Source organism: Bacillus sp. TE8-1 (assembly GCF_008368855.1).
Taxonomy (GTDB): Bacteria; Bacillota; Bacilli; order Bacillales; family Bacillaceae_G; genus Bacillus_A; species Bacillus_A cereus.
The window spans coordinates 1-57,671 of sequence record NZ_QPET01000003.1 but is presented as its reverse complement, the minus strand read 5'-3'; the positions used below and the strand labels follow the sequence as shown (position 1 = coordinate 57,671).

Here is a 57,671-nt window from a genome sequence, read left to right as displayed (position 1 = left end):
ATGCATTTTCAACCAATAGTTGAAGAACAAATGGTGGTACTAAAGTTGTCTTTAGCTCGTCCTCAATATACATCTTTACCTCATACTTATTTGGGAACCTTGCTTGTTCTAAGGATAAATATGCCTGTACATGGTTTAATTCTTGTTCTAGTGGAATCAATAACTGACGTGCCCCTTGCAAATTACATCGGAAATATACGCTAAGCTGTAATAATAACTTCCTTGCTTTTTCTACATCTGTTCGGCATAAAGCTGATACTGTATTAATCGCATTAAATAAAAAATGCGGGTTAATTTGTGCTTGTAATGCCTTTATTTCCGCATCTTGCAATAATTTACTTTGCAACTCAGCTTCACCTAATTCAAGTTGTGTAGAGAATATTTTTGCTAATCCTTCTGCTAATTCCTCTTCCACACGATTTAACTGGTTAGGATTTTTGAAATACAGTTTTAATGTCCCTATTGTATTTCCATGTGAAGTTAGTGGAATAACAATCGCCGCTTGCAAAGGGCAGCCTTCATGTTGACAATTAATAACCTCACGTGATTTTGCTTTCATTATTTTCCCTGTGTGTAACACTTCTTTCGACAAACCAGTTATTAAACTATGTGACGGAATATGGTGATCTGATGCTAATCCAACATGAGCTAATATTTTCTCTGTATCTGTTAAGGATACCGCATCTGTTCCTGTAAAGCGGTGAATAATTTGTGCCACATGCTTACACGATTCTTCTGTTAAGCCTTGGCGAAAATATGGTAACGTTTTATCTGCAATACGTAATACCTTATGAGTCTGAAGTGCCTTTGCGTTCTCTTCCTGACGCAAAATAGCTTGTATCATAGAAAGTAAAATAAAACTTCCAAAACTATTTACAAGGATCATTGGTATCGCAATTGTTTTCACAATGCTCATTCCATCCTCTACAATTAATAGGATCATAATCATTTCTAAAGAAACGATAAAAACACTTAAAATCGCTGAAAACTTAGGGGTAATTGTACGGTTATATTTTTTAAAAATGTATCCGATATAACCAGTTATAACGCCTGCTAAAATTGAAGAGATTGCACAACTTAGAGCTGTCGTCCCTCCAAGCATATAACGGTGAATACCAGCAATTGATCCTACCCCAATTCCGACGATAGGACCACCAAGCAATCCACTAATTCCAACACCCATAATACGTGTATTTGCAATGGTACTCGATGATGAAACACCTTGTAACCAATTTTCATTCATAATCGTATTTCCTGCTATTTCAATCCCAGTGTAATTGCTTACAATTGTAAATACCGAAAAAATACAAATAAGCTTAAGCTTATCTACATAGCCATCCTGTTTATGAAGGAGGCGTCTGAAAGTTTTAATATGAGAGAGTAAAAATCCTAAAATAACTATAAGTCCGACTCGTTCAATCATCATGAGTACTAAATTTAGCATCTTTGATTCATTCCTTTTTATTTAGTTAGTTTTATTATGGGAAAATAATGAAGTCGGCGTCAAGAAGAACGAAATGTTTTTTGAAATATTTTACACATAATAACTTCCTCTTTATTTGACAATACATATAGAAGAGTGCTAAAAATAAAGTAATATAATACAGTCCTTTAACCCAACCCCGTGAGGTTGAGAAGGAAGTCGGAATACAATATACGTATGTTCTTTTCTTGGGGATACGTATGCTTTTTTGGCCTTCTCATCATATCAGGTGAGAAGGCCTTTTGTTATTCTTCCATAGCGACTGTAGAAAATAAGGAGGAGTAATAATGAACGTCACTACTGATGTACAACAAACAACAGAGGAGACAAAAGCGAAAAGATATAAAACATTATTTGGTTCTGCGCTAGGATATGCAGCAGAAGGTTTAGATATGTTGCTATTATCTTTCGTACTTGTCTATATTTTAAAAGAGTTTCACTTAAGTCCTGTTGAAGGTGGAAACTTAACTTTAGCTACCACAATAGGAATGTTAATTGGTTCTTATTTATTTGGATTTATTGCTGATTTATTTGGCCGTATTCGTACAATGGCCTTCACAATCTTACTGTTTTCACTAGCAACCGCACTCATTTATTTCGCAACAGACTACTGGCAATTATTAATTCTGCGCTTTTTAGTTGGAATGGGAGTTGGTGGTGAATTCGGAATCGGAATGGCCATCGTAACAGAAACATGGTCTAAAGAAATGCGCGCTAAAGCGACATCTGTTGTTGCACTTGGATGGCAATTTGGTGTACTGATTGCTTCACTCCTTCCAGCATTTATTGTCCCACACTTTGGATGGAGAGCCGTTTTCTTATTTGGATTAATTCCAGCTTTACTAGCTGTCTATGTCCGTAAAAGTTTAAGTGAACCGAAAATATGGGAGCAAAAACAACGCTACAAAAAGGAACTATTGCAAAAAGAAGCTGCAGGTAAATTAACAACTACTGAAGCAGAACAACTAAAACATATAAAAAAATTTCCACTTCGAAAGTTATTTGCCAATAAAAAAGTAACAATTACAACAATTGGTCTTATTATTATGTCGTTCATCCAAAACTTCGGATATTACGGAATCTTCACATGGATGCCCACTATTTTAGCAAATAAATATAACTATACATTAGCAAAAGCAAGTGGCTGGATGTTCATTTCTACCATCGGTATGCTAATTGGAATTGCAATCTTTGGTATTCTAGCTGATAAAATTGGTCGCCGTAAAACTTTTGCAATCTATTATATTGGCGGTACAGTATACTGTCTCATTTACTTCTTCTTATTCACTGATTCAACATTATTATTATGGGGAAGTGCATTGCTTGGATTCTTTGCAAATGGAATGATGGGAGGATTTGGAGCAATTTTAGCTGAAAACTATCCTGCTGAAGCTCGCTCTACCGCCGAAAACTTTATTTTCGGTACAGGACGTGGGTTAGCTGGATTTGGGCCTGTTATTATTGGCTTACTTGCTACAGGTGGCAACCTACTTGGAGCATTGTCCTTGATTTTTATCATCTACCCAATCGGGTTAATTACAATGCTACTATGTGTACCAGAAACAAAGGGAAAAGTATTAGATTAAACGTAAAAGAGGAAGCATCTCATTTAAGATGCTTCCTCTTTTACGTTTTTATTTATTTTGATTTACTAGCCTTCTGAAATAAGAATGCAGTTTTATCTTCTTCTTTTACAATACCTTGTTTTAATGCTAATTCTCCCGCAACTTTAGGCGCTAACCATAGCATTGGGAATAACAAAATTGATACCGGAACTGCCGTCACCACGATAAACGATTGTAGCGCATTAATACTTCCTTCACCCATATATAAAAGAATTGCTGCAACTGCGCCCATAATAAGCGACCAAAAAATTCGCAAACTAATTCTAGGATCTCCGTCTCCAGTCACTGCCATTGAAATGGAATACGCCATTGAATCTCCTGTTGTCACTACAAATAAAATTGTTAATAAAAGAAATGCTGGTCCAATAATATTAGAAAGTGGCAATTGCCCTGTAATTGCAATCATAGCTGCCGGCATACCAGATTCACTTAATGCGTCCGAGATAGACCCAGGATTCATCAACTCATAAAACACGCCTGATCCACCTAATATAGTAAACCAAAATGTTGTAATAATAGGTGCGATAATTCCAATTGCAACGATGATTTCTCGAATCGTTCTCCCTCTTGAAATTCGACTCACTAAAATTGCCATCATTGGTCCGTATCCAATAAACCATCCCCAGAAAAAGATTGTCCAAGATCCTAACCAACTTGTATCACCACGGTATGTGCTCATCGGTATAAACTCATTTACATAAAATCCAAACGAAGAAACAAACGAATCAATAATAAATCCACCTGGCCCAAATAGTAATATGAATGCCATTAACACAATTGCTAATCTAACATTTAAATTACTTATAATTTGAATCCCTTTATCAATACCTGTTACTGCCGATATAGTAGACACGGCCACCACACAAACAATAATTGCTAATTGAGTAGTAAACACATCAGAAACTCCAAATAATTCTTGTAATCCATAACTTGCTTGTAAACCTAAAAATCCAATTGGGCCAATTGTACCTGCAGCTACTGCAATAATTGCAGCTGCATCAATTATCGTTCCAAGCAGGCTCTTTCTTAATTTTTCCCCAAAAATAGGATATAAAAGTGTTCGAGGTTTTAGCGGCATATCTTTATGATAATGTCCATACATCATAACTACCGCACTAATTGTACCTAAAATCGTCCATGCTAAAAATCCCCAATGCATATAACTTTGTGCTAAAGCAGGCATGACTGCTTCTTTCGTTCCAGCAGATATACCATCATGTATTGGTGGCACCGTCATCAAATGATACATTGGCTCTGCTGCTGCCCAAAAAACGCCACCTCCAGCAAGTAATGTAGACATAATAATAGCAAGCCATTTTGCCGTACTAATCTCAGGTTTTTCTAATCCCCCAAGCTTAACTCTCCCATATTTGGAGAAAGCCATACACATCGCAACAATAAATGTACCTAATAATAAAACTTGCCAGAAGGCACCGAAATATTTAATTGAAAAAGCGAAACTTTTATTAATCGCACTCTCTACATAATCCTTGTTCAAAAAAACTGCAATTACAAATAATAAAAGTGAACCACCACTAATAATAAATACAGGCCAATCAGTTTTTCGACTCTTCATCCTCATTTATACTTCCTCCTTCCTCAGCAATCAAAAAAAACAACTTTATTATGTTTTATTGTTTAAACCCAAAACATAATAATTATATATGCATAACATTTTATCGACTTCCCACATACTTATGTTGTCCCTAAAAATATGCCAAATCCCTTATTAAAAAGAAAAATCCTCTTCCTCTTACATAAAAAAGCAAAACAAAAGACCTTATATTTCTATAAGGTCTTCGAAACAGAAATTTGATTATAACATAAGGTACTCCTTGGTTCAAAAAGCCTCTTCCAAAAATAACCGAGAGTAAAGGCTTCCATTTGCTACATAACAGTAATTAAAAAAAATTATATTTCACAGAAAAAACCTACACTAAATATTATTTATGAAAGAAATTTGGCTTCAAAATTTCATTCGGATACGGTTTATGATAAATGTGAGTGGTAGCTGGAGATAATGGCGGAATAAGCCATACCCAATTACCTGTTACAACACGACCACAAGCAGCTTCTTGCTTCTCAAATTGCTGAAATTGTTGTGCAGCAGTATGGTGATCAACAATACTAACTCCTTGTTTTTTAAAGGAGTGTAGTACGGCAATATTCAACTCAATTAGCGCCTTATCTTTCCATAAGGTACCGTTTCTCGATGTATCTAAATCCATCATCTCCGCAACAGCCGGAAGTAAATTATAACGATCATGATCTGCTAAGTTACGCGCCCCAATTTCTGTTCCCATATACCATCCATTGAACGGAGCGGCTGTATAAGAAATACCGCCAATTTCTAAACGCATATCTGAAATCATTGGAACACCATACCATTTTACTCCAAGTGATGAAATAGGGTATTCTGGGTGTTCAATTGGCACTTCTTTTACTTCTTCTCTCGGAATTTCTTTATATGTAGGCGCCTTCCCGTTTATAGAGAACACAAGTGGCAATACATCGAAATTCGTACCTTCTCCTTGCCAACCAAGCCCCTGACAAAAGTCCGTAAATGTAGCGGAATGAGAATCACCAATCACTCCCGTTTCTGTTTTATATCCTGCATATCGAATCAATTGGTGATTATAAATTCTTATATTATTTTCCTCACCTTGATATTGCTTAAAAATCGTAATGGTTGGTTTAACTTTCCCGTCGTTCGTTGCATATTTAATATGATGAATTAATGCATTATATACACCCTCTTCATCATTTACTTCGCGCGCATCTAATATGTGCATCTTACTCCAAAATAGTCTTCCAATACATCTATTACTGTTACGCCATGCCATTCGTGAACCATGAACAAGTTCTTCAAATGTATGCTCATATGTCCCTGTCTTTTCTATCTCAATTTGAATTTCTTTTATACGTTCTTCTATCAATTGTTCTTTATGAAGCTCCTTATAACAAATCGTAATAAAATTACTTGCTTCCTCTATTAATTGTTTCGTTTTACTCATAAACAATCTCCTTCTATTTCAACAAAACCCTGCTACTTTACAGTATAAGCAAAAAGGATAGGAGTCACAAATGAAAGTGAGAGTGTTACTTTTATTGTAATATTTTTCGGAAAATTAATGGACTTACTATTGACTTATATGGAAAATGGGTGTATTTTTGACTCAGGTAAAGTATTTTTACCTAGACCAACTTTTTTAAGTGGAAAGGAGGTAATGTTATGTCTTCATTTCAATTGCCAAAGCTTTCATATGACTATGATGAACTAGAGCCACATATTGATAGCAATACACTTTCCATTCATCATGGAAAGCACCATGCGACATACGTAAACAATTTAAATGCTACTTTAGAAAATTATACTGAATTACATAATAAATCTTTAGAAGAATTGCTATGTAATTTAGATGCTTTACCGAAGGAAATTGTTACAGCTGTACGAAATAACGGTGGTGGTCACTATTGTCATAGTCTTTTTTGGGAAGTGATGAGCCCACGAGGTGGCGGTGAGCCTAATGGAGACGTTGCAAAAGTAATTGATTATTATTTCAATACCTTTGACAACTTAAAAGATCAACTTTCCAAAGCAGCTATTAGTCGTTTTGGAAGTGGCTATGGATGGCTTGTTCTTGACGGTGAGGAACTCTCTGTTATGAGTACACCAAATCAAGATACGCCTTTGCAAGAAGGGAAAATCCCCTTACTCGTAATTGATGTATGGGAACATGCTTATTATTTAAAGTATCAAAATAGGCGCCCAGAGTTTGTTACCAACTGGTGGCATACAGTAAACTGGGACCAAGTAAACGAGAAGTATTTACAAGCAATTCAATCACAAAAACATTAGTCGTACGTATAAGGTAAATTTGGTAATGTAAAATCAGTATTGTCGAAATCCTCCAGAATCCCCCGGATTGCCACCGGGGGATTTATGATTACTTCATTGTATTTATATAATGTTTTAAAACATTTTTCATTTCTAGTTTCAGCTCTCGGAACAAAAATCCGAATTCACGAGCCTTTCCATTATGTAATGTACAGTTAGTTACCTCATTATAAGGAGCTATATTTTCCCCAGCTTTCTGAATGAGTGCTTTTATTCCTGTCTTCTCTTCTATGAAATGAATAATTTCTTCCGTAGAAACTACCCCGTTACTACAGGCGTTAATTGGCCCTTTCACATTTTCCATTCCGCACCAAGCTAGAAACCCTCCTGCCTCTTTTTCATGTATAAATGACAAAGTTCCATCTACATGATCCACAACGATAGGTTTTTGGTTCACAATACATTCAACGTAAAATTGTAACCTTTTCGTATAATCGTTTTCTCCAATAACAACTGGAAAACGAACTGCAACAACTGGGAATGTTGCTTGTTGAAATACAACGGCTTCAGCTAATCTCTTTCCTTCACCATAATTGAAGTCATTCCTATCTCCATACGCGATTGCATAATCGTACGGATTAAAGTCTTCTTCTGATAAGCTTAGGGCAGGTTCATAGACGGCCATTGAAGATGTCATAACATATTTCTTCGTTTTCCCTCGTAACACTTCACATATTATCTTCGCTGCATTCGAGCTATAGCATAAATTATCGTATACAATATCATAACTTTTTCCTTCTAGACGCTTTTCTAGTAGCTTTCCATCTTCTCTATCAATAATTATTCTTTTTACTGCGCTACCAAAAGAATCTTCAGTAACTCCCCTCGTCGCAATCGTTACATCGTGCCCCTCTTGCAAAAGTGCTTCTACTAAATGTTTACCAAAAAATCTTGTTCCCCCTAGCACCAATACTTTTTTCAACTTCATCATCCCCATTTTAGCAAATTGTAAAATACTACCTCTCTATTATAAGTGCCAACATATAAAAAGCATGGAATTCGTTTAACGATTCCATGCTTTTCTACAGAAAATATATTAACGTACTCGATATTTATAAATACAATAACAGAAGTACAAAATAGAAATTACTGATACATAAACCCATAGTTCATATACAAATCCCTCTCCCCACACTCCCATAAAATAAAAGAGTGAAGGTAAAGTCAATGTTACCCATGATTGTACGAAGGCAATCCTTCCAAGATATTGATTAATGTTCTTCTTTTGTGTATTTAATACAAAGAATAAATACCAAAGTAATGCCCACATAAACCACGTTAACGCATTAACAACATCATGGAATTGAACAAATGAAACAACCATATAGAATAAGGCTATAATTGCTACCCAAATACAAAACCATCCTAGACCACTACTATCCATTCCTTTTATAAAAGTAACACCTACATATAAATAAGTTAATCCAAATAAGAAAGTAGCCGCATATGAATACACTGTCCAATTGCTTTGGTCAGAAATCATGATCAAATAAAACGGAATAATAATTTGTAGTGCACCCACAAATAAATTAAAAACACCCGCACTTTTCATCTCTGCTTTCCCTAATATAACAAGACTATTTAAAAATAAAGCTGCCCCTGAAAGTAATAATCCTACATAACCCATATATATTCGTGTGAAAATCTTTACCTTTCACACTTTTAACCTCCCCACACTATAAAGTGATACTTATATTATTTTTCTTCCCATTTAAAACTACATACATAATTTTTCATCCAAATAAGTCAGACCTCCTACCTCAAAAAGGAGCGAACTTAAAACGCTTTCAATAATAAATAATCCTATTAAAACATGAACTAGGATTCCTTGATTATAAACGGACTCTAGCAATGATACAAGTGTTGGAATACTTTTCAATAATACGCTTTCAATTTCTATAAAAAATTAATAAAATAATACATTCCTCTATCTCATTCTACTACCTTCTAGCATAAGATATTGTAAAATCACATCATTTAAAACAGCGAACGTTCTTTTCTAGGTTCGCTAATAAAATTAATAAAAAATGACCTCTTGCTTTTATGCAAAGGTCATTTTTTTATATTCATCATTAAACTTCTAAATAGCCATTTTTATTATTTGATTGCCATTTCCAAGAATCTGCACACATTTCTTCTAATCCGCGTGTTGCCTCCCAGCCTAATTCACGCTTTGCTTTCGATGCATCAGCAAAACATACTGCCACATCACCTGGGCGACGCTCTGTAATTTTATAAGGAACTTTCTTACCCGAAACTTTTTCAAACGCTTCAACCATCTCTAGTACACTATAGCCCATACCTGTGCCCAGGTTATAAGCATCTACTCCCGTTGTACTCAGTACTTTCTCAAGCGCCTTTACGTGACCATTTGCTAAGTCCACAACATGGATGTAATCACGGACTCCTGTTCCATCTTTCGTTGGATAGTCATTTCCGAATACGCTTAATTCTTTTAACTTACCTACCGCTACTTGCGTTACATATGGCATTAAGTTATTTGGGATTCCATTTGGATCTTCTCCGATACGCCCACTTTCGTGTGCACCAAATGGATTGAAATAGCGAAGTAATGCGATACTCCATTCTGCATCTGCAAATGCTACATCACGCATAATTTGCTCAATCATTAATTTCGTTTGACCATATGGATTCGTTGCACTTAATGGAAACTCCTCCGTAATCGGTGACGTTTCCGGGATACCATATACAGTTGCAGATGAACTAAAGATTATCTTCTTTACATTATGTTTCTGCATTACTTCACATAGCACTAACGTGCTTGTAATGTTGTTATGATAATATGTTAATGGAATCGCTACTGACTCCCCTACAGCTTTAAATCCTGCAAAGTGAATAACTGCTTCAATTGCATTTTCTTCAAAAATTGCGTCAAGCGCTTCGCGATTTAAAACATCTTCTTTATAAAACTTAAATTGTTTTCCTGTTATTTCTTTCACTCGATTTATAGATTCTACCGAGCTATTCGAAAGGTTATCCACTACTATAACTTCGTAACCGCTATTTAGTAATTCTACACATGTATGACTACCAATATATCCTGCTCCACCTGTTACAAGTATTGCCATAATTATAGTCCTCCATATTTCATTCATTATAAACTTCTCAAAGTATATCACATATTTCTTATCCTATGTTTAACATGCGAACACAGAAACTTACATTTTATCCCATAATAATTTTATAACATATACGATTCTAATCAGTTAATAAAAAAACGCCACATAATTTTTATTATGTGGCGTTTTTTTATTAAATTACATAACAATATACACTTAGAAAATGCGCAAGACTACCTAATAATAATACGATTCTAATCAGTTAATAAAAAAACGCCACATAATATGTGGCGTTTTTTTATTAAATTACATAACAATATACACTTAGAAAATGCGCAAGACTACCTAATAATACAAAAACATGAAAAATTTCATGATGCCCCATATATTTAAACTCTAACCATTTTGGCTTTGTTCCATAAATAAATCCACCAATTGTATAAAAAATGCCCCCAAGTACTAAGAAAATAATGCCTCCTGTACTTAAATTCTCAGCTAACGGTGCAAAGAATAACACAATTAACCAACCCATCGTAATATAAATTGCTGTCGATAACCATCTTGGACAATTAAACCAAAACATTTTAAATACAATGCCACAAATCGCAGTTGCATAGACTAAACAAAATAATAGTAAACCACTTGCTGAATTTAATGTAATTAAGCAAAAGGGTGCATATGTACCTGCAATTAATATAAAAATCATAGAATGATCTAGCTTCCTAAAGAAGTAAATAACACGTTCATTGGCCACAACACTATGATACACAGCTGACGCCGTATAAAGGAACATCATTCCAATACCAAACAAAATAACAGCTGTAATTGCAGCAAATGATGGCATCTTGATAGAAACTTTCACAAGCATAGCTAATAAGGCAATAAATGATAATATCGCTCCACCTAAGTGAGTAAATGCATTAACTGGTTCCCTTACATAAGTATTCATAATAACACCCCTCATATAATTACATGTAGTTTTAATAACTACATGTAATTATATACACATTTCTTTTTAAGGTCAACATTTACAATTCATTTGTTTCGTAATACCATATTTAAAGATATATTAAACATTAAGTTCCACTAAGTTATAAAAGTGAGGGATTCTACGTGGAAAATATAAATGAATTACTTGAGACATTGCATTTAGAAAAAAACATTAAACTTGAGGATATTCCAAATGTTGACTTATATGTAGATCAAGTTGTTCAACTATTTGAGAATACTTATGCAGATACAACGAGAACTGATGATGAAAAAGTATTAACCAAAACGATGATTAATAATTACGCAAAAGGGAAACTATTCATCCCCATCAAAAATAAAAAGTATTCAAAAGAGCATATGATTTTAATTAGCCTAATTTATCAATTAAAGGGAGCTCTCTCCATTAACGACATAAAAAGTTCATTAGAAACTATAAATGACTCCTTATTAAATGATGATTCATTCGAATTAAATACGTTATACAAAAATTATCTTGCTCTTACTGAAAGCAATGTCGAAAGCTTTAAACAAGACGTAAATAACCGTGTTACAGAAGTAAATGAGATTTCTTCCTTAGAAGATACAAAGCTAGAAAAATTTCTACTACTAACATCCTTCGTGACTATGAGTAATATGTATAGACGTTTAGCGGAGCAACTAGTGGATGATTTAAAAGAATCATAAATAAAAAACTATCCACCTATTAAAGTGGATAGTTTTTTATTTACTTAATTGCTTCATGAACTTTTAGTTGTTTCCCTTTAATCGTTGTAGTCTTCATGACTTTCAAGACAAGTGGTCCTTTTCCATTTAATATTTCAACGTAAGAAACATTATCTTGTATCGTAATAATGCCTATATCTTTTGCTGTAACACCTTTAATTTTAGCAATTGTACCGACGAAATCTACCGCCCTAATTTTCTTTTTCTTCCCGCCATTAAAGTACAGCTTCATAATGCCTTTGTTGATGTCTGCATTTTTATCTTTCTTTATAATTGGTTTAGCATGTATCTTTTCTTCAAATGCAGCTTTCTCTTTCATAACTTCTTCTTTTGAAGGTCCAATTGCCTTTGGAATTTCAAATCCAATATACTCCTCAATCTCTTCTAAAAATCTATTTTCATATGGTGTTATAAATGTAATAGCTTTTCCACTATTTCCAGCTCGTCCCGTTCTTCCAGTACGATGTACATAGCTTTCTTTTTCAAGTGGAATATCATAATTAATAACATGTGTAATATTATCAATATCAATTCCTCTCGCAGCTACATCTGTTGCTACTAAATAACGGAATTTTCCTTTTCTAAAATCATCCATGACTTCAAAACGATCTTCTTGTACCATACCACCATGTATTTTGTCACAAGGATAGTTAGCTCGTTTTAATTGTCTATATACATGATCTACATTTTCTTGTGTACGGCAGAAAATAATACAGCTATCAGGATTCTCAATCGTTGTTACATCTTTAAGTAGTGAAAGCTTCTCGTCTTCTATCACCTCAAAAAGAGTATGTTCAATTTTATCCGTCGTAATCCCAGCCGCTTTAATTTCAATATGAGTTGGTGAATTCATATATGTACGAGACAATTTCTCAACATCTTCTGGAAGTGTTGCTGAAAATAACATTGTCATTCTTTTTGTAGGTAATTCATCAATAATTGCCTCTACTTGATCGATAAAGCCCATATTTAGCATCTCATCTGCTTCATCAATAACTAAATACTTCAAACACTCTAAAGAAAGGGTACCCTTCTCAATATGATCCAACACACGACCAGGAGTCCCAACTACAATATGTGTCTTTTGCTTTAATTCTAATTTTTGACGTGCAAATGGAGATTTCCCATAAACTGCCGCAGCCTTAATCCTTTTGAATCGACCTATATTTGTAATATCTTCTTTTACCTGTACCGCAAGCTCTCTCGTTGGTGTTAAAACTAATGCTTGTGGTTTATTCTCTTCCCACTCCACCATTTCACAAAGTGGAATACCAAATGAAGCTGTTTTTCCACTTCCAGTCTGGGATTTCACAACAAGATCCTTCTTTTGTAATGCAACTGGAATAACCTCACCTTGTACTTCCGTTGGATGATCATACCCTAACCCAGTAAGTGCCCTTACAATTTCCTTACTTAATTTATAATCAGAAAAACTTTTTTCACTCATATATTAACCTCATTTTATTCTGTATTATTTTCTTTTTTATCTTTTGTATACGTTACTATCACCCTACTTATTATACTTGAAACCTCACATAAAAGGTGAATCATGCCAGATTCATCTTTTTATATAGAAATAAACCTCTTCATTTCATATATTGTTCAACTACTTGATAACATCTTTTTCTCGTATTGTTAGCATTAACCTTTTTATAGTATCCTACATCCACTCAAAAAAATAAAAAGAATACATACAACCTTGTATAATTATCTTAATTTTTCAACCCTTCCCATAAACGAACAATAAAAACCAAAAAACGTTTTAAATTCGTTTTTAACGTTTTTTTTCAGATGTAAAATCTACTTTTTTAAAAAATGTTAAGAAATCCTTTGACTTCTTAATAAAAATAATGTAAATTATCCTATGGACGAACATTTTTGATTAATAAAAATAAAATATTCGTATTTTAGGGGTGTAAATGATGGAAAACGTATTTGACTATGAAGATATTCAATTAATTCCTGCAAAATGTATTGTAAATAGCCGCTCTGAATGTGATACAACTGTCACTTTAGGAAAACATAAATTTAAATTACCTGTCGTGCCTGCAAATATGCAAACGATTATTGATGAAAGAATTGCAACTTATTTAGCTGAGAACAACTACTTTTATATCATGCATCGTTTCCAACCAGAGAAACGAATCTCATTCATTAGAGATATGCAATCACGTGGATTAATCGCTTCTATCAGCGTTGGTGTAAAAGAGGACGAATATGAATTCGTACAACAATTAGCTGCTGAGCAACTTACACCTGAATATATCACGATTGATATCGCACACGGTCATTCTAATGCTGTGATCAACATGATTCAACATATTAAAAAACATTTACCAGAGAGCTTCGTTATCGCTGGAAACGTTGGAACTCCAGAAGCGGTAAGAGAATTAGAAAATGCTGGTGCCGATGCAACAAAAGTTGGTATTGGACCTGGTAAAGTTTGTATTACTAAAATTAAAACAGGCTTCGGAACTGGTGGTTGGCAGCTAGCTGCACTTCGCTGGTGTGCAAAAGCTGCAAGTAAGCCAATTATCGCTGATGGTGGTATTCGTACACACGGCGACGTAGCTAAATCTATTCGATTTGGGGCAACTATGGTCATGATCGGTTCTCTATTCGCTGGTCACGAAGAGTCTCCAGGGGAAACAATTGAAAGAGATGGCAAACTTTATAAAGAATACTTCGGTTCTGCTTCTGAATTCCAAAAGGGTGAGAAGAAAAACGTTGAAGGTAAGAAAATGTTCGTTGAGCATAAAGGTTCTTTAGAAGATACGTTAATCGAAATGGAACAAGATCTTCAATCTTCTATCTCTTACGCTGGCGGAACAAAATTAGACGCTATTCGTACTGTAGATTATGTTGTCGTGAAAAACTCGATTTTCAATGGTGACAAAGTATATTAATTCTTAAATTAACTCGAAGGACAAGCATTTTCATGCTTGTCCTTCTTTTTTGTATATAAAAATGTAAAATATTTTAATTAACTGAATTTTCTAGTATTATGTGTTTAGATAGTCTTAATAAGGAGGAGATACGACTTGAAAAATGTAATGGAAAATCGCCTTAATCGCGCAGAGGTACCTGCTGAACTAACATGGGATTTATCCGATTTGTATAATTCTGATGCCGAATGGCATGCTGCATTAAACGCATTGGAAAATGATATACAGAAACTTGATTCATTTAAAGGGCATTTACATACTAGCTCCCACACTTTATTAAATTGCCTACTTTTAGAAGAAGAGCTTTTAATGACGTTAACAAAACTATACTCATATGCAAATTTAAAAGAATCTACTGATCGTACAAATCCAAGTATTCAAGCGAACTCTTCCAAAATTTCTGCTTTATGGACGAAAGTACATACTGCACTATCCTTTATTCATAATGAAATCCTCTCATTCGACGAAGGAACAATTGAAAAATATTTAACTGAAGAAACAAAACTTGAACCTTTCCGTAAATCGTTACTAGAAATACTACAAAAAAGACAGCACACACTCTCTCCTGAAACAGAAGAAGCACTTGCTGCACTTGGCGAAGTTCATAGTTCTCCATACAAAATTTACGGCATGACTAAATTGGCCGATATGGATTTCACTTCTATACAAGACGAACAAGGAAACGAACTTCCTGTTTCATTCTCATTAGTTGAAAGCAAATATGAATTTTCTCCAAGCACATATATACGTCGAAAAGCATATTCATCATTTGTTTCCACACTAAAACGATATAAAAATACAATTGCCACAACATATGCTACTGAAGTAAAAAAACAAGTAACACTTTCTCGTTTACGTAAATATGAATCTGTTACCCATATGCTATTAGAACCACAAAAGGTTCCACTTGAAATGTATAACAACCAACTTGATATTATTTATAAAGAACTAGCACCTCATATGCGCCGTTTTGCAGATTTAAAAAGGAAAGTATTAGGACTCGATCAAATGCTTTTCTGTGACTTACATGCACCTTTAGATCCCGAATTTAATCCGTCGATTACTTATGAAGACGCAGGCACGCTCATTCAAGATTCTTTAAAAATATTAGGCGATGAATATAGTTCCATAATCGAAAAAGGATTCAAAGAAAGATGGGTAGATCTTGCAGATAACGTAGGTAAATCAACAGGAGCATTTTGCTCAAGTCCATACGGCTCTCATCCCTATATTTTAATTACATGGCAAAATACGATGCGCGGATGCTTTACATTAGCACATGAATTTGGACATGCTGGTCATTTTTATTTAGCAAATAAAAATCAACGTATTATGAACGTACGCCCATCTATGTACTTTGTTGAAGCACCATCAACTATGAATGAATTACTATTAGCTCAGCATTTACTAGCGACTACTGACGATAAGAGAATGCGCAGATGGGTTATTCTGCAACTACTTGGCACATATTATCACAACTTTGTTACTCACTTACTTGAGGGTGAATATCAACGTAGAGTATATGCTCTAGCAGAAGAAGGACAGGCCCTTACAGCTACAACTTTAACTGAAATCAAAACGAATGTCCTATCGACATTCTGGGGAGATTCTGTAAAAATCGATGAAGGTGCAGGCTTAACTTGGATGCGTCAACCTCATTATTATATGGGTCTATATGCTTATACATATTCCGCAGGCCTCACTGCATCCACTGCAGTAGCTCAAATGATTAAAGAGGAAAGACAACCTGCTATTGATCGCTGGTTAGATGTGCTTCGTGCTGGTGGTACAATGAAACCACTTGAACTAATGAAACATGCCGGAGTAGATATGTCAAAACCAGATGCAATCCGTAAAGCTGTTTCTTACGTTGGTTCATTAATTGATGAATTAGAGCATTCTTATCAAGAATAAAAAAATAAGCCCTCGCTTTAATGAGGGCTTATTTCATATTTACTTCCCAAACCGTTTGCGATATCCACATTTCCTGCAAAGTTCTTCAACCGCAACTCTTTTCGAAAATCCATCGACAATGTTTGTTGCTCTTTCACCTTCAATAATGTTAGAAAATGAATCATTATTAATATTCCCAAGGTTAATAATCCCTTCACCATCTAAACAACAAGGAATAACTGTTCCATTCGCTAAAATACCCGCTTGATTACGAAGTCCATGACAGAATCCTTTCCCATCATCCTCTTCCTCATGTAATGCTGGCCACTGGAATTCATAGTCTTGATTAATAAAGACACGTTCTGCAATTTTTATACCTTTTCCTGGTGTAAGCTTCTCTTCAATTTGATAAGATAGATCAAATTCATTTTCAATTATAGATAATAACTCTCTATTTTTCTGGATTTCAGCATTTGTTTTATTATCCTGAGTTAAATTCCATAACCTTAACGATACAATTAAATCTGATTGACTTGTCGCTTCCCTAATGAAGGAAAGTATACTCCTTACATAGCCCTCTTTATCTTGCGAACCTGGATGTCCATCAAAACTATGCAGTGAAAAATTCATTTGTCTTAACGCAGGCTTATTTAACAGCCTATGTCTTCTCTTATTAATTAACGTTCCGTTCGTTGTAATATTAACTTTAAACCCTTTTTCATGACTTAAGTCTAATAGTTGATCTATTTTCGGATGGAGCAACGGCTCACCCTTCACGTGCAAATAAATGTAGTCTGTGTGAGGTTTAATTTGGTCTAATCTTTTAGCAAAATCCTCCACAGAAATGAATTGCTTCTGCCTTTCCGTCGGCGGACAAAAGCTACACGCAAGATTACATACACTCGTAATCTCCAAGTAAAACTTCTTAAACTTCTTCACCTTTAATTCCTCACTTCTCTAACTACTTATACTTTTTCCTCTTCATATTACAGCATATTTTTATGGAAATAGAAACATACTTATTTTAGGAAATCTACATACCATCTAATAATATTTAAAAGACCATCGGTAATTTTTGTCCAATGGTCTTTTTATCCTTTTATATACAAAGAATAAATTTATTTATGATACGGTTCATCGTAACTATTCTAAATAAGGTTATTTTTTATTATTTTCATAATTAAATTTAACAAAAAAGGTAGTGCCTTCCGATCCTGTTTGAATTTCTATTTTTGCATTATGGCGGGCAACGATGGCATAACATACACCTAACCCCAATCCAGTTCCATTATCTTTGGTCGTGTAAAACGGCGTACCCAGTTTCTCTAATACTTCAGGCCTGATACCTTTTCCTTGATCCCGCACTGCAAGCACCACACAATTTTGACCTTCCTTGTAAGTGCTAATGGTTAGAACTTTCCCTGTATTCATCGCTTCTAAGCCATTACGATATAGATTCATTAATAATTGCCGTATCTCATTACGATTTAAAAGTAATTCTGGAATGTCATTTGTATCGACTTGAATATATTTATTTTGATTGTACGTATCAATCTTTATTAAAGGAATAATATCGCGGATAATTGAATTTAAATCTAACATCTGCAAATCCAATTTCCTTGTATTACCCATTGAGAGAAATTCAGTAATAATAGAATTGGCACGGTTAAGTTCTTCAATCATTAAATAAAAGTACTTATTATGTTTCTCATAGGTATTCTCTTCTTTTAATAACTGTAAAAATCCCAGTACTGTTGTCATTGGATTTCTAATTTCATGGCTGATACCTGCTGCCATTTGCCCTATTAAATCTATATTGGATAATCTTTTCAACTCCTGTTCATATTTCTTTTTTTCCGTTATGTTTTTAAAAATACAACAAATACCATCATCATATGGGTATGCAATAACTTCGTGCCAATATTCATCTGCAGTAGAAAGAAATTCGAAATGAACTGTAGTTCGCTCTGACATCGCACGATGAAATTCCTTATACATAACTGTGTCAATTTCACTCGGGAAAACATTCCATATATTCTTTCCTAATACATCTTTTGCTGTTTTTCTTTGCGGAAAATATTGGTGCTTATTTACGTACGTAAATTCCCATTTATTATTTAAAATAAAAAATCCATCCGTAATACATTCAATCACACTTGTAACTTTTTCATTAGCAGCAGCTAACTCTCTCGTTCGCTCTTCCACTATGCTCTCTAGTTGATCCATATACAACAAATTCGAAAACGTAGGGGCTGTGGCATCAACGATAGATTTTGCTAGTTGAAGTTGGGAATCATCATAATTGTGAGCTTTTCCTTCTTTGCCAACGACGATTACCCCTAATACTTCTCCCATTGAAACCAATGGAATCATCAATAGACCCTTACTATCTATATTTTTTGTTTGAATAACCTCTTGGATCTTGGCTTCATAGCTTTTCTCTGTCCAATCCGCTTCTGTCCAATGACAGTCCTTACTTAATTTCGTTGTTTTAATTGTTGTTTTGTCTAGCGGATCTAGAAGATGAGCAGTCATATTTTTACTCTCTAAAATCTGTTCTAGGTAAAAAAAGCATTTATCAAAACTCTCCTGTATCGAGGAACACATCGATAAATCACGTGTAACATTTAGTAACAGTTGTTTCTCAGCAATAAGGTTTTCCTTTTGTTTTAAATTATTTGCGTTTTGAATTGCAACCGCAGCCATATTTACATAAGCTTCAACACTTTGAATTTCTGAATCTGTTAAGTTCATCGGAATTCCATAATCAAATAAAAAAACCAGACCAAATAACTCTTGCCCAAATGAGATAGGCAGAGCTAATAAGGACTTAATTTTGAATGCATTAACCGGTCTCGGATCTGGTCGATGATCCTTTGAGGTATCAGGAATATAGATGGTTCTTTTCGTTTCAATAACTTCTTTTGCCAGTAAGTCTATTTCAGGATCAATTACTTGAGTATCGAGCGTTACACCATTTATATTCTCTGGTTTTCCTGCAAACCCTCTAAATGTTCCATCTTCCTGGGGTAAATAAATTCCAACAGCGTCGCACCTAACAATCTCCTCTGATATCGCCATTGTCACACGCTGCAATACGTCACGTAGTTCTAATTTCGTATTTATTATTTTTGTTATATTCGCGAGCCTAGAATATCTCGTCTGATCACTTACCATTCACATAGCCTCCAGTTATAGGCATAATAAAATAAATATGATAATATCAGTGTTTTATATAGAATACATTACTTATGATACGGTTCCCCACGATTAATCCGAAACGCTCTATACACTTGCTCAAGCAACACTAATCGCATTAATTGGTGTGGTAACGTCATCTTTGAAAAAGAAAGTGATTCGTTTGAACGCTTCATCACTTCTGAACTTAGTCCGAGTGATCCACCAATTACAAATGCGACTTTACTCTTTCCGTATGTAGCAAGGCGATCTAGGCTTACCGCAAATTCTTCTGATGACTTTTGCTTTCCTTCTATAGCTAATGCAATCACATGCGTGTCATCAGAAATTTTATCCAGTATACGTATACCTTCTTTTTCCTTTACAATTAACATTTCTGCTTCACTTAAATTTTCTGGCGCCTTTTCATCAGGCAATTCAATTACTTCTACTTTTGCGTATGCAGATAATCGTTTTAAGTATTCTGCTATACCTTGTTTCAAATATTTTTCTTTTAATTTCCCAATTGAAATAATCGAGATATTCACACGTATCCTCCACCTTACAAACATGTTATCCACAAAACTTATCCACATATCCACAAATACTACCCACATGTTGTGTGAGAATCTGTGTTCGATACAACATATGTCGCCTCATTTTGACAAAATTCACATGTTTTTTTCTCTTTTTCCAAGTTATCCACATTGTTGATAACTGGCGCAACTTCACACTCATCCACAATAATATCTAACGCTAATTCAACATGCTCTAAACAACAAGGTAAATTCATTTTCTTCACCTCACTTTTCTACAATAGAAAACAGGAGGTAGGCCCTCCTGTTTTTAATACTTTTGAATGCCTAATTTCACTGTTGTTGTTACTCTTTTTGTGCCACGATAAAACGTAAGAGTCATTTTATCATTAATTTCCTTATCATATAAGGCCGTACGGAATCCAATAATATCGCGAATCGGTTTTCCATCTACCGCCACAATAACATCATGTTCTCTTAAACCAGCATCCGCACCTGGCGAAGGACTTTTCACATCCAAAATACAAACTCCCTCTGTTACAGTACCTGGTAAATGTAATGTTTTTGACCAATAATAGTTTGGAATTTCATTTAATGACCTAAGTTCAATCCCAACATATGGTCTTCTTACTTTTCCATACTTCTCAAGTTCATTCATAATCGGAACAGCTCTAGTCACCGGAATAGCAAGGCCGATTCCTTCTACTTCTTTTGCAGCAATTTTCATTGAATTAATACCAATTAATTGTCCTGCTGCATTTACAAGCGCACCGCCACTATTCCCCGGATTAATCGCTGCATCTGTTTGTAACACTTCTACTTGCCAATCATAATGTCCATCTTGATCTAAATCTACAGGGACAATACGTTCATTAGCTGAAATAATACCTTGTGTAACTGTTCCAGAAAATTGCAGTCCAAGTGGGTTTCCAATCGCAATAACTGGCTCTCCTCTGCGAACAGTATTAGAATCGCCAATTTCAATTATTTTTTTCACATGCTTTGCATCTATTTCTAATACAGCTAAGTCTGTGACTACATCGGTTCCTAATACTTTTCCAGAAACCTTCTTACCGTCACTTAGACTTACTTCAATACGATTCGCTCCAGCTACAACATGATTATTCGTTACAATATAAGCTTGACCATCTGTCTTTTTATAAATTACTCCTGATCCTGTACCGGCCTCTGAATCTGCCTCTGAAAAGTTATCTCGTTGAATGTTAATAACACCCACAACAGCTTCAGATGCACGATCAACAGCATCTACAAAGCTAATCTGTTTAATCCCTTGAGCTTCGGCCATATTACTTCCGCTTGCTTCAGCTTGCGGAAGCGTATCAGCAGAATTTGAAAATAAAGGCGCTCCAAACGCGAATAAAGAAGCTCCTACAATTGTTCCCGCTATACTAGAAAGAACTATACCTTTGTGCTTCTTTTTTCCTGCACGTTTCATACGATAATTTTCTTCATCAATAAAGGACATATTTGTTCACCTATCTTCCTGAAAACAACTATATTCACCTTTATTGTTTACTAAAATGAAGAATTATACGTATTGAATTTTTGTAGGCATTTTTGGATCTGTATCGTGAATTTCAAAGGATTCACCCACTCCAAATCCTTTTTCCTCTAGTACTTGTGATACTGACATACGCGCTAGTTCTTTCATGTTATTATCTAAGCTTAAATGGGCTAAATAAATATGCTTTGTCTCATCTGTAATTACATCTGCCATCGCTAATGCAGCATCCTCATTACAAACATGCCCAACGTCACTTAAAATACGTCGTTTAATGCTCCATGGATAACGTCCCATACGAAGCATTTCTACATCATGATTACTTTCAAATACGAAAGCATTAGCTCCCTTAATAACGCCTTTCATACGGTCACTTACGTATCCCGTATCTGTAATAAGCGCTAACTTCCTATTATTGTTATGGAAAGCATAAAACATCGGTTCTGCCGCATCATGAGAAACTCCAAATGACTCGACTTCAATATCACCAAAGGTTTTCACATCACCAACTGAAAAAATAAACTTTTGTTCAGTTGGGATATTTCCTATTAAATGTTCCATTGCATTCCATGTTTTCTCATTCGCATAAACAGGTAACTCATATTTACGTGCCAGTACACCTAAACCTTTAATATGATCACTATGCTCATGCGTTACAAGAATACCTGATACATCATTTATATTCAGTTCTGCTTGTTTAAATAAAGCCTCTGTTGCTTTACCACTTAAACCTGCGTCGACTAGTAATTTTTTTTCATCGGTTCCTACGTATAGCATATTTCCTGTACTTCCACTTGCAAGTACGCTAAAATGCAACCCCATTCTTTCTCACTCCAGTATGTTCATCAACCACTTGATTTTCCTTTTCTCCTAATTCCATAACTTGTCCTTCAATTGCATTCACAAAGAAGTCCTGCTTCTGCTCCGTTTTCAAATTCCACGTTGGAGCCAGTACTTGGTTATTAGACGTAGATGCGGTAAGAGTGGCATAACCAATTTGCGCTTCTTTAACATGCGTATTTCCATGAATTTTATTTTTTAAATACAAATTTTCTAAAGCTGTTTGAGCCGTAATAATTTCTTGCTCTTTCGTTTTTTCACCTTCGCCCATTTCTTTTAAATCAGTTAGCATTGTCTGCGTATATGAAACAAGTTCATTTTTTTCATTTAATTCCACAACAATCATCGCCTGATTATTATAGAAAATAGGCTTATCTTTATATTTTTGGAAGAAATAAATTTTAGAGTCTTTCACCGCTCCAAATTCATACTTTTGTCCATCCAATACATAGTTCTTCAAAAATTCATTATACTTATCTTTTGATAATGATTTCGTATTTAAAAAAGGCTCTTTTAGCTTACTTTCTATCTTGTACATATTTTGTATATGCACTGTTTGATTTTTCAAAGACTGTATATCTTCTTCTTTAAAAGCTTTATTTTCCGCTCTAATAAATGACTCTTTTTTCGGTTCTTTAGGGATATTTCCCATCGTAATTTTGTTTGCTTTTAATTCTTGATCTATCTTTGTTTCTGCAATAAGCTCCAATTGATTACTATCTTGCTTTTGAATGAATTGGAAAATGAGAAAGAGGTCCAAAACAAAAAAGGTCACAATAAATATGGTTTTAATCCGATCCCAATCCATTTAGTCCTCCCTCACTCCACTCATAGATTTTCTGTTTACCTGTTTCATCTTCAACAAGCTTTACATACCAAATTGGTTGTAATCGAACTACTTGTCCATCTAGTGATAACTTGTATCCAATACCAATATCCTTAATTACTTGTTTCTTTATCTCTGGATTATTTTCTAGGGATGCTATTACAACATGCCCTGACGGAAGAGTAACCTTCTGTTCTATACCTTTAGTATTTAAAGACAGCAACGGTCTTTCATATTCCATTACTTCTTCTGATCCCCATATTTGTCTCAATTCAGCTAATCCATCTTCATTGAATACTGAATATCCATCTTCATTTAAACGAAATACTGTCTCTCCTTTATTCATATAGTCCAAACGATATGAATCCAAACTTCCACTGTGACCACTTACGAATTCAAAGCTTTTTTGTAAAAGCATTAAATTATCTATCGTTTTCTCAGTTAAGACAGAAGAGTTTTTATACTTTAGCATGTGACGATCGTTTTCAATTTCCATGGATCTAATACCATCTGTAAATGTTTCTTTCGACATCTCGGTAATCGGACTTAAATAACGAGGATCACTAAACAGAGCATTCTTAAACGTATCAACTGCTAAATTAGATGAAATATATGTTATATTGTTTAACTCTGTCGTTCCATCTGGTAAAAATAACTTTTTCATATCATTAAGTTGATAATCAAAATAAGGCTTTGCTGATACTATAAATTGATTTTGGGCATTTACAATATCTTTTAAATACACGCCACTTAATTTTGCCTCATATATTTTAAAGTTATCACCATCAGAAACAAAGTTAATTTTAATTTCTTGATCCTTACTTCGAGAAGGATCGAGGAGAATACGATTAAAATGTTTAGGCTTATCTGTACTCTTCTCTTTCATGTTAAACATGGATTTTACTGCATCAAATGGGATATCGGTAGGGAAAACAAGTTCAACTTTCCCTTCACCATGCACATATGAAAGGAAATCACCCTTAGTGATTGATATCTCTTTAAAATCATGTAGTTCCCCTACTTCCAGAGGCTTATAGATTGATTCTATATCTGCCTCTCTTCTGCTCCCATAATGATTTTTATCTTTATGCACGATGATAGAAGTAGGACGGACAACATCGGAAATTTTAGTTTGGTTCATTCCTTCATTTCCCTGCACAAATTTCGCGTTTTGCATGGATGTAGAATCTGGCACATACGTCCATAGGTTAAAAGTAAGAAATAGGCTAATTACAACTAGGTTAATTAAAACTATTGTTTTAAAGTTTTCCATACTCATTCCCAATCGTCCTCTTCATCTGCTGCCATTGGTAACGTGAAATAAATAGTTGTCCCTTTTCCTTCTTCACTCTTCGCCCAAATAGAGCCACCATGTGCCTCAATCATTTCTTTTGCAATTGCTAATCCAAGCCCAGTACCACCCATTTGTCTTGAACGAGCTTTATCTACGCGATAAAAACGTTCAAAGATTTTATCAACGTTTTCTTTTGGAATACCCATTCCTTGGTCACTTACACTAATTTCTAATAAATCACCGCGATCACGTAAACGATATGTTACTGTTCCACCTTCTGGTGAATACTTTAATGCGTTAGAAATAATGTTATACAGCACTTGAGTAATTTTGTCAGTATCCATATCAATAAATCTAGATTTCTTAGAGAAAGATCGTTTGAAACTTACATTTTGCTCTTTAGACATTTCAAAGCGATCAATAATATTATTAAATAAATCAGTAAAGTCGACCCATTCTTTCATTAAACGATGCTCTGTACTATCAAGTTTAGATAGCTGTAACAACGCATTTACAAGTCTAATCATTCTTTCTGTTTCTTCTTGTGTAACCGTTAAAAATTGTGGTGCAATATTTGGATCCTGCCATGCTCCATCTGTAAGTGCCTCTAAATAACTGCGCATCGTCGTTAATGGCGTCCTTAATTCATGAGAGACATTCGCCACAAACTCACGGCGTTCCCGTTCTATACGCTCCTGCTCTGTTACATCATATAGTACAGCAATTAAGCCGTTTGCCTTCCCTGTTTCTTTTTGAATAACAGAGAAACTAGCACGTAAAATATATGGTTCGTTTCTCGTACTAAAATCTAATAAAACAGAATCTGGCTCTTCATATAAATGATCGAGCGTAAATTCTTCCTGTATCCCTAATACCTCTAAAACAGATTGATCGAGCGCTGTTTCACGAGAAACATTTAACATCTTTTCCGCAGGATCATTTAGTAAAATAATATCCCCTTTTCGGTCAGTAGCAATTACTCCATCTGTCATATGTGATAAAACAGATGATAATTTACGCCTTTCACTTTCTGTAGAAGAACGAGCTTGTTGTAATTTTTTTGATAAATTATTGAAGGATAATGCCAGTTGTCCAATTTCATCATGGCTATGCACTTTTACTTTTCTCGAATAATTTCCTTTTGCCATTTCGATCGCTTGTCTCCGCATATCTGAAATTGGTCTTGTAATTGTTTGAGCCAATAAAATCCCAAGTACGGCCGTTACTAATAAAGCAATTACTGTTCCCGTAGCAAAAATTTGATTTATATCCTTCATTTGTTTATATACATCTTCCATAGATGCCACAATGTAAATAACACCAAGCGCATCCTTACCGTTATCATCTAGAATCGGAGTAAGCATAACTTGAACACGATGACCTGTACTACCATCCTTCTCAATTTTCACTTCCGGCTTTTTTTGTACTAACACTCGCTGAACAGCTATATCAGTTGATGTTCGATTCACCTTATTCTGCTTTGATTCATCTGAAATAGCCAGTAACTTTCTGTGCGAATCAAATACACTTACCTCTTGTATAACTTTCTTCTGATCAGAGGCAAATTTTCGAATTGAAGTTTTAATCGTTTCATCTGTTGACTCTGTTTCTGCTTTTGTATAACTTTTTTTAAACTCTTGCTTCAAATTATATGATAATAAGTTTGTTTGCTGCGTTAAAGAATCCCTAAAACCTTGTACTAAGCTCTTCTCTAATTCCCTTACGAAATATACTCCAATAACTTGCATCGCTATTAATATTAATAGCATATATATAAGCACAAATTTTAAATGAATAGATTGAAAAAAACCAACTTTCTTCATATACTATTCCTGCTCTGGGTCACGCAAGTAATACCCTACTCCACGTCTAGTTACAATTAAAGTAGGATGGCTTGGATTATCTTCAATTTTTTCACGCAAACGACGTACTGTAACGTCTACTGTGCGCACATCTCCAAAATAGTCATAACCCCAAACTGTTTGTAATAAATGTTCGCGTGTCATAACTTGTCCTAAATGTTTCGCTAAATAATGTAGCAACTCAAATTCACGATGTGTAAGCTCGATATTTTCCTCGCGCTTCGTTACACTATATGCATTTGGATTAATCACAATTGGTCCAATAACCATTTCTGTATTTTCTTCTTTTTCCGCAGCACCACCTTGTTGATGGCGGCGTAAATTCGCCTTCACACGAGCAAGTAATTCCCTCGTACTAAATGGCTTCGTTACATAATCATCTGCCCCAAGCTCAAGCCCTAATACTTTATCAATCTCAGAGTCCTTTGCTGTAAGCATAATAATCGGCATTTCTGAGCTTTTACGTATTTCACGGCAAACCTCTAAGCCATCTTTACCTGGTAGCATAATATCTAATAAAACCATATCTGGTTGCTCTTCATTAGCCTTTTCAATTGCTTCATCACCATCATGCGCCATTACTATTTCAAAACCTTCTTTTTCTAGGTTAAACTTCAAAATATCTGCAATCGGCTTTTCATCATCAACTACTAAAATTTTCTTTCCCATCATCGTCTATTTCCTCCTTATAAAAATATGGTCAATAATCCCTAAACATATTGATGTTTACATAGTATGTCCTATATGACCGCATCCTTTGTTTAAGTATTTTCTCCTCTATTCTCATAGACTCATGTATGATCCACTTTTACACGGCATCCTATACGATCTATAGAAAAACCTCTAGCTTCAACTGCTAGAGGCTCCTCGTTCTATTTTAAAATAACTACTCAGTTTTGTAAAATTACATAAATAAAAAGGATATTAAGTGGGCCCACTTAATATCCTGAGAGTGGCTCGGGACGGAATCGAACCGCCGACACGAGGATTTTCAGTCCTCTGCTCTACCGACTGAGCTACCGAGCCAAAACTATATATAAAACCACTAATGGTGGTATAAACAAAAGTGGCGGTCCCGACCGGGGTCGAACCGGCGATCTCCTGCGTGACAGGCAGGCATGTTAACCACTACACCACGGGACCAAAAATAAGCAAAAAAAAACATGACCCGTACGGGATTCGAACCCGTGTTACCGCCGTGAAAGGGCGGTGTCTTAACCACTTGACCAACGGGCCACGAAAAATAAAATGGTGAGCCATGAAGGACTCGAACCTTCGACCCTCTGATTAAAAGTCAGATGCTCTACCAACTGAGCTAATGGCTCATACTCACCAACGTCATATTTTCGTGACGACAAGATGTATCATAACATGTATTCTGTATTTATTGCAATACTTTTTTTGTTTTTTTATAAAAGAATAAGAAAAAAACTCATGCAGACATGAGTTTTTTCTAAAAAATGTTAATTAAGCTTCGTATACGTTACGAACAATATTTGTTTGGTTACGATCTGGTCCAACTGAGAACATAGATATTTGAATTCCTGTTAACTCAGAAACACGTTCTACGTATTTTCGTGCATTTTCAGGAAGTTCATCTAATGATTTTACACCAGTAATATCTTCTTCCCAACCTGGAAGCTCTTCATATACAGGCTCACATTTCGCTAAAATGTTTAAGTTAGCTGGAACTTCATCAATAACTTCGCCATTGTATTTGTAAGCTACACAAATTTTAAGGGTTGGAATACCTGTTAAAACGTCGATAGAATTTAATGATAGATCCGTTAAACCACTAACACGACGTGCATGTCTTACAACAACGCTATCGAACCAACCTACGCGGCGTGGACGACCAGTTGTCGTTCCATACTCGCGACCAACTTCACGAATTTGATGACCAATTTCATCATGAAGCTCAGTAGGGAATGGACCATCACCAACGCGGCTTGTATATGCTTTACATACACCTACAACGCGAGTAACTTTCGCAGGACCAACTCCAGTTCCAACTGTTACACCACCAGCAATTGGGTTAGAAGATGTAACGAACGGGTACGTACCGTGGTCAATATCAAGCATAACACCTTGCGCACCTTCAAATAATACACGGTGATTATTATCTAATGCATCATTTAATACAACAGACGTATCACATACATATTGCGCGATTTGTTGCCCGTACTCGAAGTACTCTTCGAAAATTTCTTCTACAGTGAAACCTTCTGTATCGTACATTTTTTCAAATAAACGATTTTTTTCTACTAAATTGCGCTCAAGCTTCTCTTTAAATGCTTCACGGTCTAAAAGATCAGCCATACGAATACCAATACGAGCAGCTTTATCCATATATGCAGGACCGATACCTTTTTTCGTTGTACCGATTTTGTTATCACCTTTACTTGCTTCTTCTAACTCATCTTGTTTTAAGTGGTAAGGTAAAATAACATGTGCACGGTTACTTACACGTAAATTATCAGTACTTACACCACGATCGTGTAAGTATTTTAACTCTTCAAGTAATGCTTTTGGATCTACTACTAATCCGTTTCCGATTACACAAATTTTCTCTTTATAGAAAATACCAGATGGAATTAAGTGTAATTTATATTTAACTCCGCCGAAAACAATTGTATGTCCCGCGTTATTTCCACCTTGATATCTTGCAACTACTTCCGCATGCTCAGAAAGAAAATCAGTGATTTTACCTTTTCCTTCGTCGCCCCATTGTGTTCCTACAACTACTACTGAAGACATTATTAAAGCACCTCCGCAATTTTCAAACGATCTATTCAAACAATATAATTGTACCAAAACCGAAAGAGAAGTCAACCTAAAAGCGAACATTTTTTCACAAAAAAACATTTTCGTTCGTAAGAATTATATATTTAACTTATGAAAGCCTTATCTTTCTTATAAAAAAAAAGAAACACATCTTATTATAAGAAATGTGTTTCTTTTTTATACTGCCTTTATGCCGGTGGAGCATGTCCATCCTCAAAACGACGTTCTAAGTTAACGAACTTATTGAACTCTTTGACGAATGCAAGTTCCACTGAACCTACTGGACCGTTACGTTGTTTTGCAATAATAATTTCAATTGTATTTTTGTTTTCCGTTTCTCGATCATAGTAGTCTTCACGATATAGGAAAGCTACAATATCAGCATCCTGCTCAATACTTCCAGATTCACGAATATCAGACATCATCGGGCGTTTATCTTGACGAGATTCTACACCACGAGATAACTGTGATAAAGCAATAACAGGCACTTGCAATTCACGCGCAATCCCTTTTAAGGTACGAGAAATCTCAGATACTTCCTGCTGACGGTTTTCTCCTGATTTCCCACTTCCTTGAATAAGCTGCAAATAGTCAATCAAAATCATACCAAGACCTTGTTCTTGCTTTAATCTACGACATTTTGCTCGAATCTCATTTACTTTAATACCTGGCGTATCATCAATATATATACCAGCATTTGAGAGACTCCCCATTGCCATTGTTAATTTTGCCCAATCATCGGAAGTTAATGAACCAGTACGAAGTCTTTGTGCATCAATATTCCCTTCTGCACAAAGCATACGCATAACAAGCTGATCAGCACCCATCTCCAAACTAAAAATCGCTACATTTTCATCCGTTTTCGTCGCTACGTTTTGTGCAATATTTAATGAAAATGCCGTTTTCCCTACTGATGGACGTGCTGCCACGATAATTAAATCATTTCGTTGGAAACCTGCTGTCATCTTATCTAATTCAGTAAACCCAGTTGGTATCCCAGTAACTTCACCCTTTTGATTATGCAAAAGTTCAATTTTGTCATAAGCATCTACAAGAACATCTTTAATGTTTTGGAATGCTTTTGCATTCGTTTGATGGGATACTTCTAATATTTTTTTCTCAGCCTCGTTTAAAAGACCATCCACATCATCTTCTCTCTCGTATCCATCCGATACAATATGAGTCGCCGTGCGAATTAAACGACGTAAAAGCGCCTTTTCAGCGATGATGCGTGCGTAATATTCTACGTTAGCTGCAGTTGGCACAACTTCTGCTAACTCTGCTAAGTAAGAAACCCCACCAACCTCTTCTAGTAATCCTTGATCAGCCATTGCTGATGTCATCATTACTAAGTCAATCGGCTCTCCCTTATCAGATAGCCCAAGCATGACTTCAAAAATCTTTTGATGTTTCGTTCGATAGAACGAATCAGGTACCAATAACTCTGATGCTGAAGTTAACGCATCTTGATCAATCAATATGGCCCCTAAAACCGCCTGCTCAGCCTCTATATTATGCGGAGGGGTACGATCAGCAAGTACATCACTCATACGCAATCCTCCTTGCTTAATTTATTTTTATTGTTCACTAACATGAACTTTTACTGTTGCTGTTACTTGTGGATGCAATTTCACAGTAACGTTTGTATAACCTAACGCGCGGATTGCATCGTCCATTTCAAATTTACGTTTATCAAGTTTAATCTTGTGTGATTTTTGCATTGCATCTACGATTTGTTTGCTTGTAATAGAACCAAATAAACGGCCACCTTCTCCAGATTTCGCCTTTAATTCTACAGTTAATTTCTCTAAAGTCTCTTTTAACTCTTTTGCATTTTCAAGCTCTGCTGCTGCATCTTTTTCTTCTTTACGCTTTTGAGCTTCTAAAGTTTTCATACTGCTATTTGTTGCTTCAGCAGCTAATCCTTGTTTTAGTAAGAAGTTATTTGCATAGCCATCTGGTACGTTTTTCACTTCTCCTTTTTTACCTTTACCTTTTACGTCTTTTAGAAAAATTACTTTCATGATTGTGTGCCTCCCTGTAAATAGTCATCAATAACAAATCGAAGCTTCTCCTCAGCTTCATCTACTGTAACATTTTTCATCTGTGTGGCTGCATTCGTCAAATGCCCGCCACCGCCTAAGTTTTCCATAATTAGCTGCACATTCACTTCACCTAAAGACCTGCTGCTAATTCCAATGAGATTCTCGCCACGTTTCGCAACAACAAATGATGCAATAATCCCTGTCATCGTTAATAACGTGTCTGCCGATTGCGCAATAAGCACTTGATCGTAGTAATCATCACTATCAACTTTAGCAATCGCAATTCCATTTTTATAAATGTACGCATTTTTTATAGCTTTTGCAACCCGTAAATACTGATCCATATCTTCCTTTAAAAGTTCTTGTACAAGTACAGTATCTGCACCATGTGAGCGTAAATAAGAAGCAGCATCAAATGTACGAGCCCCTGTCCGGAATGTGAAACTTTTCGTGTCGACAATAATACCCGCTAACAATGCCGTCGCTTCTAACATTGTCATCTTTAAATTTTTAGGTTGATACTCAAGTAATTCTGTAACCAATTCTGCCGTTGAAGAAGCATATGGTTCCATATAAACTAGCAATGGGTCTTCAATAAAATCTTCTCCGCGGCGATGATGATCAATAACTACTACATTTTCAATTTTATGTAACAGTTTTTGCTCCATCACCATAGAAGGTTTATGCGTATCGACAACAACAAGTAACGACTCATCATTTGCAAATTCCATCGCTTGCTCTGGAGTAATAAAATGAGACCATAACTCCTCATTTTGTTTCACTTTGTCCATCAAACGTTTAATTCCTTTATCGGAATCATTTTCATCTAACACAATATATCCTTTACGCTCATTTAATTGAGCCACTTTTAAAATACCAATCGCAGCACCAATTGCGTCCATATCGGGAGCCCTATGCCCCATAATAATGACATTACTACTTTCTAATACTAAATCCTTTAACGCATGCGAAATGACCCTGGCGCGTACACGGGTACGTTTTTCAACCGGATTTGTCTTACCTCCATAGAACTTAACTTTACCTGTCGCTTGTTTAATAGCTACTTGGTCTCCCCCACGCCCAAGCGCAAGATCTAAACCAGATTGAGCCATTGCTCCAAGCTCTGATAAAGGTAAATCACCTGATCCGACACCCACACTTAATGTAAGTGGTATATTCCTTTTAGATGTTTCTTCACGCACCTGATCTAAAATGCTAAATTTCCCTTTCTCCATCTGCGTCAAAATACTTTCATTTAGCACAACGAAGAATCTTTCTGAAGATGCACGTTTTAAATAAGCACCATACTTAAGTGCCCATTCATTTAGTCGCGATGTCACAAGACTTGTTATATTCGTACGTAATTGATCATCTAATCCTTGTGTAACTTCATCATAATTATCCAAATAGATGACAGCTAAAACAGTCCTTTGATCCTCGTACATCTTTTCGATTTCTGTTTGTTCCGTTACATCAAAGAAATAAATTAACTTTTCTTCTTTCCTTACAAAAACGCGAAACTTTCGATTATTTAAAGAGACTATATCATCAGAAGTTTCTCCTTTAATGAAAAGAAGTAATGTTTCTGATACATCGTAAAGGTGCCATCCAGCTAATGCGTGCTGTCCCAGACATGAAGATAAATAAGGATTTGCCCAATCAATCCCATAATCCTTATTGTATAACAAAATACCAATCGGCATTTGGTTAAATGCTTCATTACTTACTTTCTTTACTCTTGTAATCATATCTGTCGTATGCTTTTCGAAATTCCTTTGAAAATTAAGTTCAAATCGTATAACGATAAAGAATACGATACAAAAAATGACAAAAGCAGCTATACCCATAATTAAATGAAAATAACAGAGAATTAAAATGAGCACAAACACAAAAAATGCCAATACATAAACAGGATATAAAAACCACTGTTTCTTATCAAATTCAGGCATGTATACAACTCCTATAAAGTAAAACTAACTCACCTTCCAGTTAGTTAAACAGATTAAAATAGTATAAGGAATATTATTTTATCCCCCTATTTTAGAACGCAATGAAATCCCTAAGTCAATTATACCTAAGATTGTCACAAGAGGAAACAGCATCGGAATAAACATGCATGCAATAAAACTAATAATAGGAACCCCTTTAGTAAAACCTTTTCTATACGCTAAAAAGGCAATAAATGTCAGACCTTGCAGTACAAGCAATAGTGCAAATATGACATTTAGGTTAGAAAATACCATATGTAAATATGATGTTGGTTCTACTTTTATAAAAGTTGCTAACAAAATAAATATAACGTAATACCAAATGATACTCTTTGGTAATTGTATATCTTTAAATTTAGGCCAAGATATAACTTCATGTTTTAACTTTTTCAAAACACTACCTGATATTATCACTGTAATCCAAGAAAAACATACTGAAACTAGCACAAGTATACTTGGAAATAACGATTGTAATATATCATTCATTTGTGCAAGTAACGCTTTTTGTTCCTTACTAATCGGCATACCTGTAGCACTTACTATCTTTTCGCTTTTCGCCATACTTTCACTGAACATACTTTGCATTTGCTTCATTATATCTATGTTGAAAAACTTTATACTCGCAACATAAATAAGTACAAAACCAATTAAGTATGCAAGCGTCCCCGCTATTAAGATTTCGACTGGCTTCTTTCTTGTTTTATACATATATCCTAAAACAATCCCTATCAATCCAAACATAATTGTCTTCACTAAATTCAGCGGTTGACTCACAATAATAGTAACAAAAAGTGCCGCTACAAAAACCACGAGCACATTAGATAGTTTATGTCTTATCATTAATAGTATAAATGGTAACGGCAACGCAAAAGTTACAACTGTACCCAAAATCGGAACATACATAGATATAAGCAATAAAATTGCATATATAGCTAATAATGCTGCACCTTCTGTAATAAACTTTGTTTGTTTCACATTTTAACCTCTCTTTCAAAAAGAAAAGCATAGCAAAATGCACAGTAGAGTCCCACTCTACTGTGCATTTCATACGCTATTATTCACCAACATATGGTAAAAGTGCCATTTGACGAGCACGTTTAATTGCAACTGTAAGTTTGCGTTGGTATTTCGCGCTTGTTCCTGTTACACGACGAGGTAAAATTTTACCACGTTCAGAAACGAAACGTTTTAATAAATCAACATCTTTATAGTCAATGCGAGTGATGCCGTTAGCTGTAAAGAAACACACCTTACGACGTTTCGCACGTCCACCTTTGCGTCCTGCCATGTCTATTTCCCTCCATTCTTTGTTAAAACTAACAAATTTACTGTATTAGAACGGTAAATCGTCGTCGGAAATGTCGATCGGTTGACCTACATTTGAAAATGGATCGTCATTCTTCGTAAATCCAGAGTTACCTTGGTTACCTGAATTACTAGATTGACCAAATGGGTTAGAGCCTTGGTTACCGAAACCAGCTCCTGATGGTTGCTGATTAAATGAACCACGTTGCTCCCCACCGCCATTACGCGGCTCTAAAAATTGCACGCTTTCCGCAAGAACTTCTGTTACGTATACACGTTTACCATCTTGTCCCTCGTAATTACGAGTTTGAAGACGTCCATCTACGCCTGCTAAGCTACCTTTTTTCAAATAATTTGCTACGTTTTCTGCTTGTTTACGCCATATTACACAATTAATAAAGTCAGCTTCACGCTCACCTTGTTGATTGGCAAATGCGCGATTCACAGCTAACGTAAAAGTAGCTACTGCAACACCATTGGGCGTGTAACGTAAGTCAGGGTCCTTAGTTAAACGACCAACGAGGATAACACGATTCATCAATCGAACCACTCTCCCTTATATATCAATTATTTTTCTTCTTCTTTAACAACGATATGACGAAGGATGTCTTCGTTGATCTTAGCTAAACGGTCGAATTCGTTAATCGCTTCTGCGTTAGATTTCACGTTTAAGATCATGTAGAAACCTTCACGTAAGTCGTTGATTTCGTAAGCTAAACGACGCTTACCCCACTCTTTCGTGTTAATGATTTCTGCACCATTGTTTGTTAAAACACCTGCAAAACGTTCAACTAAAGCTTTTTGAGCTTCTTCTTCAACGCCAGGACGAATGATGTACATAATTTCGTACTTTCTCATTACACTTTCACCTCCTTTTGGTCTAAACGGCCCGTAATGGGCAAGGAGCAATTAATTTATAGTAATTACTCACGAGTTTAGATTATATCATAGTAAGTTATATGAATCAACTCACCAATACATAAAAAACTTGGCAAACATATAATATATTTGCCAAGCTCATATCTTTATTTTTCCTAGGAAATATTAAATTAAACGTTAAAACGGAAGTGCATAACATCTCCGTCTTTTACGATATATTCTTTTCCTTCTAAACGTACTTTTCCAGCTTCTTTTGCAGCTGTCATAGAACCGTTTGTCATTAAATCATCGTAAGAAACTGTTTCTGCACGAATAAATCCACGCTCAAAGTCTGTATGAATAACACCAGCACATTGTGGTGCCTTCATTCCTTGTTTAAATGTCCAAGCACGTACTTCTTGAACGCCAGCTGTAAAGTAAGTAGCAAGTCCTAATAGGTCATATGCTGCACGAATTAATTGATCTAAACCAGACTCTTCAATTCCTAATTCTTCAAGGAATACTTTTTTCTCTTCTTCGTCTAATTCAGCGATTTCTGATTCGATTTTTGCACATACAACGATTACTTGAGAATTTTCATTTGCTGCAAATTCTTTTACCATTTGTACGTATTTATTTTCCGAAGGATCGATAATATCGTCTTCACTTACATTCGCTACGTATAACATTTCTTTTGTTGTAAGTAAATGAAGGCCTTTAACAATCTTCATCTGCTCTTCTGTAAATTCAACAGTACGAGCTGGTTTTCCCTCTTCAAAAGCTTCTTTTAAACGAACTAAAATTTCATGCTCATATACCGCTTCTTTATCTTTTTGTCTTGCTAATTTCGCAACACGCTCGATACGCTTATCAACAGACTCTAAGTCCGCTAAAATTAGCTCTAAATTGATTGTTTCAATATCATCAATTGGATCTACTTTCCCTGAAACGTGCGTAATATTTTCGTCTTCAAAACAACGAACAACTTGGCAAATTGCATCTACTTGACGAATGTGAGATAAGAATTTATTTCCTAAACCTTCACCTTTACTAGCACCTTTTACGATACCTGCAATATCAGTAAACTCGAATACAGTCGGAACAGTCTTTTTCGGTTCTACTAATTCCGTTAATTTATTTAAACGCTCATCTGGTACTTCTACAATCCCTACGTTTGGATCAATTGTACAGAATGGATAGTTCGCAGATTCTGCTCCTGCTTGTGTAATTGCATTAAATAAAGTGGACTTCCCTACGTTAGGTAATCCAACAATCCCAGCCGTTAATCCCATATTTTTCACTCCTATGTCTCAATCTTTCATCATTATAGATAGTAACGAAAAAAATGACAAGTTTCCGCCAAACGAAAAAAAGTAACAGTTACCTACTGTAACTGTTACTCTCCCTCTATTCTTCGTGCTTCACAAGTATTTTTTTCACCTTACGATCAAACTCTCTTCGAGGAATCATTACTGAATGGTCACACCCCTCGCACTTAATGCGGATATCCATTCCCATACGAATAATTTTCCAACGATTCTCGCCACATGGATGGGCTTTCTTCATTTCCACAACATCATACAAGTTATATTCCTTTTGCTCCATTCTCCAAACTCCTCTCCATACTAAATTGCTTTTCCACTAACTAATTCTTCACGATTATATAAAACCATACGTGGATATGGAATTTCAATTCCATGTAAATCAAGACGATTTTTAATCTCTTTACGAAGTGCCCTTGCAATAACTGCATGTTGCATCGGTTCTACTTCAGCAATAACACGTAATATAACTTCTGATGCTGCTAATGTTTGCACACCTAATAATTGAGGCGTTGTTACCATTTTTTCGTACTTTGAAGGTAATTCTACTAATAAATCTTCAATAACTTGCTCTGCTTTCGCAATATCAGCCTCATATGAAATAGATACATCAACAAACGCTACACTATTACTAACTGAGTAGTTAGTAACTTGAATAATACTTCCATTTGGTAAAGTATGAATTTCACCTGTCCAACTCTTTACTTTCGTTGTACGAAGTCCAATTTCTAAAACGACTCCTTCAAATTGACCGATTTTAACATAATCGCCAACTGAAAACTGATCTTCTAACAAAATAAATAAACCTGTAATAACGTCTTTCACTAAACTTTGAGCACCAAATCCGACTGCTAAACCAATTACCCCAGCACCCGCTAATAAACCTGATGCATTAATATCAAACACACCTAAAATCGCAATTAGCATAATGAACATAACAACGTACGCTACAATATTTTCAAGTAATTTCGCTACTGTAACTGTACGACGTTCTGAAATTTGAATTGGAGAACGACTCCCCATACGAAACGCATTTCGTACAACCGCCCTTGCAATTCGCACAACAACTGCACCAATTGTTAAAATAATACATATTTTTAATGTCGCAACTCCAATATGAGCCCAACGATCAGCATCTAATAAATACTGTTTCATAGAATTAAACCACTTCGCTAATAAATCCATGTACCTCTACCTCTCTAGCTAAAATTTCTTTTTAGTTACCCTTATTATTGTATCAGAAGTCCCCTAATTGCTGAAAAAATTTTATGATTTTAATCCTATTTTATCCCCGACATCCAGGTATAAAATGGAACGAATATATATATACTAGTACTATTATTTCCGTTTTCATTCACATTTTGCAAAAATTACGCACTTATAACTTTCCATTTTCCTCACCATATAACATATATTGAAAATTTATTAAAAGGATGGGTGCTTCATGAATATTGGAAGTTTTCGCTTACCATTTTTTGAGAAAGAAACTCAAAACGTTATGCACCAAGATCTAGAAGCCTCTGAGATAATCAGTAATTTCTTACTTACCCATATTCCTATTAAAACTAATATACCACTCATTCTCGTTTGTATCGGCACAGATCGCTCTACAGGTGACGCACTCGGCCCATTAGTTGGTACAAAACTTGAACAAATAGACATCCAAAACCTCCAAGTATTCGGTACACTAGATGAGCCAGTACATGCGCTAAATTTAGAAGAGAAAATTCAGAATATACAGAAAGAATATCCTACTGCATTTATAATTGCTGTTGATGCATGTTTAGGAAAGTCCCAAAATATCGGATCAATCACTACTGGAAAGGGACCTAGTAAACCTGGAGCTGCTATGAATAAGAAATTACCTGCAGTTGGTGATTTGCACATACACGGTATCGTCAATCTAAATGGGTTTATGGAGTTTTTCGTTCTTCAAAATACAAGATTAAGTTTAGTCATGAAAATGGCTGAGGTAATCGCAAAAAGTATAAAAGAGACGGATCAAAAATTATCCGCATTAAAAAAAGCAAACCATCTATAAATAATAAGATGGTTTGCTTTTTAATTTTTCTGTGCTAATAGTTCTAAAATACGATTTAAATCTTCTTTATTAAAAAATTCAATTTCGATTTTACCTTTTTCTTTTTTCGTCTCTTTAATTTTCACATCTGTGCCAAACTTTTCTCTTAAGAACGTTTCACGTTCTACGAAAAATATATTTCGCTCTTTTTTCACTTTTTTTGTTTCACGTGAAACGTGTTGATTAATCTCTTGGACGATTTTCTCTAATTGACGAACATTTAATCCTTCTTTTTCAATGCGTTTCAATAAGGACTTCAATTGTTCTTCATCTTTTATCGTAAGTAAAGTTCTCCCATGAGCCATTGAAAGTTGACCATTTGCAATCATATCTTGTACGAAAGAAGGTAGGCTTAATAACCGAGTATAATTTGCAATGTAAGGTCTGCTTTTACCAAGACGTTTCGCTAATTGTTCTTGCGTTACATTTAGCTCATTCATTAACATCTGGTATGCCATTGCCTCTTCCATAGGATTTAAATCTTCTCGTTGTAAGTTTTCTAACAACGCAAATTCCATCATTTGCTGTTCAGTTAATTGTCTTACAACCGCAGGTACTTTTTCTAAACCAGCCTCTTTTGCAGCACGAAATCGTCTTTCACCTGCAACAATTTCATATCCTTTAATACTCTTCCTAGCAATTAATGGTTGTAGAATACCGTGTTCCTTAATCGAAATTGCTAATTCCTGAATCGCCTCTTTATTAAAGTGTTTACGCGGTTGATATGGATTCGGCCTTAATTCAGTTACAAGAATCTCCTGAATTGTTTCCTCTTCTTTCACATCTAAATCAGGAAAAAACACATTAATTCCTCTTCCTAATCCTTTAGCCACCTGCAATCACTTCCTCTGCTAAATCTATATACACTTCTGCTCCTCTTGATTTAGCGTCATACTGCATAATAGGTTTCCCATGACTTGGAGCCTCGCTCAAGCGTACATTACGCGGAATAATCGAGCGATATACTTTATCCCTAAAATACTTTTTCACTTCATCTATAACTTGAATCCCTAAATTTGTACGGGCATCCAACATTGTTAACAATACACCTTGAATTGCTAAATTTTTATTTAAATGTTTTTGTACAAGTCGAACTGTATTTAATAGCTGACTTAACCCTTCTAGTGCGTAATATTCACACTGTACAGGAATAATAACAGAATCTGCTGCTGTTAATGCATTAATCGTTAATAACCCTAAAGATGGGGGACAGTCGATAATAATATAGTCATATTCATCACGAACTGGCTGTAATGCTCTTTGCAAACGTACTTCCCGGGAAATAGTCGGTACCAATTCAATTTCAGCACCAGCCAATTGAATTGTAGCGGGTAGAACATCTAAGTTTTCAGTTGCGGTTTTCTGTATAACCCCTTGAACATCTGCATCTTCCACAAGAACGTTGTAAATACATTGATCTAATTCAGATTTTTCAATTCCCACACCAGTCGTTGCATTTCCTTGAGCATCAATATCTACAAGAAGGACTTTTTTACCTACTTGCGCCAATCCAGCCCCTAAATTAACAGATGTTGTTGTTTTTCCAACACCGCCTTTTTGATTAGCAATAGCAATGATTTTTCCCATGATGTCACCTACTTTCAACCTTTCTATCTTATTCTAGTAACAATTACGTTTATTGTAACATGAAATAAAACTTTTTCTTTTACGTCCTTTATTAAACTTCAAAATTTATTTCTAAACTCCTTCTTCATTTAACAAGAAAATATAGTAAAAGAGACCTCTCCAATAGGATAAGGTCTCTAGCACGTCATTATTATTTTTTCTTTGGAATTTTAATTGTAATTTGATAGTACTCATCAAATTCTTCTTCCTCAGAATTAACATTCAAACCACTTTCAGTAACCATTTGTAAAGATTGTCTAATTGTATTCATAGCAATCCTCGTATCTCGACTTACTGCTTTTTGCTTTGCCTTACGCTTCGGTTTCGCTTCCTCTAGTAACTTCGCAATTCGTTCTTCTGTTTGCTTTACATTTAGTTGTTTCTCCACAATTTCCTGTAAAACCTTCAGTTGTAATTCCTCATTTTTTAAAGGAATGAGAGCGCGGGCATGACGTTCTGTAATGCTTTTTTCTAATAATGCACTTTTTATTTCTTCAGGCAACTTTAACAAGCGCAACTTATTTGCGATTGTAGATTGTCCTTTTCCAAGTCGTTGTGCCAATGCTTCTTGTGTTAAATTATGTAACTCAATCAGCTTTTGATATGCCACAGCTTCCTCGATTGCCGTTAGTTCCTCACGTTGCAAGTTTTCAATTAAAGCTACAGAAGCTGTCTCTGTATCATTTAAATTCTTTATAATTGCAGGAACCTTTTCCCAACCTAACTTTGTTGCCGCGCGAAAACGTCTTTCTCCAGCAATAATCTCGTACTTATCATCCTCATATTGCCTTACAACAATCGGTTGAATAAGTCCATGTGTACGAATTGTTAATGCTAACTCATCAATACGCGCATCATCAAAAACTGTTCTTGGTTGATAACGGTTAGGGGTAATATTTACTATCGGAATTTCTTGTATTTCTTCATATACCTTTTTATCTATCTCTTCATGGCTTTCGTCTTGTAATTCGAATTCGCTCTCTTTATCTCCAAAGCCAAATAAACGAGAAAACGTATTTTTCATACATATTCCACCACCTTTTAGGCCTATTGACTATTCTCCATAAAATGTTTCCTATGAAACATTTACGTTTTCATTTATATAATTTAATCTTACGTCTAATAAGATTTATTTTTCAATAGGTAATTTATTGGGTGTTCCCGGTTTGCGTGGATATTTCTTTGGTGTCTTGCGCTTTTTCTCGATTAATAAAATATTACGTTCACTCTCTTCAAATGGTAATTGGAAAGTAGACATCTCTTTCAACTCTCCGCCTAGCACCTCTAAAGCATACTTGCCATTTTCAATTTCTTCGTTTGCTGCTGCACCTTTCATTGCAATGAATGTTCCTCCAACTTTTACAAGTGGTAAACATAGCTCACTTAATACAGAAAGACGCGCAACTGCACGTGCCATTACAATATCGTATGATTCACGTACACCTTCTTTTTTCCCAAATGTTTCAGCACGATCGTGACAAAATGCAACATCACTTAATTCTAACTTTTGGGCTAAGTGATTTAAGAAATTAATACGTTTTTGCAATGAATCTACAATTGTTACTTTTAAGTGCGGGAAACAGATTTTTAAAGGAATACTTGGGAATCCAGCCCCTGCACCAACATCACAAATTGAGAATGGTTTTGAAAAATCATAATAAAAAGCAGCTGTAATGGAATCAAAAAAGTGTTTTAAATATACTTCTTCTTTTTCTGTAATAGCCGTTAAGTTCATTTTTTCATTCCACTCTACTAATGTTTCAAAGTAGATTTTGAACTGCTCTAACTGTCTAGAAGAGAGGGTGATTCCCTTCTCTTCTAGCATAGATTGAAATTGTTCTATGTTCATCTAGCAATATCTCCTTACTATTTATTGGTTCGATACGCGTGCAATTTTTCCTTGTTCTATATACACAAGTAAAATGGAAATATCCGCTGGATTTACGCCAGAAATACGTGAAGCCTGCCCCATTGAAAGTGGACGAACATCTTTCAATTTCTGTCTAGCTTCTGAAGCAATGCTAGAAATCGCATCATAATCAATATCTACAGGGATTTTTTTATTCTCCATTTTCTTCATACGCTCTACTTGCTGTAAAGATTTTTCAATATATCCTTCATACTTAATCTGAATTTCAACTTGTTCTTTAACTTCATCACTTAATTCTACTTCACTTGGTACTAAAAGATGAATATGCTCATATGTCATCTCTGGACGACGTAATAAGTCACTTGCACGTATTCCATCTTTCAATTCACTTCCGCCAATATTGCGAATTAATTCTTGAACTTCAGGACGTGGTTTAATAATAATGCTGCTTAAACGTTCCTTTTCCTGTTCAATTTGTAATTTTTTATTTGTAAATCGCTCATAGCGCTCTTCTTTAATTAATCCAATTTTACGACCAACTTCAGTTAAACGAAGATCAGCATTATCGTGGCGTAATAATAGACGGTATTCTGCACGAGACGTTAATAAACGATATGGTTCATTTGTACCTTTCGTTACAAGATCATCAATTAAGACGCCAATATAAGCATCCTCGCGACCTAAAACAACTTCTTCTTTACCTAAAGAACGGCATGCTGCATTAATTCCAGCCATAAGCCCTTGTCCGGCCGCCTCTTCGTAACCAGAAGTTCCATTAATTTGTCCTGCTGTATATAAATTTTTAATCTTTTTCGTTTCAAGTGTTGGCCATAGTTGTGTTGGCACAATTGCATCATATTCAATTGCATAACCTGTACGCATCATTTCAACATTTTCTAGGCCTGGAATTGTTCTAAGCATGTCACGTTGTACATCTTCTGGTAAGCTTGTGGATAAACCTTGTACATATACTTCTTGTGTATTACGCCCTTCTGGCTCTAAGAAAATTTGATGACGTGGTTTATCATTAAATCTTACTACTTTGTCTTCAATAGAAGGACAGTATCTAGGACCTGTTCCTTTAATCATACCAGAATACATAGCTGAACGATGTAAATTTTCATCTATTAAACGGTGTGTTTCTGTACTTGTATATGTCAACCAACATGGAATTTGATCCATAATAAATTTCGTTGTTTCAAAAGAGAATGCACGTGGCTTATCATCACCTGGTTGAATTTCTGTTTTACTGTAGTCAATTGTATTACTGTTTACACGAGGAGGTGTCCCTGTTTTAAATCTCACAAGATCAAATCCAAGCTCCTCTAAATGCTCAGATAATGTAATAGACGGTTGCTGGTTATTTGGACCACTTGAATATTTTAAGTCGCCCATGATAATCTCGCCGCGTAAAAATGTTCCAGTTGTAATTACAACTGTTTTTGCTGTATATTCTGCACCAGCTTGTGTAACTACCCCTTTACATACACCTTCTTCAACGATTAAACGCTCTACCATTCCTTGGAACAACGTTAAGTTTGGTGTTTCTTCAATTGTTTTCTTTAATTCATGTTGGTAAGAGAATTTATCAGCTTGCGCTCGAAGTGCACGTACGGCTGGTCCCTTACCTGTATTTAGCATACGCATTTGAATATGAGTTTTATCAATATTACGTCCCATTTCTCCGCCTAATGCATCAATTTCACGAACAACAATCCCTTTTGCTGGTCCACCAACAGAAGGGTTACATGGCATGAATGCTACCATATCCAAGTTAATTGTTAACATTAATGTTTTTGAGCCCATTCGTGCTGCCGCAAGACCAGCTTCACATCCTGCATGACCTGCACCGATTACTATGACATCGTATGAACCGGCATTGTATCCCATTGTTTATTCCTCCTAATAATCTCTATCTTTCTACAACTTCACTATATTATTTTCCTAAACAAAATTGAGAGAACAACTGGTCAATTAAGCTTTCATGCACTGTGTCCCCAGTAATTTCACCAAGTATTTCCCACGTTCTTGTTAAATCAATTTGTACCATATCAATTGGTACACCATTTTCAATCGCCTCAACTGCATCACCGATTGTTTTTCCTGCTTGTGTTAATAATCCAATATGTCTCGCATTAGAAACATATGTCATATCTGCAGAATCGATTGTTCCTTCAAAGAATAAATCAGCTATTGCCTTTTCGAGTTCATCTATTCCTTGTTCCTCAATTAAGGATGTTGTAATAACACGATTTCCCGCGGCTAACTCTGTAACACGTTCCATATCAATTGCTTGCGGTAAATCAGTCTTATTCACAATAACAATAAAGTCTTTTCCTTGTACCGCACGGAATAGATCTTCATCCTCATTTGTTAAAGCCTCGCTATAGTTGACAACAACTAATACTAAATCCGCTTGGCTCATCATTTCTTTTGAACGTTCCACACCAATTCGTTCAACAACATCTTCTGTCTCCCGAATACCGGCTGTATCTATAAGTTTAAGAGGTACACCACGCACGTTAACGTACTCTTCAATAACATCACGAGTTGTTCCTGCAATATCAGTTACAATTGCCTTTTTCTCCTGAACAAGACTATTTAATAACGATGATTTCCCAACGTTGGGTCTACCGATAATTGCTGTAGCAATACCCTCACGTAAAATTTTCCCTTGTTTTGATGTTTCTAATATTTTTTCGATTTCCGAACGAACATGCGTCGCTTTCTCAATTAAAATATTATGTGTCATCTCTTCTACATCATCGTATTCTGGATAATCTATATTTACCTCAACATGAGCTAATGTTTCTAATATTTCTTGACGCAAAAGACCAATTAATTTAGATAATCGCCCTTCCATTTGATTAATTGCTACATTCATCGCACGATCTGTTTTTGCTCGAATCAAATCCATAACAGCTTCTGCTTGTGATAAGTCGATACGTCCATTTAAAAAAGCACGTTTTGTAAATTCGCCCGGTTCTGCCAATCGTACTCCTTGTGCTAGAATAAGTTGCAATACTTTATTTACTGAAACAAGTCCACCGTGACAGTTAATTTCCACTATATTTTCACGTGTAAAAGTCCTTGGTGCGCGCATAATAGACACCATAACTTCTTCAATAACTTGATTTGTATCTAAATCAACAATATGACCATAATGAATAGTGTGAGAAGGAACCTCTGTTAAATCCTTCCCCTTAAAAATACGATCAACTTTCTCAACCGCATCATCCCCACTTACTCGAACAATGGCAATTGCACCCTCTCCAAGCGCTGTGGAAATCGCAGCAATTGTATCAAATTCCATGTCCTTTCACCTCACTTGCTTATTTATCTCTATTTCAACATGATTATTTCTTTCACTAAATTATTAGGATACCATAACGAACCTATCTACAAAAGAAGAATAACTCATTTTATTATATCCCCATGTAAAAAACACTAAACTTATTCACAGTGGATAAGTTTAGTGTTTTTTAGTTATCCACATCTATTTTCCGCTCAAAAAAACCGGCACTCATTTGAGCAACCGGTCATTTAGGAGATATTACAACATGCCGATGTGGTTCATTTCCTTCAGAAGTTGTATTGATACCTTGATGATTTGATAATGCCTGATGAATAATTTTTCGTTCAAAAGATGGCATCGGTTCTAAAATAACTCTTTTTTTCGTATTAAATACTTGTTTCGCTAATCGATAAGAAAGTGATTCTAACGTACTTTTTCTTTTACTACGATAATTTTCAGCATCTAGTGTAATACCGATATACTGCTTCGTGTTACGATTCGCGACAAGTTTTGTTAAATACTGTAAAGAGTTCAATGTATTACCTCTTTTCCCAATTAAAACACCTACATTATCACCAGAAATTGTAAATTCAATTTCGCGTCCTTTTACAATTTTACTAATCTCAACTTCCACACCCATATCGTGAATAACATTTCTTAAATATTCTTCACATTCTTGAATTGGATCTGTCTTCAATACAACTTCTACTACTGCAGGACGATTCCCAAATAAACCTAAGAATCCTCTTTTACCCTCATCGACAATATTTATATCTACTCGATCTTTTGATGTATTTAATTGCCTTAAAGCATCCTCTACTGCCAGCTCGACTGTTTGTCCTTTAGCAGTAATTACACTCACTTGCTTGAGCCTCCAGCTTTGCTAGCCTTAATTTCTGGCCCTTTGATAAAGTACATTTGAGCAATACCAAAGATATTACCAACAACCCAGTAAAGTGATAATGCGGCTGGGAAGTTAATTGCAAAGATTAAAATCATAATCGGCATAAGCCAAAGCATCATTGCCATTTGCGGATTTTGACCAGCTGTTCCTGCCATTGCAAGCTTTTGCTGAATAAATGTCGTAATTGCTGCAACGACCGGTAAGATATAGAACGGGTCTGCATGTCCTAAATCGAACCATAAGAAACTATGTTGTTTAATTTCAGCTGTTCTCATAATTGCATGATAAAAAGCGAACAGAATTGGCATTTGAATAAAGATTGGTAAACAACCAGCTAATGGATTTACACCATTTTTTTGATATAACTGCATCATTTCTTGCTGCAGTTTTTGCTGTGTCGCTTGATCTTTAGAGCTATATTTCTCTTTTAACTTCACCATTTCCGGTTGTAACGCTTGCATCGCTTTCGTACTCTTCGTTTGTTTAATCATTAGTGGTAATAATGCAAAACGAATGATAAGAGTTGTAATAACAATTGCTAAACCGTAATTACTGTTAAATAAGTCGGCAAAATACGTGATTAACTGAGAAAGCGGATATACGAAATATTCATTCCAAATCCCAGTACTTTTCGATGTAATCGGCTGACCCGTTTCACTACAACCGGTGGCAATCGCCATTAATGCAACGACCATGGCTAGTAAACCTAATTTCTTTTTCAAAGCCTACTCCTCCTTGTATCGGTATGTATATAGTGTAATTCATTTCCTTACGCTACTTTTTTATTCTTTTCATACCAGAGCGTTTAAAGACATGAATTAAGCTTTTCTTTACTTCTTCATATGTCATCTCTGCACAAGGCTTCCTTGCTATTATAACAAAATCTTTTCCAGAAGCTATCTCATCTTTTAACTCTGTAATAGCCTGACGGACCATGCGCTTAATTCGATTACGAACTACTGCATTTCCTATTTTCTTGCTAACAGAAAGGCCGATGCGAAAGTTTGGCTGTTCTTCTTTATCTAATTGGTATACAACAAACTGACGATTTGCATTTGATTTTCCTTTTTGAAAAACCGCCTGGAATTCATCATTCTTCTTTATACGATGTTTTTTCTTCATATCAATTGACACTCCTGTATTTCATCAGCGGAAATTCACTATTATTAGAAAAAAAGACCACTGAACGATCAGTGGTCTACGCAGATAATACTTTTCTTCCTTTACGACGACGAGCTGCTAGCACTTTACGTCCGTTCGCTGTGCTCATACGGCTGCGGAAACCATGTACTTTGCTGCGCTTACGTTTATTTGGTTGGTAAGTTCTTTTCATTATATGACACCTCCCTGAGGAATATCTGTTAAAGACAGTCCTATAAATTATAGTTAATTAACTAGGAAAATGTCAATGGTTCTAGAAATTTTCATCAAATATTCATTTTGAACCTATTCACATACTTTTTCACAGCACCTATATTTCCTTGTGGATAAATATTTTTTCGCGTTTTTTATATCCACAAACTTTTTTCACACTTTTACACAGTATATCGTGTTGTGGACAAGTTTATTCCACAAGGTATTGATTTTGTGGATAACTTTCTTAAATTCATTGCTATAGCCACTTTTTTTTGATATTATAGTTGTGTTTTCACTTTGAATAAGTTTTCCACATCTTTATCTTATCCACAATTTGTGTATAACATGTGGACAGTTTTAATCACATGTGGGTAAATAGTTGTCCACATTTGCTTTTTTTGTCGAAAACCCTATCTCATATACAAACGACGTTTTTAGGTTTTAAAATACGTTTCGTATAAATATACATTTTATATTTATTAGGTTGTACATTTGTTGCGCAACCTTATTCTTTTACCAACTTAGTAAAGGAGGGACACCTTTGGAAAATATCTCTGATTTATGGAATAGTGCCTTAAAAGAATTAGAAAAAAAGGTAAGCAAGCCTAGTTATGAGACATGGTTAAAATCCACAACGGCTCATAACTTGAAGAAAGACGTATTAACGATTACAGCTCCGAATGAATTTGCTCGTGACTGGCTAGAATCTCATTACTCCGAACTAATTTCAGAAACACTATACGATTTAACAGGGGCAAAATTAGCAATTCGCTTTATTATTCCCCAAAGTCAAGCTGAAGAGGACATTGATCTGCCTCCAGTTAAGCCGAATCCAGCACAAGATGATTCAGCTCATTTACCACAGAGCATGTTAAATCCAAAATATACATTCGATACATTTGTTATTGGCTCTGGTAACCGTTTTGCCCATGCAGCTTCATTAGCTGTAGCTGAGGCGCCAGCTAAAGCGTATAATCCACTCTTTATTTACGGAGGAGTTGGACTTGGAAAGACACATTTAATGCACGCAATTGGTCATTATGTAATTGAACATAATCCAAATGCAAAAGTTGTATATTTATCATCAGAAAAATTTACAAATGAATTTATTAACTCTATTCGCGATAATAAAGCTGTTGATTTTCGTAATAAATATCGCAACGTAGATGTTTTATTGATAGATGATATTCAATTTCTTGCTGGAAAAGAACAGACTCAAGAAGAGTTTTTCCATACATTTAATGCATTACACGAAGAAAGTAAACAAATTGTAATTTCTAGTGACCGACCACCAAAAGAAATTCCAACTTTAGAAGATCGTCTTCGTTCCCGCTTTGAATGGGGACTTATTACAGACATTACGCCGCCAGATTTAGAGACACGAATTGCGATTTTACGCAAAAAAGCAAAAGCTGAAGGGCTTGATATACCAAATGAAGTTATGCTTTATATCGCAAATCAAATTGATTCAAATATTCGTGAATTAGAAGGTGCACTTATCCGAGTTGTAGCTTATTCATCTTTAATTAATAAAGATATTAATGCTGATTTAGCAGCTGAAGCACTTAAAGATATTATTCCAAATTCTAAGCCGAAAATTATCTCTATTTATGATATTCAAAAAGCTGTCGGGGACGTTTATCAAGTGAAATTAGAAGATTTTAAAGCGAAAAAACGTACAAAATCAGTTGCGTTTCCTCGCCAAATTGCAATGTATTTATCGCGCGAGCTTACAGATTCCTCTTTACCAAAAATAGGTGAAGAATTTGGTGGACGTGATCATACAACAGTTATCCATGCCCATGAAAAAATCTCTAAACTACTAAAAACCGATACGCAATTACAAAAGCAAGTTGAAGAAATTAATGGTATTTTAAAGTAGTAGCTGAATAGTGTGAATAACTTACCTTGTTTTACGCACAGTCTATCCACATGTAGATAGACTGTTTTTACATCCTTTAGCGGAGTTATCCACATATCCACAAGCCCTATTACTATTACTACTACTTTTTATCTTTATTAATTAAATAAAATCTTATACTTACCGGAGGTTTTTCTTTATGCGTTTTACAATACAAAAAGACTATCTTGTAAGAGGTGTACAAGATGTAATGAAGGCAGTTTCTTCTCGTACAACAATCCCAATTCTTACGGGAATTAAAGTTGTAGCGACTGAAGAAGGAGTTACATTAACAGGAAGCGATGCTGATATTTCTATTGAATCGTTTATTCCAGTCGAAGAAGATGGAAAAGAAATTGTAGAAATAGCTCAATCAGGAAGCATTGTTTTACAGGCAAAATATTTTAGTGAGATTGTAAAAAAACTACCTAAAGACACTGTCGAAATTTCTGTAGAAAATCATTTTATGACAAAAATAAAATCTGGAAAATCAGAGTTTAACTTAAATGGTTTAGATTCTGCAGAATATCCGTTATTGCCACAGATTGAAGAACATCATGTATTTAAGATACCAACAGATTTACTTAAACATATGATCAGACAAACTGTATTTGCAGTTTCTACTTCTGAAACAAGACCAATCTTGACAGGTGTAAACTGGAAGGTATATAACAGCGAGTTAACTTGTATTGCAACAGATAGTCATAGGCTGGCACTTCGAAAAGCAAAAATTGAAGGACATAATATTGCAGATGAATTCCAAGCTAATGTTGTTATTCCAGGTAAGAGCTTAAATGAATTAAGTAAAATTTTAGATGAGTCTGAAGAAATGGTAGATATCGTTATTACGGAGTATCAAGTATTATTCCGTACAAAACATTTATTATTCTTCTCAAGATTGTTAGAAGGGAATTATCCTGATACGACACGTTTAATTCCGGCAGAGAGTAAAACGGATATTTTTGTGAATACAAAAGAATTCCTACAAGCAATTGATCGCGCTTCACTATTAGCAAGAGATGGCCGCAATAACGTTGTTAAATTATCAACTTTAGAGCAAGAAATGCTAGAGATTTCTTCGAATTCACCAGAAATCGGAAAAGTTGTCGAAGAAGTACAATGCGAAAAAGTAGATGGAGAAGAGTTAAAAATATCTTTTAGTGCAAAATATATGATGGATGCATTGAAAGCTTTGGATAGTACAGAGATTAAAGTTAGCTTTACTGGGGCGATGAGACCGTTCTTAATTCGTACAGTAAATGATGATTCAATTATTCAATTAATTTTACCGGTTCGTACTTACTAGGTAAGGAATAAGGGTTGCTAGTTTAAAGATGCTAGTGGCCCTTATTTGATTTTTGGGTATTACTTTCCTAATGCTAGTTTATTTAGTACAATGAAAGAATGAACACTTTCAGAAAGTGAGCGATTTTATGAAACGTATTAAAATTTCAACAGAGTATATTACACTAGGACAATTTTTAAAGTTAGCTGATGTAATTGATACAGGTGGCGCTGTAAAATGGTTTTTACAAGAATATGAAGTGTACGTGAACAACGAACTTGAAAATAGAAGAGGTCGCAAACTATATGCGAATGATGTTATTGAAATTCCAGGAAGCGGAACTTTCCAAGTTCAGGCATAAAGGGGGAGCCCTTTGTTTATTTCAGAAATACAATTAAAAAACTATCGCAATTATGAAAAATTAGAGCTTTCCTTTGAAGATAAGGTAAATGTAATTATCGGCGAAAATGCGCAAGGGAAAACAAATTTGATGGAAGCTATTTATGTTTTAGCGATGGCGAAATCTCATAGAACCTCTAATGATCGCGAACTTATCCGCTGGGATGAAGATTTTGGTCAAATAAAAGGGAAATTACAAAAAAGAAACAGTTCTTTGTCTTTGGAATTAAATATTTCGAAAAAAGGTAAAAAGGCAAAATTAAATCAACTTGAACAACAAAAGTTAAGTCAATATATTGGCGTGATGAACGTTGTCATGTTTGCCCCAGAAGATTTAAATCTTGTAAAAGGAAGCCCTCAAGTAAGAAGACGCTTTTTAGATATGGAATTAGGACAAATAGCTCCTGTATATTTGTATGAATTAAGTCAATATCAAAAGGTGCTCACGCAACGAAATCACTTGTTGAAAAAAATGCAAGGGAATAGTAAGAATGAGGAAACGATGTTGGATGTATTTACACTTCAACTAATTGAGCATGGTGCGAAAATACTGCAAAAACGTTTTGAATTTTTGCATTTGCTACAGGAATGGGCAGCTCCAATTCATCGAGGTATAAGCCGTGGATTAGAAGAGTTAGAAATTGTCTATAAACCAAGTGTAGATGTATCAGAATCAATGGATTTGTCGAAAATAAAAGAAGTATACTATGAAAGTTTTCAATCTGTGAAACAACGTGAAATTTTCCGTGGTACGACTTTGATTGGTCCTCATCGTGACGATTTACAATTCTTCGTTAATAGTAAAAATGTTCAAGTCTTTGGTTCGCAAGGACAACAACGAACGACCGCACTATCCCTAAAATTAGCTGAAATTGAATTGATTTATTCAGAGGTTAAAGAATATCCAATCCTTTTGTTGGATGATGTTTTATCAGAATTAGATGATTATCGTCAATCACATCTTTTAAATACAATTCAAGGAAAAGTGCAAACATTTGTTACAACGACGAGTGTCGACGGAATTGAACACGAAACATTAAAAGAAGCGAAAACAATTCATGTAACGAACGGCACTGTAGATTGTGAAATAGATAGGGAATAACCCCTGTTTAAATGGAAAAGTAGGTGATCTTTGTGTCAATGGAACAAAAGCAAATGCAAGAAAATGCATATGATGAAAGTCAGATACAGGTGCTTGAAGGACTAGAGGCAGTTCGGAAACGCCCTGGTATGTATATTGGATCTACAAGTGGAAAAGGGCTTCACCATCTTGTTTGGGAAATCGTAGATAATAGTATTGATGAAGCACTTGCAGGTTATTGTGATGAAATTAATGTTAGTATCGAAGAAGATAATAGTATTCGTGTAACGGATAATGGGCGTGGTATTCCGGTTGGTATACAAGAAAAAATGGGACGTCCAGCTGTAGAAGTTATTATGACTGTTCTCCACGCCGGTGGTAAATTTGGCGGTGGCGGTTATAAAGTTTCTGGTGGTTTACATGGTGTTGGGGCATCGGTTGTAAATGCTCTATCAACAGAATTAGAAGTATTTGTACATCGTGAAGGTAAAATCCATTACCAAAAATATGAAAGAGGTATTCCGGTTGCGGATTTAAAAGTCATTGGTGACACAGATCAAACAGGAACAATAACTCGATTTAAACCAGATCCGGAAATTTTCCAAGAAACAACAGTATACGATTTTGATACGCTAGCAACTCGTATGCGTGAATTAGCGTTTTTAAATCGTAATATTAAATTAACAATTGAAGATAAACGTGAACATAAGCAAAAGAAAGAATTCCATTACGAAGGTGGAATTAAATCATACGTTGAGCATTTAAATCGCTCAAAACAACCGATTCATGAAGAGCCCGTGTACGTAGAAGGTTCAAAAGATGGTATTCAGGTTGAGGTTTCTCTTCAATATAACGAAGGATACACAAATAATATTTACTCATTTACGAATAACATCCATACGTATGAAGGTGGTACACATGAGGTAGGTTTTAAAACAGCTTTAACTCGTGTAATCAACGACTATGGTCGTAAAAATAGCATTTTAAAAGATGCGGACAGTAATTTAACTGGTGAGGATGTTCGTGAAGGTTTAACAGCAATTGTATCAATCAAGCATCCAAATCCACAATTTGAAGGACAAACGAAGACAAAACTTGGGAATAGTGAAGCGAGAACAATTACAGAGTCTGTATTCTCAGAGGCATTTGAAAAGTTCTTACTAGAAAATCCTAATGTAGCGCGAAAAATTGTAGAAAAAGGTACGATGGCTGCACGTGCACGTGTAGCTGCGAAAAAAGCGCGTGAATTGACACGTCGAAAGAGTGCGTTAGAAGTTTCAAGTTTACCTGGTAAATTAGCTGATTGCTCTTCGAAAGATCCAGCAATTAGTGAAATTTACATCGTAGAGGGTGACTCTGCGGGTGGATCTGCAAAACAAGGACGCGATCGTCATTTCCAAGCAATTTTACCGCTGAAGGGTAAAATTATTAATGTGGAAAAGGCGCGCTTAGATAAGATTTTATCAAATGATGAAGTTCGTACAATTATTACGGCAATCGGTACAAATATTGGTGGAGACTTCGATATTGAAAAAGCACGCTATCATAAAGTTATTATTATGACCGATGCCGATGTTGATGGTGCACATATTCGTACCCTATTATTAACGTTCTTCTATCGTTATATGCGTCAAATAATTGAGTGTGGTTATATCTATATTGCACAGCCGCCATTGTTTAAAATACAACAAGGTAAAAAAATTCAATATGCTTACAACGATAAGGAACTTGAAAAAATCTTAGCTGAGCTACCAGCCCAGCCGAAACCAGGAATTCAACGTTATAAAGGTCTTGGGGAGATGAATCCAACTCAGCTATGGGAGACGACAATGGATCCAGAAGTACGTTCATTACTTCAAGTTTCCCTTCAAGATGCAATTGAAGCAGACGAAACATTTGAAATTTTAATGGGAGATAAAGTAGAGCCACGTCGTAACTTTATCCAAGAGAATGCAAAATACGTGAAGAACCTTGATATTTAAATGAGTAATGACAGGAATCTAAGTATTCCTGTCTTCTACATATAAATCAATGTATGTGTAACGGAAATGTAAGAGGAGGTGCTCGTTGATGTCAGACAATCAACAACAAGCACGAATTCGAGAAATTAATATTAGTCATGAAATGCGTACCTCATTTTTAGATTACGCAATGAGTGTTATCGTATCTCGTGCATTACCAGATGTTCGTGATGGATTAAAACCTGTGCATCGTAGGGTTTTATATGCGATGAATGATTTAGGAATTACAGCTGATAAAGCGTATAAGAAATCAGCACGTATTGTCGGTGAAGTAATCGGTAAGTATCACCCTCATGGTGATTCAGCCGTTTATGAAACAATGGTACGTATGGCGCAAGATTTTAGTCAACGTTATATGCTTGTAGATGGGCATGGTAACTTCGGTTCTGTAGATGGAGATTCAGCAGCTGCAATGCGTTATACAGAGGCAAGAATGTCTAAGATTTCTATGGAATTAATACGTGATATTTCAAAAAATACAATTGATTATCAAGATAACTATGATGGTTCCGAAAGAGAACCGATAGTACTACCAGCGCGTTTCCCTAATTTATTAGTAAACGGTACAACAGGTATTGCTGTTGGTATGGCAACAAATATACCGCCGCATCAGCTTGGCGAAGTAATTGATGGTGTGCTGGCATTAAGTCATAATCCTGATATTACTATCGCGGAATTAATGGAATACATTCCAGGTCCAGACTTTCCGACGGCAGGTTTAATTTTAGGAAGAAGTGGAATTCGAAGAGCTTATGAAACAGGTCGCGGTTCCATTATGCTTCGTGCTAAGGTTGAAATTGAAGAGAAGTCAAACGGTAAACAATCTATTATCGTAACTGAACTACCTTATCAAGTTAATAAGGCACGATTAATTGAAAAAATCGCAGAATTAGTTCGCGATAAGAAAATTGAAGGTATTACAGATTTACGTGATGAATCAGATCGTAATGGTATGCGTATTGTCATGGAAGTACGTCGTGATGCTAATGCAAACGTACTATTAAACAATCTATATAAACATACAGCGCTTCAAACAAGTTTCGGTATTAATATGTTGTCTCTTGTAAATGGGGAGCCACAAGTACTAAATTTAAAACAAAATCTATATCATTATTTAGAGCATCAGAAGGTAGTAATTCGTAGACGTACTGCTTATGAATTAGAAAAAGCAGAAGCACGTGCTCATATTTTAGAAGGATTACGAATTGCTTTAGATCATCTTGATGAAGTTATTACGTTAATTCGTAGTTCAAAAACGGCAGATATTGCAAAGCAAGGCTTAATGGAACGTTTTGGTTTAAGTGAGAAACAAGCGCAAGCGATTTTAGATATGCGTCTGCAACGCTTAACTGGATTAGAACGTGAAAAAATTGAGCAAGAATATCAAGACTTAATGAAGTTAATTGCTGAATTAAAAGCGATTTTAGCAGATGAAGAAAAAGTTCTTGAGATTATTCGTGAAGAATTAACAGAAGTAAAAGAGCGTTTCAATGATAAGAGACGAACAGAAATTACAATTGGCGGTATGGAATTTATTGAAGATGAAGATTTAATTCCTGAACAAAACATTGCGATTACGTTAACTCATAACGGTTATATTAAGAGGTTACCGGCTTCTACGTACAAAACACAGAACCGTGGGGGACGTGGTGTGCAAGGAATGGGTACGAATGATGATGACTTTGTTGAACATTTATTAACAACGTCTACTCATGATCATATTTTATTCTTTACAAACAAGGGTAAAGTATACCGTACGAAAGGATATGAAATTCCAGAGTATAGTCGTACTGCAAAAGGACTACCAATTATTAACCTATTAGGGGTAGATAAGGGTGAGTGGATTAACGCTATTATTCCGATTCGTGAATTTGGTGACGATCAGTTCTTATTCTTTACGACAAAACAAGGGGTTTCTAAGAGAACACCACTTTCATCATTTGCAAATATACGTACAAATGGTTTAATTGCAATTTCTCTTCGTGAAGAGGATGAAGTAATATCTGTACGTTTAACATCGGGTGATAAGGATATTATTGTCGGGACAAGTAACGGTATGCTAATTCGTTTCAATGAACAAGATGTTCGTTCTATGGGACGTAATGCTGCAGGTGTTAAAGCTATTACGTTGGGCGATGAAGACCAAGTTGTAGGTATGGAAATTGTCGAAGAGGATGTAAATGTTCTAATTGTAACGAAAAATGGTTACGGAAAGCGTACGCCGATTGATGAATACCGTCTGCAAAGTCGCGGTGGTAAAGGTCTGAAAACTTGTAACATTACAGATAAGAACGGTAAATTAGTAGCTGTTAAGTCTGTTACAGGTGAAGAAGATATTATGTTAATTACAGCGGCAGGCGTTATTATTCGTATGCCAGTTGATCAAATCTCTCAAATGGGACGTAATACACAAGGTGTTCGTCTAATTCGATTAGAGGAAGACCAAGAGGTAGCGACGGTAGCAAAAGCACAAAAAGATGAAGAGGAAGAAACGAGTGAAGAGGTTTCTTCAGAAGAATAAGAGAGGGGATTTTCCCTCTCTTTATTTTTTTATAATAATACTTGCATAGGGAAGAGAAAGCCTATATAATAGGCAGAGTCAGCAAATGAGAGATACAACTTATCGAAAAAACTTGTTGACGAAAATAATATACTATGATATATTATAAAAGTCGCTGAAACGCGATATTGTTCTTTGAAAACTGAACGAAACAAACAACGTGAAACGTCAATTTTTATTTTAGATGCTAGACAAACTAACTTTATTGGAGAGTTTGATCCTGGCTCAGGATGAACGCTGGCGGCGTGCCTAATACATGCAAGTCGAGCGAATGGATTAAGAGCTTGCTCTTATGAAG

At 35.3% G+C, this 57,671-nt stretch carries 51 protein-coding genes, 4 tRNA genes and 1 rRNA gene (1 of these 56 running past the window's edge); 13 read left to right on the top strand and 43 right to left on the bottom strand.

Going from position 1 to position 57,671, the window contains the following annotated elements:
* Window positions 1–1,444: the 5' portion of a two-component system sensor histidine kinase LytS gene (lytS, locus tag DN404_RS02595; protein ID WP_149214701.1), read on the bottom strand. The gene continues 326 nt to the left of window position 1, outside the view; only the first 1,444 of its 1,770 coding nucleotides appear in the window; it begins with the start codon at window positions 1,442–1,444; its stop codon lies off the left edge, out of view.
* A 326-nt stretch (window positions 1,445–1,770) separates the two neighbouring features.
* On the opposite strand from lytS, the gene DN404_RS02590 reads away from it, so the two are divergent.
* Complete coding sequence (locus DN404_RS02590) at window positions 1,771–3,069, top strand: MFS transporter (protein ID WP_001103412.1); 1,299 nt, start codon at window positions 1,771–1,773, stop codon at window positions 3,067–3,069.
* A 52-nt stretch (window positions 3,070–3,121) separates the two neighbouring features.
* On the opposite strand, the gene DN404_RS02585 is transcribed toward DN404_RS02590, so the two are convergent.
* Entirely contained in the window at window positions 3,122–4,690 is a 1,569-nt protein-coding gene (locus tag DN404_RS02585; RefSeq protein WP_001242445.1) for a BCCT family transporter, read from the bottom strand.
* A 361-nt stretch (window positions 4,691–5,051) separates the two neighbouring features.
* Complete coding sequence (locus DN404_RS02580; RefSeq protein WP_000047627.1) at window positions 5,052–6,122, bottom strand: nitric oxide synthase oxygenase; 1,071 nt, start codon at window positions 6,120–6,122, stop codon at window positions 5,052–5,054.
* Between the two features lie 218 nt (window positions 6,123–6,340).
* Here DN404_RS02580 and sodA point away from each other — a divergent pair, with 218 nt between their 5' ends.
* Window positions 6,341–6,967, top strand: a complete 627-nt coding sequence (gene sodA, locus DN404_RS02570) for a superoxide dismutase [Mn] (RefSeq protein ID WP_000094037.1) — start codon at window positions 6,341–6,343, stop codon at window positions 6,965–6,967.
* Window positions 6,968–7,055: 88 nt separating this feature from the next.
* On the opposite strand, the gene DN404_RS02565 is transcribed toward sodA, so the two are convergent.
* The 4 genes from DN404_RS02565 to trhA form a co-directional block, all read right to left on the bottom strand.
* Window positions 7,056–7,943 carry an NAD-dependent epimerase/dehydratase family protein gene (locus DN404_RS02565; RefSeq protein WP_149214700.1) on the bottom strand — a complete coding sequence of 296 codons (888 nt, stop codon included), beginning with the start codon at window positions 7,941–7,943 and terminating at the stop codon, window positions 7,056–7,058.
* A gap of 99 nt (window positions 7,944–8,042) precedes the next feature.
* A complete protein-coding gene (locus DN404_RS02560; protein ID WP_000542569.1) occupies window positions 8,043–8,633 on the bottom strand; it encodes an AmiS/UreI family transporter in 591 nt (196 codons plus the stop codon).
* A gap of 445 nt (window positions 8,634–9,078) precedes the next feature.
* Entirely contained in the window at window positions 9,079–10,095 is a 1,017-nt protein-coding gene (gene galE, locus DN404_RS02550) for a UDP-glucose 4-epimerase GalE (RefSeq protein WP_000996540.1), read from the bottom strand.
* Window positions 10,096–10,387: 292 nt separating this feature from the next.
* Complete coding sequence (gene trhA / locus DN404_RS02545; RefSeq protein ID WP_149214699.1) at window positions 10,388–11,035, bottom strand: PAQR family membrane homeostasis protein TrhA; 648 nt, start codon at window positions 11,033–11,035, stop codon at window positions 10,388–10,390.
* A 164-nt stretch (window positions 11,036–11,199) separates the two neighbouring features.
* Here trhA and DN404_RS02540 point away from each other — a divergent pair, with 164 nt between their 5' ends.
* Complete coding sequence (locus DN404_RS02540; protein ID WP_000427879.1) at window positions 11,200–11,760, top strand: DUF1836 domain-containing protein; 561 nt, start codon at window positions 11,200–11,202, stop codon at window positions 11,758–11,760.
* A 40-nt stretch (window positions 11,761–11,800) separates the two neighbouring features.
* On the opposite strand, the gene DN404_RS02535 is transcribed toward DN404_RS02540, so the two are convergent.
* A complete protein-coding gene (locus tag DN404_RS02535; RefSeq protein WP_149214698.1) occupies window positions 11,801–13,246 on the bottom strand; it encodes a DEAD/DEAH box helicase in 1,446 nt (481 codons plus the stop codon).
* Between the two features lie 475 nt (window positions 13,247–13,721).
* Here DN404_RS02535 and guaC point away from each other — a divergent pair, with 475 nt between their 5' ends.
* Both guaC and pepF read left to right on the top strand, forming a co-directional pair.
* Window positions 13,722–14,705 (top strand): GMP reductase, encoded by a 984-nt coding sequence (gene guaC, locus DN404_RS02530; protein WP_000432447.1) that lies wholly within the window; start codon window positions 13,722–13,724, stop codon window positions 14,703–14,705.
* Window positions 14,706–14,840: 135 nt separating this feature from the next.
* Entirely contained in the window at window positions 14,841–16,658 is a 1,818-nt protein-coding gene (gene pepF / locus DN404_RS02525; protein ID WP_149214697.1) for an oligoendopeptidase F, read from the top strand.
* A gap of 39 nt (window positions 16,659–16,697) precedes the next feature.
* Here the strand turns inward: pepF and DN404_RS02520 are convergent, their stop codons facing one another.
* The 25 genes from DN404_RS02520 to DN404_RS02400 all read right to left on the bottom strand — a co-directional run bounded on the left by DN404_RS02520 (window position 16,698) and on the right by DN404_RS02400 (window position 38,181).
* Complete coding sequence (locus DN404_RS02520) at window positions 16,698–17,576, bottom strand: radical SAM/SPASM domain-containing protein (RefSeq protein ID WP_000713633.1); 879 nt, start codon at window positions 17,574–17,576, stop codon at window positions 16,698–16,700.
* A gap of 219 nt (window positions 17,577–17,795) precedes the next feature.
* Entirely contained in the window at window positions 17,796–19,814 is a 2,019-nt protein-coding gene (locus DN404_RS02515) for a GAF domain-containing sensor histidine kinase (RefSeq protein ID WP_149214696.1), read from the bottom strand.
* 68 nt (window positions 19,815–19,882) lie between these two features.
* The gene (gene rlmH, locus DN404_RS02510) at window positions 19,883–20,362 is read right to left on the bottom strand and encodes a 23S rRNA (pseudouridine(1915)-N(3))-methyltransferase RlmH (RefSeq protein WP_001027003.1); all 480 of its coding nucleotides are present in this window, start codon (window positions 20,360–20,362) and stop codon (window positions 19,883–19,885) included.
* 59 nt (window positions 20,363–20,421) lie between these two features.
* Entirely contained in the window at window positions 20,422–20,607 is a 186-nt protein-coding gene (locus tag DN404_RS02505; RefSeq protein WP_012593384.1) for a CxxH/CxxC protein, read from the bottom strand.
* A 53-nt stretch (window positions 20,608–20,660) separates the two neighbouring features.
* A complete protein-coding gene (locus DN404_RS02500; protein ID WP_149214695.1) occupies window positions 20,661–21,836 on the bottom strand; it encodes a S1C family serine protease in 1,176 nt (391 codons plus the stop codon).
* 63 nt (window positions 21,837–21,899) lie between these two features.
* Complete coding sequence (locus DN404_RS02495) at window positions 21,900–22,694, bottom strand: MBL fold metallo-hydrolase (RefSeq protein WP_149214694.1); 795 nt, start codon at window positions 22,692–22,694, stop codon at window positions 21,900–21,902.
* Window positions 22,678–23,520, bottom strand: coding sequence for a two-component system regulatory protein YycI (locus DN404_RS02490; protein WP_000383740.1), 843 nt, complete (start codon window positions 23,518–23,520; stop codon window positions 22,678–22,680). Before DN404_RS02490 ends, DN404_RS02495 begins: the two co-directional genes overlap by 17 nt.
* Entirely contained in the window at window positions 23,501–24,817 is a 1,317-nt protein-coding gene (locus tag DN404_RS02485) for a YycH family regulatory protein (RefSeq protein WP_000061560.1), read from the bottom strand. The genes DN404_RS02490 and DN404_RS02485 overlap by 20 nt, the downstream gene beginning before the upstream one ends.
* Complete coding sequence (gene walK, locus DN404_RS02480; protein WP_149214693.1) at window positions 24,814–26,655, bottom strand: cell wall metabolism sensor histidine kinase WalK; 1,842 nt, start codon at window positions 26,653–26,655, stop codon at window positions 24,814–24,816. The genes DN404_RS02485 and walK overlap by 4 nt, the downstream gene beginning before the upstream one ends.
* Window positions 26,656–26,658: 3 nt before the next feature.
* Window positions 26,659–27,366, bottom strand: coding sequence for a cell wall metabolism DNA-binding response regulator WalR (walR, locus tag DN404_RS02475; protein ID WP_000971865.1), 708 nt, complete (start codon window positions 27,364–27,366; stop codon window positions 26,659–26,661).
* Window positions 27,367–27,647: 281 nt separating this feature from the next.
* A tRNA-Phe gene (locus DN404_RS02470) sits at window positions 27,648–27,720 on the bottom strand.
* Window positions 27,721–27,761: 41 nt separating this feature from the next.
* A tRNA-Asp gene (locus DN404_RS02465) sits at window positions 27,762–27,837 on the bottom strand.
* 21 nt (window positions 27,838–27,858) lie between these two features.
* Window positions 27,859–27,930, bottom strand: a tRNA-Glu gene (locus DN404_RS02460).
* A gap of 13 nt (window positions 27,931–27,943) precedes the next feature.
* Window positions 27,944–28,019: transfer RNA gene (locus DN404_RS02455), tRNA-Lys, on the bottom strand.
* Window positions 28,020–28,161: 142 nt separating this feature from the next.
* Window positions 28,162–29,451 (bottom strand): adenylosuccinate synthase, encoded by a 1,290-nt coding sequence (locus tag DN404_RS02450; RefSeq protein ID WP_000100238.1) that lies wholly within the window; start codon window positions 29,449–29,451, stop codon window positions 28,162–28,164.
* A gap of 215 nt (window positions 29,452–29,666) precedes the next feature.
* Entirely contained in the window at window positions 29,667–31,028 is a 1,362-nt protein-coding gene (gene dnaB / locus DN404_RS02445) for a replicative DNA helicase (protein ID WP_001286148.1), read from the bottom strand.
* Window positions 31,029–31,055: 27 nt separating this feature from the next.
* Entirely contained in the window at window positions 31,056–31,502 is a 447-nt protein-coding gene (gene rplI / locus DN404_RS02440) for a 50S ribosomal protein L9 (RefSeq protein ID WP_000864228.1), read from the bottom strand.
* On the bottom strand, window positions 31,499–33,472 hold the full coding sequence (locus tag DN404_RS02435) for a DHH family phosphoesterase (RefSeq protein WP_001113778.1): 1,974 nt from the start codon (window positions 33,470–33,472) through the stop codon (window positions 31,499–31,501). Before DN404_RS02435 ends, rplI begins: the two co-directional genes overlap by 4 nt.
* Before the next feature lie 78 nt (window positions 33,473–33,550).
* Window positions 33,551–34,486: a YybS family protein gene (locus tag DN404_RS02430; protein ID WP_149214692.1), complete on the bottom strand. Its 936-nt coding sequence runs from the start codon at window positions 34,484–34,486 to the stop codon at window positions 33,551–33,553.
* A gap of 79 nt (window positions 34,487–34,565) precedes the next feature.
* A complete protein-coding gene (gene rpsR / locus DN404_RS02425; RefSeq protein ID WP_000918873.1) occupies window positions 34,566–34,799 on the bottom strand; it encodes a 30S ribosomal protein S18 in 234 nt (77 codons plus the stop codon).
* A gap of 45 nt (window positions 34,800–34,844) precedes the next feature.
* On the bottom strand, window positions 34,845–35,357 hold the full coding sequence (gene ssb, locus DN404_RS02420) for a single-stranded DNA-binding protein (protein ID WP_000981966.1): 513 nt from the start codon (window positions 35,355–35,357) through the stop codon (window positions 34,845–34,847).
* Window positions 35,358–35,383: 26 nt separating this feature from the next.
* Window positions 35,384–35,674 carry a 30S ribosomal protein S6 gene (gene rpsF, locus DN404_RS02415; protein WP_001233778.1) on the bottom strand — a complete coding sequence of 97 codons (291 nt, stop codon included), beginning with the start codon at window positions 35,672–35,674 and terminating at the stop codon, window positions 35,384–35,386.
* Between the two features lie 191 nt (window positions 35,675–35,865).
* Window positions 35,866–36,966 carry a redox-regulated ATPase YchF gene (gene ychF / locus DN404_RS02410; protein ID WP_000524657.1) on the bottom strand — a complete coding sequence of 367 codons (1,101 nt, stop codon included), beginning with the start codon at window positions 36,964–36,966 and terminating at the stop codon, window positions 35,866–35,868.
* 115 nt (window positions 36,967–37,081) lie between these two features.
* Window positions 37,082–37,279, bottom strand: coding sequence for a DUF951 domain-containing protein (locus tag DN404_RS02405; RefSeq protein WP_000435485.1), 198 nt, complete (start codon window positions 37,277–37,279; stop codon window positions 37,082–37,084).
* Between the two features lie 20 nt (window positions 37,280–37,299).
* Entirely contained in the window at window positions 37,300–38,181 is an 882-nt protein-coding gene (locus DN404_RS02400; protein ID WP_000364814.1) for a mechanosensitive ion channel family protein, read from the bottom strand.
* A 259-nt stretch (window positions 38,182–38,440) separates the two neighbouring features.
* Between DN404_RS02400 and yyaC the strand changes: the two genes are divergently transcribed.
* Complete coding sequence (yyaC, locus tag DN404_RS02395; RefSeq protein WP_149214691.1) at window positions 38,441–39,037, top strand: spore protease YyaC; 597 nt, start codon at window positions 38,441–38,443, stop codon at window positions 39,035–39,037.
* Window positions 39,038–39,057: 20 nt separating this feature from the next.
* On the opposite strand, the gene spo0J is transcribed toward yyaC, so the two are convergent.
* From spo0J to rpmH, 10 genes are all read right to left on the bottom strand, one after another.
* Window positions 39,058–39,909 carry a stage 0 sporulation protein Spo0J gene (gene spo0J / locus DN404_RS02390; protein WP_001051832.1) on the bottom strand — a complete coding sequence of 284 codons (852 nt, stop codon included), beginning with the start codon at window positions 39,907–39,909 and terminating at the stop codon, window positions 39,058–39,060.
* Complete coding sequence (soj, locus tag DN404_RS02385; protein WP_000516114.1) at window positions 39,902–40,663, bottom strand: sporulation initiation inhibitor protein Soj; 762 nt, start codon at window positions 40,661–40,663, stop codon at window positions 39,902–39,904. Before soj ends, spo0J begins: the two co-directional genes overlap by 8 nt.
* Before the next feature lie 190 nt (window positions 40,664–40,853).
* Window positions 40,854–41,726, bottom strand: coding sequence for a nucleoid occlusion protein (gene noc, locus DN404_RS02380; RefSeq protein ID WP_000799016.1), 873 nt, complete (start codon window positions 41,724–41,726; stop codon window positions 40,854–40,856).
* 105 nt (window positions 41,727–41,831) lie between these two features.
* A complete protein-coding gene (gene rsmG, locus DN404_RS02375; protein ID WP_001019628.1) occupies window positions 41,832–42,551 on the bottom strand; it encodes a 16S rRNA (guanine(527)-N(7))-methyltransferase RsmG in 720 nt (239 codons plus the stop codon).
* A 21-nt stretch (window positions 42,552–42,572) separates the two neighbouring features.
* Window positions 42,573–44,462, bottom strand: coding sequence for a tRNA uridine-5-carboxymethylaminomethyl(34) synthesis enzyme MnmG (mnmG, locus tag DN404_RS02370; protein WP_000541055.1), 1,890 nt, complete (start codon window positions 44,460–44,462; stop codon window positions 42,573–42,575).
* Between the two features lie 46 nt (window positions 44,463–44,508).
* Complete coding sequence (mnmE, locus tag DN404_RS02365; RefSeq protein ID WP_000393757.1) at window positions 44,509–45,885, bottom strand: tRNA uridine-5-carboxymethylaminomethyl(34) synthesis GTPase MnmE; 1,377 nt, start codon at window positions 45,883–45,885, stop codon at window positions 44,509–44,511.
* A 226-nt stretch (window positions 45,886–46,111) separates the two neighbouring features.
* Entirely contained in the window at window positions 46,112–46,729 is a 618-nt protein-coding gene (jag, locus tag DN404_RS02360) for an RNA-binding cell elongation regulator Jag/EloR (RefSeq protein ID WP_149214690.1), read from the bottom strand.
* The gene (spoIIIJ, locus tag DN404_RS02355; protein WP_000727737.1) at window positions 46,726–47,493 is read right to left on the bottom strand and encodes a YidC family membrane integrase SpoIIIJ; all 768 of its coding nucleotides are present in this window, start codon (window positions 47,491–47,493) and stop codon (window positions 46,726–46,728) included. The genes jag and spoIIIJ overlap by 4 nt, the downstream gene beginning before the upstream one ends.
* Before the next feature lie 52 nt (window positions 47,494–47,545).
* On the bottom strand, window positions 47,546–47,893 hold the full coding sequence (gene rnpA / locus DN404_RS02350) for a ribonuclease P protein component (protein ID WP_000726619.1): 348 nt from the start codon (window positions 47,891–47,893) through the stop codon (window positions 47,546–47,548).
* Between the two features lie 76 nt (window positions 47,894–47,969).
* Entirely contained in the window at window positions 47,970–48,104 is a 135-nt protein-coding gene (gene rpmH / locus DN404_RS02345) for a 50S ribosomal protein L34 (RefSeq protein ID WP_000831901.1), read from the bottom strand.
* Window positions 48,105–48,668: 564 nt separating this feature from the next.
* Here rpmH and dnaA point away from each other — a divergent pair.
* The 7 genes from dnaA to DN404_RS02310 all read left to right on the top strand — a co-directional run.
* Window positions 48,669–50,009 carry a chromosomal replication initiator protein DnaA gene (gene dnaA, locus DN404_RS02340; RefSeq protein WP_000428017.1) on the top strand — a complete coding sequence of 447 codons (1,341 nt, stop codon included), beginning with the start codon at window positions 48,669–48,671 and terminating at the stop codon, window positions 50,007–50,009.
* 178 nt (window positions 50,010–50,187) lie between these two features.
* Window positions 50,188–51,333, top strand: a complete 1,146-nt coding sequence (dnaN, locus tag DN404_RS02335) for a DNA polymerase III subunit beta (RefSeq protein ID WP_001212884.1) — start codon at window positions 50,188–50,190, stop codon at window positions 51,331–51,333.
* A gap of 127 nt (window positions 51,334–51,460) precedes the next feature.
* Window positions 51,461–51,673: a S4 domain-containing protein YaaA gene (yaaA, locus tag DN404_RS02330; RefSeq protein WP_000821364.1), complete on the top strand. Its 213-nt coding sequence runs from the start codon at window positions 51,461–51,463 to the stop codon at window positions 51,671–51,673.
* Between the two features lie 12 nt (window positions 51,674–51,685).
* Window positions 51,686–52,813: a DNA replication/repair protein RecF gene (recF, locus tag DN404_RS02325; RefSeq protein WP_000470745.1), complete on the top strand. Its 1,128-nt coding sequence runs from the start codon at window positions 51,686–51,688 to the stop codon at window positions 52,811–52,813.
* A 38-nt stretch (window positions 52,814–52,851) separates the two neighbouring features.
* A complete protein-coding gene (gyrB, locus tag DN404_RS02320) occupies window positions 52,852–54,774 on the top strand; it encodes a DNA topoisomerase (ATP-hydrolyzing) subunit B (protein WP_000435982.1) in 1,923 nt (640 codons plus the stop codon).
* Window positions 54,775–54,862: 88 nt separating this feature from the next.
* Entirely contained in the window at window positions 54,863–57,334 is a 2,472-nt protein-coding gene (gyrA, locus tag DN404_RS02315) for a DNA gyrase subunit A (protein ID WP_001282864.1), read from the top strand.
* A 241-nt stretch (window positions 57,335–57,575) separates the two neighbouring features.
* Window positions 57,576–57,671 (top strand): 16S ribosomal RNA (locus tag DN404_RS02310); the annotation flags it as partial.

What these genes read in the sequence shown, in the direction of transcription:
- yaaA (WP_000821364.1), top strand. Translation starts at nt 51,461, where the DNA reads ATGAAACGTATTAAAATTTCAACAGAGTATATTACACTAGGACAATTT.
- DN404_RS02580 (WP_000047627.1), bottom strand. Translation starts at nt 6,122, where the DNA reads ATGAGTAAAACGAAACAATTAATAGAGGAAGCAAGTAATTTTATTACG.
- DN404_RS02405 (WP_000435485.1), bottom strand. Translation starts at nt 37,279, where the DNA reads ATGGAGCAAAAGGAATATAACTTGTATGATGTTGTGGAAATGAAGAAA.
- DN404_RS02500 (WP_149214695.1), bottom strand. Translation starts at nt 21,836, where the DNA reads ATGTCCTTTATTGATGAAGAAAATTATCGTATGAAACGTGCAGGAAAA.
- rpsF (WP_001233778.1), bottom strand. Translation starts at nt 35,674, where the DNA reads ATGAGAAAGTACGAAATTATGTACATCATTCGTCCTGGCGTTGAAGAA.
- DN404_RS02590 (WP_001103412.1), top strand. Translation starts at nt 1,771, where the DNA reads ATGAACGTCACTACTGATGTACAACAAACAACAGAGGAGACAAAAGCG.
- DN404_RS02400 (WP_000364814.1), bottom strand. Translation starts at nt 38,181, where the DNA reads ATGGATTTATTAGCGAAGTGGTTTAATTCTATGAAACAGTATTTATTA.
- DN404_RS02450 (WP_000100238.1), bottom strand. Translation starts at nt 29,451, where the DNA reads ATGTCTTCAGTAGTAGTTGTAGGAACACAATGGGGCGACGAAGGAAAA.
- rsmG (WP_001019628.1), bottom strand. Translation starts at nt 42,551, where the DNA reads ATGAACATAGAACAATTTCAATCTATGCTAGAAGAGAAGGGAATCACC.
- rnpA (WP_000726619.1), bottom strand. Translation starts at nt 47,893, where the DNA reads ATGAAGAAAAAACATCGTATAAAGAAGAATGATGAATTCCAGGCGGTT.
- noc (WP_000799016.1), bottom strand. Translation starts at nt 41,726, where the DNA reads ATGAAAAATACGTTTTCTCGTTTATTTGGCTTTGGAGATAAAGAGAGC.
- DN404_RS02435 (WP_001113778.1), bottom strand. Translation starts at nt 33,472, where the DNA reads ATGCCTGAATTTGATAAGAAACAGTGGTTTTTATATCCTGTTTATGTA.
- DN404_RS02535 (WP_149214698.1), bottom strand. Translation starts at nt 13,246, where the DNA reads ATGAGTGAAAAAAGTTTTTCTGATTATAAATTAAGTAAGGAAATTGTA.
- DN404_RS02495 (WP_149214694.1), bottom strand. Translation starts at nt 22,694, where the DNA reads ATGGGGTTGCATTTTAGCGTACTTGCAAGTGGAAGTACAGGAAATATG.
- yyaC (WP_149214691.1), top strand. Translation starts at nt 38,441, where the DNA reads ATGAATATTGGAAGTTTTCGCTTACCATTTTTTGAGAAAGAAACTCAA.
- galE (WP_000996540.1), bottom strand. Translation starts at nt 10,095, where the DNA reads ATGGCAATACTTGTAACAGGTGGAGCAGGATATATTGGTAGTCATACA.
- walR (WP_000971865.1), bottom strand. Translation starts at nt 27,366, where the DNA reads ATGATGGGAAAGAAAATTTTAGTAGTTGATGATGAAAAGCCGATTGCA.
- gyrB (WP_000435982.1), top strand. Translation starts at nt 52,852, where the DNA reads ATGGAACAAAAGCAAATGCAAGAAAATGCATATGATGAAAGTCAGATA.
- rpmH (WP_000831901.1), bottom strand. Translation starts at nt 48,104, where the DNA reads ATGAAAAGAACTTACCAACCAAATAAACGTAAGCGCAGCAAAGTACAT.
- guaC (WP_000432447.1), top strand. Translation starts at nt 13,722, where the DNA reads ATGGAAAACGTATTTGACTATGAAGATATTCAATTAATTCCTGCAAAA.
- soj (WP_000516114.1), bottom strand. Translation starts at nt 40,663, where the DNA reads ATGGGAAAAATCATTGCTATTGCTAATCAAAAAGGCGGTGTTGGAAAA.
- trhA (WP_149214699.1), bottom strand. Translation starts at nt 11,035, where the DNA reads ATGAATACTTATGTAAGGGAACCAGTTAATGCATTTACTCACTTAGGT.
- DN404_RS02585 (WP_001242445.1), bottom strand. Translation starts at nt 4,690, where the DNA reads ATGAGGATGAAGAGTCGAAAAACTGATTGGCCTGTATTTATTATTAGT.
- DN404_RS02490 (WP_000383740.1), bottom strand. Translation starts at nt 23,520, where the DNA reads ATGGATTGGGATCGGATTAAAACCATATTTATTGTGACCTTTTTTGTT.
- DN404_RS02505 (WP_012593384.1), bottom strand. Translation starts at nt 20,607, where the DNA reads ATGAATTTACCTTGTTGTTTAGAGCATGTTGAATTAGCGTTAGATATT.
- walK (WP_149214693.1), bottom strand. Translation starts at nt 26,655, where the DNA reads ATGAAGAAAGTTGGTTTTTTTCAATCTATTCATTTAAAATTTGTGCTT.
- DN404_RS02515 (WP_149214696.1), bottom strand. Translation starts at nt 19,814, where the DNA reads ATGGTAAGTGATCAGACGAGATATTCTAGGCTCGCGAATATAACAAAA.
- DN404_RS02565 (WP_149214700.1), bottom strand. Translation starts at nt 7,943, where the DNA reads ATGGGGATGATGAAGTTGAAAAAAGTATTGGTGCTAGGGGGAACAAGA.
- gyrA (WP_001282864.1), top strand. Translation starts at nt 54,863, where the DNA reads ATGTCAGACAATCAACAACAAGCACGAATTCGAGAAATTAATATTAGT.
- dnaB (WP_001286148.1), bottom strand. Translation starts at nt 31,028, where the DNA reads ATGAGTGATGTACTTGCTGATCGTACCCCTCCGCATAATATAGAGGCT.
- mnmG (WP_000541055.1), bottom strand. Translation starts at nt 44,462, where the DNA reads ATGGGATACAATGCCGGTTCATACGATGTCATAGTAATCGGTGCAGGT.
- ychF (WP_000524657.1), bottom strand. Translation starts at nt 36,966, where the DNA reads ATGGGATTAACGGCTGGGATTGTTGGATTACCTAACGTAGGGAAGTCC.
- mnmE (WP_000393757.1), bottom strand. Translation starts at nt 45,885, where the DNA reads ATGGAATTTGATACAATTGCTGCGATTTCCACAGCGCTTGGAGAGGGT.
- rpsR (WP_000918873.1), bottom strand. Translation starts at nt 34,799, where the DNA reads ATGGCAGGACGCAAAGGTGGACGTGCGAAACGTCGTAAGGTGTGTTTC.
- sodA (WP_000094037.1), top strand. Translation starts at nt 6,341, where the DNA reads ATGTCTTCATTTCAATTGCCAAAGCTTTCATATGACTATGATGAACTA.
- rplI (WP_000864228.1), bottom strand. Translation starts at nt 31,502, where the DNA reads ATGAAAGTAATTTTTCTAAAAGACGTAAAAGGTAAAGGTAAAAAAGGA.
- dnaN (WP_001212884.1), top strand. Translation starts at nt 50,188, where the DNA reads ATGCGTTTTACAATACAAAAAGACTATCTTGTAAGAGGTGTACAAGAT.
- DN404_RS02560 (WP_000542569.1), bottom strand. Translation starts at nt 8,633, where the DNA reads ATGGGTTATGTAGGATTATTACTTTCAGGGGCAGCTTTATTTTTAAAT.
- DN404_RS02485 (WP_000061560.1), bottom strand. Translation starts at nt 24,817, where the DNA reads ATGAGTATGGAAAACTTTAAAACAATAGTTTTAATTAACCTAGTTGTA.